General features: G+C 70.3%; 47 protein-coding genes and 1 pseudogene. 29 read left to right on the forward strand and 19 right to left on the reverse strand.

All coding sequences use genetic code 11. From position 1 onward, the window contains the following. The 13 genes from ABR571_RS03400 to ABR571_RS03460 all read left to right on the forward strand — a co-directional run. On the forward strand, nt 1-560 hold a 560-nt coding region (locus ABR571_RS03400), incomplete at its 5' end, for an aldehyde dehydrogenase family protein (protein WP_409451784.1). Nucleotides 561-562: 2 nt separating this feature from the next. Continuing rightward, nucleotides 563-1927 (forward strand): aspartate aminotransferase family protein, encoded by a 1365-nt coding sequence (locus tag ABR571_RS03405; protein ID WP_409451785.1) that lies wholly within the window; start codon nt 563-565, stop codon nt 1925-1927. 70 nt (nt 1928-1997) lie between these two features. Continuing rightward, entirely contained in the window at nt 1998-2846 is an 849-nt protein-coding gene (locus ABR571_RS03410) for a nitrilase-related carbon-nitrogen hydrolase (protein ID WP_409451786.1), read from the forward strand. Beyond that, nucleotides 2843-4258, forward strand: a complete 1416-nt coding sequence (gene hydA / locus ABR571_RS03415) for a dihydropyrimidinase (RefSeq protein WP_409451787.1) — start codon at nt 2843-2845, stop codon at nt 4256-4258. The genes ABR571_RS03410 and hydA overlap by 4 nt, the downstream gene beginning before the upstream one ends. 7 nt (nt 4259-4265) lie before the next feature. After that, a complete protein-coding gene (locus ABR571_RS03420; RefSeq protein ID WP_409451788.1) occupies nt 4266-5297 on the forward strand; it encodes a TIGR03842 family LLM class F420-dependent oxidoreductase in 1032 nt (343 codons plus the stop codon). 32 nt (nt 5298-5329) lie between these two features. Beyond that, nucleotides 5330-6214 carry an ABC transporter permease gene (locus tag ABR571_RS03425; RefSeq protein WP_409451789.1) on the forward strand — a complete coding sequence of 295 codons (885 nt, stop codon included), beginning with the start codon at nt 5330-5332 and terminating at the stop codon, nt 6212-6214. Continuing rightward, nucleotides 6211-7056 carry an ABC transporter ATP-binding protein gene (locus tag ABR571_RS03430; protein WP_409451790.1) on the forward strand — a complete coding sequence of 282 codons (846 nt, stop codon included), beginning with the start codon at nt 6211-6213 and terminating at the stop codon, nt 7054-7056. Before ABR571_RS03425 ends, ABR571_RS03430 begins: the two co-directional genes overlap by 4 nt. Nucleotides 7057-7066: 10 nt before the next feature. Further along, complete coding sequence (locus ABR571_RS03435) at nt 7067-7846, forward strand: ABC transporter permease (protein ID WP_409451791.1); 780 nt, start codon at nt 7067-7069, stop codon at nt 7844-7846. Nucleotides 7847-7917: 71 nt separating this feature from the next. Then, nucleotides 7918-9096 carry an ABC transporter substrate-binding protein gene (locus ABR571_RS03440; RefSeq protein ID WP_409451792.1) on the forward strand — a complete coding sequence of 393 codons (1179 nt, stop codon included), beginning with the start codon at nt 7918-7920 and terminating at the stop codon, nt 9094-9096. A 65-nt stretch (nt 9097-9161) separates the two neighbouring features. Next, nucleotides 9162-10676 carry a phospholipase D-like domain-containing protein gene (locus ABR571_RS03445; protein ID WP_409451793.1) on the forward strand — a complete coding sequence of 505 codons (1515 nt, stop codon included), beginning with the start codon at nt 9162-9164 and terminating at the stop codon, nt 10674-10676. A gap of 29 nt (nt 10677-10705) precedes the next feature. Further along, the gene (locus ABR571_RS03450; protein WP_409451794.1) at nt 10706-11557 is read left to right on the forward strand and encodes an oxygenase MpaB family protein; all 852 of its coding nucleotides are present in this window, start codon (nt 10706-10708) and stop codon (nt 11555-11557) included. A gap of 70 nt (nt 11558-11627) precedes the next feature. After that, entirely contained in the window at nt 11628-12659 is a 1032-nt protein-coding gene (locus ABR571_RS03455) for a hypothetical protein (protein ID WP_409451795.1), read from the forward strand. A 74-nt stretch (nt 12660-12733) separates the two neighbouring features. Next, nucleotides 12734-13939 (forward strand): L,D-transpeptidase, encoded by a 1206-nt coding sequence (locus ABR571_RS03460; RefSeq protein ID WP_409451796.1) that lies wholly within the window; start codon nt 12734-12736, stop codon nt 13937-13939. A gap of 11 nt (nt 13940-13950) precedes the next feature. Here the strand turns inward: ABR571_RS03460 and ABR571_RS03465 are convergent, their stop codons facing one another. The 3 genes and pseudogenes from ABR571_RS03465 to ABR571_RS03475 form a co-directional block, all read right to left on the reverse strand. Beyond that, nucleotides 13951-14424 (reverse strand): SRPBCC family protein, encoded by a 474-nt coding sequence (locus ABR571_RS03465; protein ID WP_409451797.1) that lies wholly within the window; start codon nt 14422-14424, stop codon nt 13951-13953. After that, nucleotides 14421-14744, reverse strand: a complete 324-nt coding sequence (locus ABR571_RS03470) for an ArsR/SmtB family transcription factor (protein WP_409451798.1) — start codon at nt 14742-14744, stop codon at nt 14421-14423. Before ABR571_RS03470 ends, ABR571_RS03465 begins: the two co-directional genes overlap by 4 nt. A 48-nt stretch (nt 14745-14792) precedes the next feature. Beyond that, nucleotides 14793-15275 (reverse strand): annotated as a pseudogene (locus ABR571_RS03475) (molybdopterin dinucleotide binding domain-containing protein); the annotation flags it as partial. Here ABR571_RS03475 and ABR571_RS03480 point away from each other — a divergent pair. Next, on the forward strand, nt 15229-15858 hold the full coding sequence (locus ABR571_RS03480) for a DUF222 domain-containing protein (protein WP_409451799.1): 630 nt from the start codon (nt 15229-15231) through the stop codon (nt 15856-15858). The pseudogene ABR571_RS03475 and the gene ABR571_RS03480 sit on opposite strands and share 47 nt — an antisense overlap. Nucleotides 15859-15921: 63 nt before the next feature. Here ABR571_RS03480 and ABR571_RS03485 read toward each other — a convergent pair whose 3' ends face one another. Continuing rightward, nucleotides 15922-16872, reverse strand: coding sequence for an LLM class flavin-dependent oxidoreductase (locus ABR571_RS03485; protein WP_409451800.1), 951 nt, complete (start codon nt 16870-16872; stop codon nt 15922-15924). Between the two features lie 87 nt (nt 16873-16959). Here ABR571_RS03485 and ABR571_RS03490 point away from each other — a divergent pair, with 87 nt between their 5' ends. After that, on the forward strand, nt 16960-18018 hold the full coding sequence (locus ABR571_RS03490) for a helix-turn-helix transcriptional regulator (protein WP_409451801.1): 1059 nt from the start codon (nt 16960-16962) through the stop codon (nt 18016-18018). Here the strand turns inward: ABR571_RS03490 and ABR571_RS03495 are convergent. From ABR571_RS03495 to hrpA, 5 genes are all read right to left on the reverse strand, one after another. Continuing rightward, on the reverse strand, nt 18012-18407 hold the full coding sequence (locus tag ABR571_RS03495) for a hypothetical protein (protein WP_409451802.1): 396 nt from the start codon (nt 18405-18407) through the stop codon (nt 18012-18014). The genes ABR571_RS03490 and ABR571_RS03495 overlap by 7 nt on opposite strands. Before the next feature lie 48 nt (nt 18408-18455). Continuing rightward, on the reverse strand, nt 18456-19655 hold the full coding sequence (locus ABR571_RS03500) for an RNA polymerase sigma factor (RefSeq protein WP_409451828.1): 1200 nt from the start codon (nt 19653-19655) through the stop codon (nt 18456-18458). 71 nt (nt 19656-19726) lie between these two features. Further along, nucleotides 19727-20149 carry a YciI family protein gene (locus ABR571_RS03505; RefSeq protein ID WP_409451803.1) on the reverse strand — a complete coding sequence of 141 codons (423 nt, stop codon included), beginning with the start codon at nt 20147-20149 and terminating at the stop codon, nt 19727-19729. A 134-nt stretch (nt 20150-20283) separates the two neighbouring features. Next, a complete protein-coding gene (locus ABR571_RS03510; protein ID WP_409451804.1) occupies nt 20284-20706 on the reverse strand; it encodes a DUF3052 domain-containing protein in 423 nt (140 codons plus the stop codon). A gap of 227 nt (nt 20707-20933) precedes the next feature. Then, nucleotides 20934-24836: an ATP-dependent RNA helicase HrpA gene (gene hrpA / locus ABR571_RS03515; RefSeq protein WP_409451805.1), complete on the reverse strand. Its 3903-nt coding sequence runs from the start codon at nt 24834-24836 to the stop codon at nt 20934-20936. A 55-nt stretch (nt 24837-24891) separates the two neighbouring features. Between hrpA and ABR571_RS03520 the strand changes: the two genes are divergently transcribed. Beyond that, a complete protein-coding gene (locus ABR571_RS03520; RefSeq protein WP_409451806.1) occupies nt 24892-25641 on the forward strand; it encodes an SDR family NAD(P)-dependent oxidoreductase in 750 nt (249 codons plus the stop codon). Here the strand turns inward: ABR571_RS03520 and ABR571_RS03525 are convergent. From ABR571_RS03525 to ABR571_RS03535, 3 genes are all read right to left on the reverse strand, one after another. Continuing rightward, nucleotides 25628-26332: an alpha/beta fold hydrolase gene (locus ABR571_RS03525; protein ID WP_409451807.1), complete on the reverse strand. Its 705-nt coding sequence runs from the start codon at nt 26330-26332 to the stop codon at nt 25628-25630. The two genes, ABR571_RS03520 and ABR571_RS03525, sit on opposite strands and share 14 nt — an antisense overlap. A 110-nt stretch (nt 26333-26442) precedes the next feature. Then, on the reverse strand, nt 26443-26934 hold the full coding sequence (locus ABR571_RS03530; protein ID WP_409451808.1) for a metallophosphoesterase family protein: 492 nt from the start codon (nt 26932-26934) through the stop codon (nt 26443-26445). A 25-nt stretch (nt 26935-26959) separates the two neighbouring features. Next, a complete protein-coding gene (locus ABR571_RS03535) occupies nt 26960-27226 on the reverse strand; it encodes a winged helix-turn-helix transcriptional regulator (RefSeq protein WP_409451829.1) in 267 nt (88 codons plus the stop codon). 132 nt (nt 27227-27358) lie between these two features. Between ABR571_RS03535 and ABR571_RS03540 the strand changes: the two genes are divergently transcribed. The 4 genes from ABR571_RS03540 to ABR571_RS03555 all read left to right on the forward strand — a co-directional run bounded on the left by ABR571_RS03540 (nt 27359) and on the right by ABR571_RS03555 (nt 30998). Next, nucleotides 27359-27982, forward strand: coding sequence for a carboxymuconolactone decarboxylase family protein (locus ABR571_RS03540; RefSeq protein WP_409451809.1), 624 nt, complete (start codon nt 27359-27361; stop codon nt 27980-27982). Next, a complete protein-coding gene (locus tag ABR571_RS03545; protein ID WP_409451810.1) occupies nt 27979-28557 on the forward strand; it encodes a dienelactone hydrolase family protein in 579 nt (192 codons plus the stop codon). Before ABR571_RS03540 ends, ABR571_RS03545 begins: the two co-directional genes overlap by 4 nt. Nucleotides 28558-28613: 56 nt before the next feature. Further along, complete coding sequence (locus tag ABR571_RS03550) at nt 28614-29294, forward strand: hypothetical protein (RefSeq protein ID WP_409451811.1); 681 nt, start codon at nt 28614-28616, stop codon at nt 29292-29294. Nucleotides 29295-29420: 126 nt separating this feature from the next. Then, nucleotides 29421-30998: a DNA polymerase Y family protein gene (locus ABR571_RS03555; protein WP_409451812.1), complete on the forward strand. Its 1578-nt coding sequence runs from the start codon at nt 29421-29423 to the stop codon at nt 30996-30998. On the opposite strand, the gene ABR571_RS03560 is transcribed toward ABR571_RS03555, so the two are convergent. Beyond that, nucleotides 30989-31282, reverse strand: a complete 294-nt coding sequence (locus ABR571_RS03560; RefSeq protein WP_409451813.1) for a hypothetical protein — start codon at nt 31280-31282, stop codon at nt 30989-30991. The genes ABR571_RS03555 and ABR571_RS03560 overlap by 10 nt on opposite strands. Nucleotides 31283-31413: 131 nt before the next feature. Between ABR571_RS03560 and ABR571_RS03565 the strand changes: the two genes are divergently transcribed. Both ABR571_RS03565 and ABR571_RS03570 read left to right on the forward strand, forming a co-directional pair. Continuing rightward, the gene (locus ABR571_RS03565) at nt 31414-32838 is read left to right on the forward strand and encodes an MFS transporter (RefSeq protein ID WP_409451814.1); all 1425 of its coding nucleotides are present in this window, start codon (nt 31414-31416) and stop codon (nt 32836-32838) included. Further along, the gene (locus ABR571_RS03570) at nt 32825-33799 is read left to right on the forward strand and encodes a sigma-70 family RNA polymerase sigma factor (protein WP_409451815.1); all 975 of its coding nucleotides are present in this window, start codon (nt 32825-32827) and stop codon (nt 33797-33799) included. Before ABR571_RS03565 ends, ABR571_RS03570 begins: the two co-directional genes overlap by 14 nt. Nucleotides 33800-33824: 25 nt before the next feature. Here the strand turns inward: ABR571_RS03570 and ABR571_RS03575 are convergent, their stop codons facing one another. Together ABR571_RS03575 and ABR571_RS03580 are read right to left on the reverse strand one after the other, a co-directional pair. Beyond that, nucleotides 33825-34277: a flavodoxin family protein gene (locus ABR571_RS03575; RefSeq protein WP_409451816.1), complete on the reverse strand. Its 453-nt coding sequence runs from the start codon at nt 34275-34277 to the stop codon at nt 33825-33827. 176 nt (nt 34278-34453) lie between these two features. After that, a complete protein-coding gene (locus tag ABR571_RS03580) occupies nt 34454-35731 on the reverse strand; it encodes a S8 family serine peptidase (protein WP_409451817.1) in 1278 nt (425 codons plus the stop codon). Between the two features lie 90 nt (nt 35732-35821). Here ABR571_RS03580 and ABR571_RS03585 point away from each other — a divergent pair, with 90 nt between their 5' ends. Further along, the gene (locus tag ABR571_RS03585) at nt 35822-36547 is read left to right on the forward strand and encodes a PIG-L deacetylase family protein (RefSeq protein WP_409451818.1); all 726 of its coding nucleotides are present in this window, start codon (nt 35822-35824) and stop codon (nt 36545-36547) included. Nucleotides 36548-36551: 4 nt separating this feature from the next. Here ABR571_RS03585 and ABR571_RS03590 read toward each other — a convergent pair whose 3' ends face one another. Continuing rightward, on the reverse strand, nt 36552-36716 hold the full coding sequence (locus ABR571_RS03590) for a hypothetical protein (protein ID WP_409451819.1): 165 nt from the start codon (nt 36714-36716) through the stop codon (nt 36552-36554). Nucleotides 36717-36799: 83 nt separating this feature from the next. Between ABR571_RS03590 and ABR571_RS03595 the strand changes: the two genes are divergently transcribed. Both ABR571_RS03595 and ABR571_RS03600 read left to right on the forward strand, forming a co-directional pair. Beyond that, nucleotides 36800-37174, forward strand: a complete 375-nt coding sequence (locus tag ABR571_RS03595; RefSeq protein WP_409451820.1) for a VOC family protein — start codon at nt 36800-36802, stop codon at nt 37172-37174. Continuing rightward, the gene (locus ABR571_RS03600) at nt 37171-37596 is read left to right on the forward strand and encodes a hypothetical protein (protein WP_409451821.1); all 426 of its coding nucleotides are present in this window, start codon (nt 37171-37173) and stop codon (nt 37594-37596) included. Before ABR571_RS03595 ends, ABR571_RS03600 begins: the two co-directional genes overlap by 4 nt. On the opposite strand, the gene ABR571_RS03605 is transcribed toward ABR571_RS03600, so the two are convergent. Both ABR571_RS03605 and ABR571_RS03610 read right to left on the reverse strand, forming a co-directional pair. Next, the gene (locus ABR571_RS03605) at nt 37578-38396 is read right to left on the reverse strand and encodes an MBL fold metallo-hydrolase (protein WP_409451822.1); all 819 of its coding nucleotides are present in this window, start codon (nt 38394-38396) and stop codon (nt 37578-37580) included. The two genes, ABR571_RS03600 and ABR571_RS03605, sit on opposite strands and share 19 nt — an antisense overlap. Nucleotides 38397-38447: 51 nt before the next feature. Next, nucleotides 38448-39065 carry a dihydrofolate reductase family protein gene (locus ABR571_RS03610; protein ID WP_409451823.1) on the reverse strand — a complete coding sequence of 206 codons (618 nt, stop codon included), beginning with the start codon at nt 39063-39065 and terminating at the stop codon, nt 38448-38450. Nucleotides 39066-39182: 117 nt separating this feature from the next. Between ABR571_RS03610 and ABR571_RS03615 the strand changes: the two genes are divergently transcribed. Both ABR571_RS03615 and ABR571_RS03620 read left to right on the forward strand, forming a co-directional pair. Then, the gene (locus tag ABR571_RS03615) at nt 39183-42602 is read left to right on the forward strand and encodes an error-prone DNA polymerase (RefSeq protein WP_409451824.1); all 3420 of its coding nucleotides are present in this window, start codon (nt 39183-39185) and stop codon (nt 42600-42602) included. Between the two features lie 70 nt (nt 42603-42672). Continuing rightward, nucleotides 42673-43596: a radical SAM protein gene (locus ABR571_RS03620; protein WP_409451825.1), complete on the forward strand. Its 924-nt coding sequence runs from the start codon at nt 42673-42675 to the stop codon at nt 43594-43596. Here ABR571_RS03620 and ABR571_RS03625 read toward each other — a convergent pair. After that, nucleotides 43593-44201 (reverse strand): TetR/AcrR family transcriptional regulator, encoded by a 609-nt coding sequence (locus tag ABR571_RS03625; protein ID WP_409451826.1) that lies wholly within the window; start codon nt 44199-44201, stop codon nt 43593-43595. The two genes, ABR571_RS03620 and ABR571_RS03625, sit on opposite strands and share 4 nt — an antisense overlap. Nucleotides 44202-44259: 58 nt before the next feature. Between ABR571_RS03625 and ABR571_RS03630 the strand changes: the two genes are divergently transcribed. After that, a complete protein-coding gene (locus tag ABR571_RS03630; protein WP_409451827.1) occupies nt 44260-45108 on the forward strand; it encodes an alpha/beta fold hydrolase in 849 nt (282 codons plus the stop codon). A 75-nt stretch (nt 45109-45183) separates the two neighbouring features. Next, the gene (locus tag ABR571_RS03635; RefSeq protein ID WP_409451830.1) at nt 45184-45621 is read left to right on the forward strand and encodes a CBS domain-containing protein; all 438 of its coding nucleotides are present in this window, start codon (nt 45184-45186) and stop codon (nt 45619-45621) included. The last annotated feature ends 41 nt before the right edge of the window (nt 45622-45662 follow it).

A 45662-nucleotide genomic window follows, 5' to 3' on the forward strand; every position in this document is an offset into this window, starting at 1 on the left:
TCGGGGACGGCGCCGACGCCGACACCGACATCGGCCCGCTGATCACCGCCGAGCACCGCGACAAGGTGGCCGGCTACATCGCGGCCGGCGCCGAGTCCGGAGCGTCGGTGGTCGTCGACGGCCGGGAGGCCGAGCTGCCCGCGGACGGGTTCTTCCTCGGCAGCACGCTGCTCGACCACGTCAAGCCCGAGATGAGCGTCTACACCGACGAGATCTTCGGTCCGGTGCTCTCGGTCGTCCGCGCCGACACCTACGAAGAGGCGGTCGCGCTGATCAACTCGCACGAGTACGCGAACGGCACCGCCATCTTCACCCGCGACGGCGGCGCCGCCCGGCGGTTCCAGTTCGACGTCGAGGTCGGCATGGTCGGCATCAACGTGCCGATCCCGGTACCGGTCGCGTACTACTCGTTCGGCGGGTGGAAGGGCTCGCTGTTCGGCGACACCCACATGTACGGCCCGGAGGGCATCAACTTCTACACCCGCGGCAAGGTGGTCACCTCGCGGTGGCCCGACCCGGCCACGTCCCAGATCGACCTCGGCTTCCCAAGGACGCGATAACCATGGCCTCACCGCTGGACGGCATTCCGCAGGACAAGGAGACGGTCAAGAATCTCGACCGCGCGCACGTGTTCCACTCGTGGTCTGCGCAGGGGCTCATCGACCCGCTGCCGATCGCGTCGGCGCAGGGCTCCTACTTCACTGACTACGACGGCAACCGCTACCTGGACTTCTCGTCGCAACTGGTGAACGTCAACATCGGCTACCAGCACCCGCGGTTGATCGCAGCAATAGCCGAATACGCCCAGCAGGCGACGACGATCTCGCCCGCGTTCGCCAACGCCGCCCGCAGCGAAGCGGCCCGGCTGATCAGCGAGGTCGCGCCCGGGGACCTGAACCGCATCTTCTTCACCAACGGCGGCGCCGAGGCGACCGAGAACGCGTTGCGCATGGCCAAGCTGCACACCGGCCGGCACAAGGTGTTCGCCGCCTACCGCAGCTACCACGGTGCGACGGCCGGCGCCATCTCGATGACCGGCGACCCGCGCCGCTGGGGCGCCGAACCGGCGATGCCCGGCATCGTGCACTACTGGGGCCCGTACCCGTACCGCTCCACGTTCCACTCGAGCACGCCGGAGGAGGAGACCGAGCGCGCCCTGCAGCACCTGCGCGACCTGATCATGGTCGAGGGCGCCCAGACGGTGGCCGCCATCATTCTCGAGACGGTGGTCGGCACCAACGGCGTCCTCGTGCCGCCGCCGGGCTACCTGCAGGGGCTCCGGGACATCTGCACCGAGTTCGGCATCGTGATGATCGCCGACGAAGTGATGGCCGGCTTCGGCCGGTGCGGCGAGTGGTTCGCCGTCGACCACTGGGGCGTGACGCCCGACCTGATCACCTTCGCGAAAGGTGTGAACTCCGGATACATCCCGCTCGGCGGGGTCCTGATCAACGACGCGATCGCGGCCACCTTCGACCAGCGGGTGTACCCGGGCGGGCTGACCTACTCCGGTCACCCGCTGGCCTGTGCCAGCGCCGTCGCGTCGATGAACATCTTCAAGGACGAGGGCATCATCGACAACGCCCGCCGGCTCGGCGCCGACGTCATCGGCCCCGAGCTGGCCAAGATCGCCGACCGGCACCCGTCCGTCGGTGAGGTCCGCGGGCTCGGCGTCTTCTGGGCCGTCGAGCTGGTCCGCAACCGCGACACCCGCGAGCCGCTCGTGCCCTACAACGCGGCCGGGGCCGACGCCGCGCCGATGAACGAGTTCGCCGCGGCCTGCAAGCAGCGTGGCATGTGGCCGATGACCCACTTCAACCGCACGCACGTGGTGCCGCCGTGCACCGCGACCGAGCAGGAGGTCCGCGAGGGCCTGGCAATTCTGGACGAAGCGCTCGAGGTCGCCGACGGCTACTACGCCGACTGACCAACCGTTACCCCGTCGAAATCTTCAACCAGCAAGATTCCACATCTTCGTAGGAACTGGAGATAGAGCAATGGCAGTTGTACGGGCCGCGATAACGCAGGTCGCCTGGACGGGCGACAAAGAGACGATGATCAAGCGTCACGAGGAGCTGATGCGCGACGCCGCGGCCGACGGCGTGCAGATCATCGGCTTCCAGGAACTCTTCTACGGTCCGTACTTCGGGATCGTTCCGGACCAGAAGTACTACGCCTACGTCGAGACGATTCCCGGGCCCACCACCGAGCGCTTCCAGGCACTGGCCAAAGAGCTGAACATGGTCGTCGTCCTGCCGATCTATGAGGTCGAGAACGAAGGCGAGTACTACAACACCGCCGCGGTCATCGACGCCGACGGCAGCCTGCTCGGCAAGTACCGCAAGCACCACATCCCGAACCTCCCGCAGTTCTGGGAGAAGTTCTACTTCCGCCCGGGCAACCTCGGCTACCCGGTGTTCAACACCGCGGTCGGCCGGGTCGGCGTGTACATCTGCTACGACCGGCACTTCCCCGAAGGATGGCGTGAGCTCGGGCTGAACAACGCGCAGATCGTGTTCAACCCGTCGGCAACCAAGCCCGGCCTCTCCAACCGGCTGTGGGACATCGAGCAGCCGGCCGCGGCCGCGAACAACCAGTACTTCATCGCCGCCAACAACCGGATCGGCCGCGAGTACGAGGAGTTCGGCGAGGACGCGGTCACGTTCTACGGGACGTCCTACTTCGTCGACCCGCGCGGCAACTTCGTCGGTGAGCGCGCCTCCCAGGACAAGGAGGAGTTGCTCACCCGCGACCTCGACCTCGACGAGATCACCCAGGCCCGCAACGACTGGCAGTTCTACCGCGACCGCCGCCCCGACTCGTACACGAGGACCACGCAACCGTGACGACTCTCATCAAGGGCGGGACGGTCGTCTCGGCCACCGGGTCGTCGTTGCAGGACGTGCTGGTCGACGGTGAGATGATCGCCGCTTTGTTGGCCCCGGGCTCGAGCGCGCTGGGCCCGATCAACGCCGACACGGTCATCGACGCCACCGGCAAGTACGTGATCCCGGGCGGCATCGACGCTCACACGCACATGGAGATGCCGTTCGGCGGCACGCAGGCCTCGGACACCTTCGAGACGGGCACCCGCGCGGCGGCATGGGGCGGCACCACCACGATCGTCGACTTCGTGGTGCAGGCCCACGGCCAGCGGGTTCAGGACCAGGTCGCCCTGTGGCACGAGAAGGCGGGCGGCAACTGCGCCGTCGACTACGCCTTCCACCAGATCATCGGCGAGGTCAACGACGAGTCGCTCAAGGCGATGGACGAGTTGATCGGCGAGGGCATCACCAGCTTCAAGCTGTTCATGGCCTATCCGGGCGTCTTCCTGTCCAGCGACGGGCAGATCCTGCAGGCCATGCAGACCGCGGCCGGCAACGGCGGGCTGATCATGATGCACGCCGAGAACGGCTCAGCCATCGACGTCCTCGTCCAGCAGGCGCTCGAGCGTGGCGACACCGCCCCGTACTTCCACGGCATCACCCGCCCCTGGCAGACCGAGCAGGAGGCCACCCACCGCGCGGTCATGCTGGCCGACATCACCGGCGCGCCCCTGTACGTGGTGCACGTGTCGGCCAAGCAGGCGCTCGCCCGCATCGCCGAAGCCCGCAATGCCGGCCAGAACGTATTCGGCGAGACCTGCCCGCAATACCTCTACCTCTCGCTCGAGGAGAACCTCGGGGCGCCGGGCTTCGAAGGCGCCAAGTGGGTGTGTTCGACTCCTTTGCGATCACGCGCGCAGGGGCACCAGGACGAGCTGTGGAACTACATCCGCACCGGTGACGTCACCACCGTCTCAACCGACCACTGCCCGTTCTGCATGAAGGACCAGAAGGAGATGGGGATCGGCAACTTCGCCAAGATCCCCAACGGCATCGGATCGGTCGAGCACCGGCTCGACCTGCTGTTCCAGGGGGTCGCCGACAAGCGGATCTCCCTCGAGCGGTGGGTCGATGTCTGCTGCACGACCCCGGCGCGGATGTTCGGCCTGTACGGCAAGAAAGGCGTGCTGGCCCCGGGGGCCGACGCCGACATCGTCGTGTACGACCCGAACGGCCACACGTCCATCGGTATCGGCGAGGGGCGCACCCACCACATGAACATGGACTACTCGGCCTGGGAGGGTTGGGAGATCGACGGCCATGTGGACGTGGTGCTCTCGCGCGGCACAATGATCAAGGACGACACCGGCTATGTCGGCGCCAAGGGCCACGGGCAGTTCGTCAAGCGCAGTCTGTCGCAGAACCTGATCTGAGGACGCAGTGGACTTCGGCGTAGTTCTGCAGAACGATCCTCCCGCCGCGCGGGTGGTCGAGCTGGCCCGGCAGGCGGAACTGCTCGGGTTCACCCACGTCTGGACGTTCGACTCGCACCTGCTCTGGCAGGAGCCCTACGTCGTCTACAGCCAGATCCTGGCCAACACCCGCAAGGTGATGGTCGGCCCGATGGTGACGAACCCGGCCACCCGCGACTGGACCGTCACCGCGTCGCTGTTCGCGACGCTGAACGAGATGTTCGGCAACCGGACGATCTGCGGCATCGGCCGAGGCGATTCGGCCGTGCGGGTGATCAACGGCAAGCCGGTGACGCTGGCCGACCTGCGCGAATCGATCAGCGTCATCCGGGCCCTGGCGAACGGGCAGCAGGCGTCGTACAAGGGCAACCTGCTGCAATTCCCGTGGTCCGAGGGATCGGCCCTGCCGATCTGGGTCGCCGCGTACGGGCCGAAGGCGCTGGCCCTGGCCGGCGAGGTCGCCGACGGGTTCATCCTGCAGCTGGCCGATCCCGACATCACCGCCTGGTCCATCGCGGCGGTGCGCAAGGCCGCGGCCGACGCAGGGCGCGATCCGTCCTCGGTGACGATCTGCGTTGCCGCCCCCGCCTACGTCACCGACCGCTCCGACGCCGGTCTCGCGCACGGCCGTGATCAGTGCCGGTGGTTCGGCGGCATGGTCGGCAACCACGTCGCCGACATCGTCGCCCGGTACGGGACCGACGGGGCCGCTGTGCCGCAGGCGCTGTCGGACTACATCGCCGGGCGCAAGGACTACGACTACAACCAGCACGGCAAGGCCGGCAACACCCACGCCGACTTCGTCCCCGACGACGTCATAGACCGGTTCTGCCTCATCGGACCGGTCGAGCACCAGGTGGCCCGGTTGCAGGAACTCGAAGGGCTCGGGGTCGACCAGTTCGCCCTGTACCTGCAGCACGACGCCAAGGCCGAGACGCTCGCGGCGTACGGCGACAAGGTCCTGCCCGCGGTGAACGTGCGCAAGGCCGCCAAGGCGTGACAACACTGCCGGGTACGGGGGCGGCACCTCGGGTGGGACGTGCGGTCGGCCGCGCCCTGCTCGTCGCCCTCGGCATCGCGGCCGTCTCCGCGATGTGGGAGGCGTACAAATCGTGGGGCCCGGCCGACGGGGTGAAGCTCTTCGGCGCGCGGGTGCTCCCCCGCACGACCGACGCGGCGATACCGCACCTGTCGCGGATCTGGCACGCGTTCGGGTCGAAGGAAACCGGCGGGGCGATCACGCTCGGCCCGTCCAAGACGGTGTTGCAGTCGGTGACCGACTCGGCGTTGAACACGCTGGGCTGGTCGGCGGCCGGCTTCGCGATCGGCGTCGTCGTCGGCATGCTGCTGGCCCTGCTGATGGACCGGTTGGTGATCGCCGAGCGCGCGCTCATGCCCTATGTCGTGCTCAGCCAGACCGTCCCGCTCATCGCCCTCGCGCCGCTGGTCACCAAGTGGGGCCAGGGTTCCAAGCTCGGCTCGTACGAGTGGCAGCCGTGGAACTCGGTGGCGGTGATCGCCGCCTACCTCGCGTTCTTCCCCGTCGCCGTCGGCATGGTCCGCGGATTGAAGTCGCCATCGGCCGTGCACTCCGACTACTTCCGTTGCTCGGCCGCGGGCTGGTGGAAGACGCTCGTCCGGCTCAAGCTGCCGTCCTCGGTCCCCTTCCTCGTCCCCGCCTTGCGGCTGGCGGCGGCCGGCGCCGTCATCGGCACTATCGTCGCCGAGATCTCAACAGGGCTGGACGGGGGCATCGGACGCTTGATCATCACGTACTCACAACAGGCGACGGGCGACCCGTCCCGCGTCTATGCCGCAGTCATCGGGGCTGCGGTGCTCGGCCTGGTTGCGGCCGCCGCCGTCACCGTGTTCGACATCGCCCTGTGGCGCTATCACCGAGGAGCCACGACGCGATGAGCGAGTTGCAGCGCCCCGCCGTCGAGGTGCGCGGCGTCAGCAAGACGTTCGCACTGCGCCGGGACTCCGTCGTCGCGCTGCAGGACATCGACCTCACGATCGGCCGCGGCGAGTTCGTGTCGCTCATCGGGCCGTCCGGCTGCGGCAAGTCGACGCTGCTGCGCATCATCGCCGACTTGTTGCAACCGTCCGCCGGCGAGGTGCAGGTCAACGGCAAGACGGCGCGCAAGGCCCGCCTCGACCAGGACTACGGCATCGCGTTCCAGCAGGCGGGGCTGCTGGACTGGCGCACCGTGCAGGCCAACATCGAGCTGCCGCTCGAGTTGCACGGCGTCGACCGGGCCAAGCGCCGGGCCCGCGCTCTCGAGCTCATCGAACTCGTCGGGCTGTCCGACTTCGCGAAGCACCGTCCCCCCCAACTGTCCGGCGGCATGCAGCAGCGGGTCGCGATCGCCCGCGCGCTCGCCGAGAGCCCGACGCTGCTTCTGATGGACGAGCCGTTCGGCGCGCTGGACGAGATGACCCGCGAGCGCATGCAGAACGAGCTGGTGCGCATCGGCGGCGAGACCGGCGCGGCGGTGGTGTTCGTAACCCACTCGATCCCGGAGGCGGTGTTCCTGTCCGAGCGCGTGGTCGTCATGTCACCCCGGCCCGGACGGATCGCCGAGGTCGTGGGCGTGAACCTCGGCCCCCGCACCGACGACACCCGGGAAGCGCCGCACTTCTACGCCGCGATCACCCAGGTACGGGAGGCGCTGCGCGGTCGTCCGGTACCGGAGACGGTCGAGGTCGGCGTCACGGTCGACCAGGCCGCCCAACAACGAGCGCAGGGCGCACTGTGAGGACGGCCCCGTGAACGGCGGCGGGCGGCGCGCGGCTGCGGTGGTGCTGCCGCCGATCCTCTTCGGCGTGCTCTTCCTGCTCGGCTGGCAGTTGTTCGTGCGCGCCGCCAACGTCCGGACGTTCGTGCTGCCGGCGCCGAGCGACATCTGGGCCTCGACCAAGGAAGCGCACTCGAGGATCTTCGACGCGGCCCAGAACAGTGGGACGAACGCGCTCGTCGGCCTGCTCGTCGGTCTGATCCTCGGCGTCCTGCTGGCCGCGCTGGCCACGCGGGTGCCGGTACTCGGCGGAGCCATCACGCCGCTGGTCGCCGGTCTGGCGGCCATGCCCATCGTCGCCCTGGCTCCGCTGCTGAACGACATGTACTCGCCGCTGTCGCCGCTGCCCCGCCGCGAGGTCGTGGCGATCAGCGCGTTCGTCCCCGTCTTCATCAACGTGCTGCGCGGGCTGTCCCAGCTGACGCCGGTGCATCGCGAACTCATGCACAGCTACGCCGCGTCCGGAACGGCGGTGCTGCGCACCGTCCGCATCCCGAGCGCCCTGCCCTACTTCTTCACCGGGCTGCGGGTCGCGTCGTCGCTCGCTGTCATCGCGGCTGTCGTCAGCGAGTACTTCGGCGGCTTGCAGGACGGCCTGGGCTCGCGGATCACGTCCTCGGTCGGCGCGAGCGATTACCCCGCGGCGTGGGCCTCGGTGCTCGGGGCGGTCGTGCTCGGGCTCATCTTCTATCTCGCCGCGGCGCTGCTCGAGCGCCTCGTCCTCGGCCGGCGAGCAGCGCCGGTCACCTGACCCTTCCACCTGCAACCATCGGCAACGTCGCCGAGACCAGTCCCACAAGGAAACCCTGGAGGAACCCGATCATGAGGCTCAACCGAAGAATGGCGGCCGTCGCGGCGGTTGCGGTGGTCGCGGCCGCCGGGCTGACCGCGTGCAGCAGCAGCAAGAAGAACGACAGTGCCGCGAGCGGTTCCGGAGGAGCCAAGTCGTCGGGGAGCGCACCGGCCAAGATGGTCACCGTCAAGCTGCAACTGCAGTGGGTGACCCAGGCACAGTTCGCCGGCTACATCGCCGCCTTCGGCAAGGGCTTCTACAAGGCCCAGGGCCTGAACGTCTCCATCATCCCGGCCGGTACGGACACGGTTCCGCAGACCACGGTCGACGACGGCGGGTCGGCCGACTTCGCCATCGCCTGGGTTCCGAAGGCGCTCCAGTCGCGCGAGAAAGGCGCGAACATCACCGACGTGGGTCAGGTGTTCCAGAAGTCGGGAACGCTGCAGATCTCGATGAAGAAGAAGAACATCACCTCGGTCGCCGACCTCAAGGGCAAGAACGTCGGTGACTGGGGCTTCGGCAACGAGTACGAGCTGTTCGCCGGCATGACGAGAAACGGGCTTAACCCGGGCAAGGACGTCAAGATCGTCCAGCAGCAGTTCGACATGAACGCATTCCTGGCCGGCGACATCGACGCCGCCCAGGCGATGATCTACAACGAGTACGCGCAGGTGCTCGAGGCGAAGAACCCCGACACCGGCAAGCTGTACCAGCCGTCCGACCTCAACGTCATCAACTGGAACGACGTGGGCACGTCGATGCTGCAGGACGCCATCTGGGCCAACACGACCAAGCTCAAGGACCCGGCCTTCCAGGCCACGACGGTAAAGTTCCTGACGGCCAGCTACCAGGGCTGGATCTACTGCGCCGCGCACGCGCAGGAGTGCCGGGACCTGGTCGTGAAGGCCGGCTCCAAGCTCGGCGCCAGCCACCAGCTGTGGCAGACGAACGAGGCGAACAAGCTGGTCTGGCCCTCGCCCCAAGGCATCGGCATGGTCGACAAGACCGCGTGGGACCGCACGATCAGCATCGCGTCGCAGACCAAGAACGCGGACGGACAGACGGTCCTCAAGGCAGCGCCCACCGGCCTGGCCTACACCAACGACTACACGGTGAAGGCCGACGCGGCCCTCAAGAAGATGGGGCTGGACACGACCGGCGCGAACTTCCAGCCGATCACCGTCACGCTGAACCCGGGCGGCAGCTGATCGACGCCCGGCCGGCGGCGGGACCCGCTGCGGTCCCGCCGCCGGCGACCGGCAGGATGATCGACGTGCCGGCCGTGCCCTATTTCCCGGACGCGACCGCCGACACACCGACCTTCGTCGGCGACAGCGAATGGCACCCGCTGATCGACGGCCGCGACTACCTCACCGAACTGGACGCCGCGTTGCGCGACCTCGGCCCGGGCGACAGCGTGCAACTTGTCGGCCTGCAGCTGTGGCTCGGTCTCGATCTGAGCGGACGGCGCCCGGGCGCCGGCGGTTACGAGCCGTTGGGCCGGCGGCTGGTCGCCCTGGGCGCCGCCGGCGTACACGTCCGGGTCCTGCTCGCCGGCGAGCTCATCGCCCGCTGGCTGCCCGTGCCGAGCCTGTCCGGCTTCCGCAACAACATCAAGGCCGCGACCGAGCTGCGAACGGCCCGGCCGCCCGGCACCGCGGGCCCGGCTCCGCTGGCCGGCAGCGTGCTGGTCGACTGGTCGGGCGAGCGGATCGGCTCCAATCACCAGAAGCTGGTCATCGTCCAGCGGGCCGGCGTCATCACGGCCTACGTGGCCGGGATCGATCTCGTCGACAATCGGTTCGACTCCGCCCCGCACGACACCCTGCGGTTGAAGGGCAAGCGGTGGGGCTGGCACGACGCCGGCGTCCGGCTCCGCGGGCCGGCTGCAGCCCGCGTGCACGAGATCGCCGTGCAGCGGTGGACCGAGGCGTCGACGCTACCGGCCCGATTCGACGGCCGACATCGGCGGATGAACCCGCGCGTGGTCGACGCTCCTCTCGAGCCGCCGCCCCCGCAGCCCCGGATGGACGCCCCGGGCACCGCCGTGCGCGTGGTCCGCTCCGTCGCCGGCATCAAGGTGCCGGCGCGGCTCAGGGGTCGGCAGCGGAGCTGGGACACGATGGCGGCCGGCGGTGACCAGTCCGTGTTCACGGCGATCACCACCGCGCTGGAGGCCGCACAGCGCTACGTGTACCTCGAGGACCAGTACCTCGGCGAGTACACGGGCGGCAAGCGGCAGTACGAGCTCTACCCGTATCTGCGCGACGCCGCCGAGCGCGGCGTGAAGATCGTGCTGCTCGGATCCGGCGTGCGCGATCCCGAAGATCCCGGCATCTACCTGCGGCCCATCAACAGCCGCCTCAACCGCGACCTGCGTCGCAAGCTCGTCGCCCGGTCGAGCGCGGTGGGCCGGCCCGGCATCGCCGTTTGGCGCCTCCAGCACTGCACGGTGCATTCGAAGATCCTGCTCGTCGACGACGTCTTCGCGTGTATCGGTTCGGCCAACCTGTTCAGCCGGTCGATGGCCGGCGTCGACACCGAGGTCAGCGCAACGGTGTCGACGACGACGTCGCTGGTCCGCGAGCTGCGCATCCGAGTGTGGACCGAGCACCTGGGTGCCGGACCCGACGATGGGGAGATGCACGCCGAACTGGCCGACCTCGACTGCGCGCTCGGCATCTGGCAGCCCGCCTGGCTTCCCCCCGGCGCCCCGTCCGACCACTGGGCCCGGTGGTCGGCCAACTCACAGCTGCGGCCGGTCTGGCCTACGCGGCTCAAGGGGTAAGCACACCCGGCGCAGGGCACTATGGAGGCATGGCTCTGCGCAACCGCCTCGGCGCGATGGTCTTCGAACGGGTCGCCGGGCCGGAAGGTCCGCAGCACCGAGACCGGATCCACAACGCGGTCGGCGAGCGCTGGTTCGCAGACGACCGGCCCATCCGCACCGTCCACGCCGACTCGGCGATGTTCATCGGTGGGCTGCGGGCGCTGCTGCTGCAGTCGCTGCACCCGCTGGCGATGGCCGGCGTCGCCGGGCACTCGGGCTACCGCGGCGACCCGTGGGGGCGGCTGCAACGCACGAGCTACTTCCTCGCCGTCACGACGTTCGGGCTGGCGTCGGACGCCGAGGCCACCGTCGCCCGGGTGAAGGGCATCCACCGTCGCGTCCGTGGCGTCGCGCCGGACGGCCGGCCGTACGCCGCGTCGGACCCGCACCTGCTGAAGTGGGTGCACGTCGCGGAGGTCGACAGCTTCCTGCGCACCCATCAGCGCTACGGCGCCGCCCCGCTGTCGGCGGCCGACGCGGACGGCTACCTCGCCGACACCGCCCGCGTCGCGCGCGCTCTCGGAGTGCTCGATCCTCCGACGACGGTGGCCGAGCTCGAGTTCCAGCTGAACTCCTACCGTCCCGAGTTGCAGGGAACGACCGAGGCCCGGGCCGCCGCGCGCTTCCTGCTCGTTCGTCCGCCGCTACCGGCCTACGCCCGGCCGCCGTACGCGGTGCTCGCGTCCGCGGCGGTCGCCTCGCTCCCGCTGTGGGCCCGTTGGCCGCTGCGGTTGCCGTACGTGCCACTGGCCGAATCGACCGTGGTCCGCGCCGCAGGCACCGGGCTCGTCCGCGCGCTGCGATGGATCGCCACGCCGGTCCCGGAGTCGGCGGCCTGACCGCGCTACGGAATGCTGGGGGCATGAGCGAGCGACGCTTGCGAGCGAGCCGTAGGCATGGCGTCTCTGCATGCGCGAACGGAGTGAGGGGATGAGCAAGGACGTCGCCAACAGGTTGCTCGACGCCCAGGTCGAGTGGGTCCTGGCCGAGTTCAGCGGCAAACGCCTGACCCAGGTCATCAAGCGTGACGTGGACGACCTGCTCGCGCTCGCGGGACAACTGACCGTCCTCGACGTCGTCGATCCGGACCAGCTGAAAGGTGCCGCGCGGCGGCTGGTCGAGCGCGCAGGCGGCAGCGCCCTCGTCGATGACCTCGTCACGGCCCTGTCGGACGCCATCTACGACCTGTCGGCCAGCGAGGACTACAACCTCGGCGAGGTGGTCGAGCGCGATCCGGTCGAGGCGCTGGTCGCCAAGGTGCTGACCATGCACACGCTGCAGGACCGGGCAATGGACCGGATGGCCGAGAGCCCGCTCGTCGCCGCCGTCGCCACTCGGTTCGTCACCAAGATCGTGGGTGACTTCCTGCAACAGAACCGGCAGATGGCCGAGCGGTTGCCGGGCGCCAAGTCGCTCATCTCCTTCGGGATGGGTGCGGCGTCGAAGGTCCGCAGCGCCACCGTCGACCAGTTCCTGGGCGACGCCGCCGGCAAGAGCACGCAGTTCGCGATCCGGCGGACGAACAGCGCGATGCGCGACCTGGTGCGCGAGGCGCCTCTGCAGGGTGCCGCGATGGAGATCTGGGACCTCCACGCCGACGAGCCGATCAGCGACCTGCGCGGTTACCTGAGCAAGGCCGAGCTGCGCGAGCTGGCCGTGCTCGTCCACGACATCATCAACAGCGCCCGGACGACGGAGTACGCCGGGCATCTCGTCGATGAGTGCGTGGACGTGTTCTTCGAGCGCTACGGCGAGCGCGACCTCGCCTCGTTGCTGCCCGAGCTCGGCATCAGCCGCGACGACGTCCTCGACGAGGCCCAGCGATTCGTCCCGCCGCTCGTCGACGCGGCGAGGCGGGACGGGCGGCTCGAAGAGCTGATCCGCGCGCGGCTCAAGCCGTTCTTCGCCTCCAAGAAGGTGCTCGCGATCCTCGAGTCGTGACTCGTCCGCTCGACGCAACCTGACGGGGTCCTCGCGCGACCAATAGGCGAAGCACCCGACCGAGGACGAACCCCATGGGTCGTATCGACGACGAACGGAATTCGCATGCCGCCATCGAGCGTCTGCTCGCCGACTCCTTCCACAGCCGCGCGACGAGCGGCATCAGCGAGCACCGGGGGGTGCCCCCGATGACCGACTCCCTCGGCGCCGACCCTTCCCGCGACACGCGTTCCGGCCGGTCCCGTACGGCGTGGTTCGTCGCAGGCGCGGCGGCCGTGGTCGCCGCGACGGCGGCGGCGGTCACCGTGATCGTCACCAACTCGTCGGGCACGACGCACGGTTCCGCGGTGGGCGCGGCGGACACGCGGTCATCCGGCGGCACGGGAACAACGCCGGGCCCGTCCGCGTCGTCGCCGTCGACATCTCCGTCGTCAGCGCCCCGCCGCGCACCGGCAACGTTCGTCCACGTCACGGCCCTCGAGAACGACGGCGCGACGTACGGCGTGGGCATGCCGGTCGTGCTGTTCTTCTCCCCCGCCCCGACCGACGCCAAGGCCTTCGAGAAGGCGGCCACCGTGACCGTCGACGGCGCTCCGGTCGACGGCGCCTGGTACTGGGAACAGCCCACGGCCGACGAGGTGAAGGGCCACATCGTCGAGGCGCACTACCGGACGAAGGAGTACTGGCCGCCGAACTCGACCGTCCACGTGGCCACGCCGATCGCCGGGCTGAGCGCGGGAAAGGGCCTGGCCTACTCAGGGAAGCTGACCTCGTTGGACTACAAGATCGGCGACGCCCATATCTCCACGGTCGATGCCGACGGCCTGCGCATGCGGGTGATGTCGAACCGGCGGCTCGTCAACACGTTCGCGGTGTCGCTCGGCAAGGCGGCCACCCCGACGTTCAACGGCACCAAGATCGTGATGCAGAAGGGTGAGGACATCCCCGGTACCAACATGCTGCGGCCGAATGGCACCGTGCTGATGAACGGCCCCCACTACACCGATGACCCGGTTCAGTGGTCGGTGCGCATCACCCGGTCCGGCGAATACGTGCACGCGGCGCCGTGGAACTCCGGTATCGGCCTGCACAGCACGTCGAACGGCTGCACCAACCTGCACACCGCCGACGGCAAGTGGTTCTACGGGTTCAGCCAGATCGGCGACGTGGTCGAGTACAGCAACACCGACGGCTCCGCGATGCCGAGCTGGGACGGCCTGGGCGACTGGAACCTGTCGTGGTCGCAGTGGCAGCGCGGCGGGCTGCTGGCGCCCGGGTAGCCCCGCTTGAGTCAGTCGAACAGCGCCGCATACCGCTCGAGGTACAGCGGCCAGCCCTGGCTCCCGCCGACCCCGTCGCTGATCGCGCCCCAGTCCGGACCGTGCCGGTCGATGTTGCGGTGCTCGAGCTCGACACGCGTGCGGTCAGCGGCTTCGGCGACGAAGCGAACTTCCACCTCGCTCGCGTTGTCCGGATCGGACTCGAGGCTCCACTGCGGGCTGATGTCCCAGCTGAACACGACGCGGTTCGGCGGGTCGTAGGCGAGCACGCGCGCCCAACGGCACTCGCTGCCGTCGGCCGCCCGGTCGACGATGTGGCCGCCGACGCGCGGTTCGAACTCGGTCCGGACGATCGGCGCGCCCAAGAGGTTGTGCTCGGGCGGCTTGAAGTCGCCGAACCGGGCGGTGAAGACCTCGAACGCGCGATCGAGCGGTGCAGCGACGACGATCTGCCGGACGATGACGGCGGGTGCTGATTGGGTCATGTGTCCTCCTCTGTCGGTCGCTCGGCGACGTCCTGGTAGCCGGCGAGGGCCTGCCGCCAGAAGGTGTCGAGCTGGTCGCGAAGCGCGGCGACGCCGGCCGGGTTGAGCCGGTAGATCCGCTTGGTTCCGGAGGTGCGTTCGGCCACCAGCCCGGCGTCCTTGAGCACCTTGAGGTGCTGCGAGACAGCCGGCCGGCTGACGGGCAACTCGTCGGCCAACTCGCCCACCGAGCGAGGCCGCTCGGCGAGGCGCTCGACGATCGTCCTCCGGGTGCGATCGCCGAGGGCCGTCCACTCGTCGCCCGATCGGTAAGCGTCCACGAACGGTAAGTTACGGCTTACCGATAACGCCGTCAAGAGCGGCGGGATTCACCCGGCCGCGCATACCTCCACAGGGATGCCGTTCAGTACCGCCGTCCCGCTCGGGGCGTCGAGCAGCCGGTCGTCGGCCAGCACGTTCGAGTTGACGCCGGGGTGCGCGTTCGCCACTTCACTGCGGGTGCCGTCCAGGCCGTGTCCCCAGCCGTGCGGGATGCTCACGACGCCGGGACGGACGGTATCGGTGATCTCGACCGGGACGGTCAACGCGCCGGTCCGGGACGTGACGCGGGCCAGCGCGCCGTCAGTCAGGCCGAGCTTGTCCGCGTCCTCGGGATGCAGCTGGGCCGTGCACCGGTTGACTCCGCGCACGAGCGGCGCGAGGTTGTGCATCCACGAGTTGTTCGAGCTCAGCTGGCGGCGACCGATCAGCACGAACTGCGGCGGCTCGCTCTCGAGCTCGGCGGCCAGGCGCGGGAGGTCCGCGATGATCGCCGCCGGTGCGAGCTCGATCGTCCCACTCGGCGTGGCCAGCGCCGACCAGCGCCGCGCCGACGCCCTCGTCGCCCTGCTCCTGGGCACCGATGAGGTGGATGCAGTGGGGTCGTGGCAGGGCCGCGCCCCGTCGGTGCAGCTCACCGTCGCCGCCACCACCCTGCTCGGATTGGACGACCATCCCGGCGAGCTCGACGGCTACGGACCGATCCCCGCCGCGATGGCCCGCGCCATCGCCGCCGACCCCACCGGCACCTGGCGCCGACTACTCACCGACAACTCCGGGCGGCTACTCGACTACGGCCGCACCACCTACCGCCCACCCCAACCCCTGGTCGATCACGTCATCGCCCGCGACCGCACCTGCCGCTTCCCCGGCTGCACCCGACCGGCCCGCCGCTGCCACATCGATCACCAACTCCCCTGGAACGAGCACGGCACCACCGCTGAGTGCAACTGCCAATGCCTCTGCTCGCGCCACCACCACCTCAAACACGAAACCGGCTGGACCGTCACCGGCCACCCCGCAGACGACCTCACCTGGACCAGCCCCACCGGCCACACCTACCGCGCACCACCAGGCCACTACGACACCCCCGACCACGAGGGGCCGCCGTTCTAGTCGGAACGGCCAAACGGCTACCGAGCGCGCGACCATCGTGCGGGCCGCAAGCCAGGCTCGGGTTCAGGTCAAGCCGCTGAGCAACTCGCTCGCGCGGATCAACGTCTTGCGGTCGTGCGGGTCGGGCAGCTCGAAGACCATGTGCCCGATGCCCGACGTCAGCCAGGGCTGCAGTTGTTCGGCGATCTCCCCCGGCTCCCCGACGAACACGCCGTGCCGGCTGTCCAGCCCGTCGGGTACCCCCCGCGCGTGGCGCCAGCCGTCCCACGCGGAGCGGGCCGAGGCTGCCGAGTCCGCGACGCACAGGACGGCCTTGTAAGTAACGCCGATCGTCGCGGGATCGCGACCGACCGTGCGGCAGTGGTCGGCCAGCACCGCGAGCTTGTGCGGTATCCGGTCGATGAAGTCGCCGGACGGGAACGACAGGTTGATCAGATCGGCGTGCCGGGCGGCGATCCGCAGCAGGCGCTGTTCGCCGCTGCCGGCGACGAGAACGGGGATACCGCCCACTCGGGCCGGCCGCGGCCAGTTCGGCGGCGCGTCCGGATCGGCGGTTCCGCCGACCATCCGGCGGATCGTCACCAGCGCCTCGTCGAGCCGGGCCATTCGCTGCGGCACGGAGGGGAACTCGTACCCGTAGCTGCGGTGCTCGGCCTCGGTCCGTGGATGCCCGGCGCCGATACCCAGGATCGCGCGGCCCCCCGACAGCGCGTCCAGCGTCGTGGCCATCTTCGCGAGCAGCGCCGGTGACCGGTACAGGACCGATGTCGCCAGGACCCCCAGTTCCAGCCGCGACGTCCGCGCTGCCAGAGCCGCGAGCGTCAGGTACGCCTCCGGCATCGGCGATCGGTCGCTGCCCGGCCGCAGGTCCTGCATGTGGTCGGCCAGCCAGAGGGTGGAGAACCCCGGCGTGCCCTCGAGTGCGTCGGCCAGCTCCGTGAGGCCGGGCAGCAGCCGATCGCCGCGCAGTTCAGGTGCATCGAAAGCGGTCAGGTGAATCCCGAAGGTCGTCATGCGATACACGGTCGACGACCCGCAGGACGCGGGCCATACCACCGATCTGGGGTATCCAGTCGCCGTCGGCCGACCTACCGTGCAGGAGTGGACGAAGCGGTTCGGCGGCGGCACGCGGATGCGCTCATCGAGCGTTGCTACGTCGGGCTGGACGCGACAACACTGCGCGGGGAGGTGTTGCGCCGGCTGCGGGGGGTGGTGAGCGTCGATGCGGCGTTCTTCGCAACCCTCGACCCGGTCACCCTGCTGTTCACCTCGGTGGCCAGCGAGGAGCCGCTCATCGACGCGGCCGGCCTCTTCCTCGACAACGAGTTCGGCGCCCATGACGTCAACCGCTTCGCCGAGCTGGCCGCCGCCGCCGATCCGGTGCGGTCGCTGGACGCCGCGACCGGCGGCGAGCGGCGGGCCAGCGTCCGCTATCGAGAGATCATGGCCCCGCTGGCCCTCGGCGACGAATTGCGCGTGGTGCTGCGCGCGACCGGGCGCAGCTGGGGCGTGATGTGCCTGCACCGCGAGGAGGCGGCGGCCGGCTTCGATGAGCAGGAGATCGCGCTCGTCCGGCGCATCGGACCACATGTGGCCGAGGGCATGCGCCGAGCCCTGCTCACCGCCACCGCAGTGGAGGGCACGCAACCGGCGGCCGGCATCGGCATCGTCGTTCTCGCCGCCGATCTGGCGGTGAAGTCGATCAACGCCGCCGCCGAGTCGTGGCTGGCCCGGATCCGCGACGAGGACTGGCCGAGCACCCATCCGCTGCCACTGGTCGTGCAGGGGTTGGCGAGCGAGCTGGTCCACGCCCAGGAGCAACACGCGATTTCCGAACCCGAGGTCCGCCTGCGCACCAGCACCGGCGACTGGCTGTCGATCCGCGCCACCTGGTTGCACGGGGACGGGCCGGCGCAGATCGCGATCGTGCTGGAGCCGGCAACCGCGGGTCGACTCGCGTCCATGCTCTTCGCCGCGCGCGGGCTCACCCCGGCCCAAGAGCGCGTGGCCGCCCAAGTGCTCCAGGGCCGCGACACCCGTCAGATCGTGGCCGAGCTGCACATCTCCCAGCACACCGTCCAGGAACATCTCAAGGGCGTCTTCGACAAGTTCGGCGTCCGCAGCCGCCGCGAGCTGGTCGCCTCGCTCCTGGGTCACTGACTCCGTAGAAGCATTGCCGAGATGCGCCGACCGTCCGGTCCGTCCGTCACGAGATAGCTCACCGCCACCCGACCGATCTCCGAGCCGTCGGATCTGCGGCGGGAGAACACACCGTCGAGCAGGACCGATCTCACGTTGCAGATCGTGACTTCGGTATGAAGCACGTCGCTGTGGTGGTAGCCGACCGTGCGGACCCCGTCGATCTGCTGCGCGGCGAAGGTGAGCACCTCATCGTCGGTTCGAAGAGCGGTGAAACCGTCGTCGGTGGCCACGAGGAGTGGCACACCGTAGTAGGCGAGCAGGTGCGCGGCGTCGCGCTCGCCGCGGCCCGCGGCAGCGAACACGTCCAGGTACTCGCCGAACCATCGACGCACGTCGCTCTCGTCCATGCCGGAGATAGTGCACCTGGCCGTTGGCCACGGCCACCGGGCCGCCGCTCAGCAGCTTGCCGCCCGCGACAGCAGCAACGCCCGCTCCTGTTCGTTGCCCGTCAGCTCCGCAGCCGCTTCGAACTCCGCGCGCGCCTCGTCCAGCCGGCCGAGCTTGAACAGCAGATCACCGCGCACCGAGGGCAGCAGGTGGTACGCGCGCAGGGCGGGCTCCGAGCGCAGGTCGTCGACGATCGCCAGCCCGGCGGCCGGCCCCTCGGCCATCGCCACGGCCACCGCCCGGTTGAGCTCGACGATCGGCGAGCCCGTCTGCGCCGCCAGCACCGCGTAGATCGAGGCGATCCGTGCCCAGTCGGTGTCCTCGGCGCTCGCCGCCCGGGCATGGCAGGCCGCGATCGACGCCTGCAACACGTAGGTCCCGCTGCCGCCGAGCGCGTCGGCGCGCTCGAGCGCCATCAGCGCGTGGTTGATCAGCACGCGATCCCACACGGTGCGGTCTTGATCGAGCAGCGTCACCGGCTCTCCGGACGGGCCGATCCGCGCTCGCAATCGCGATGCCTGGATCTCCATCAGCGCAACGAGCCCGAACGCCTCGGCTTCGTTCGGCGCCAGCCCGCACAGGATGCGGCCCAGTCGCATTGCCTCGGCGCACAACTCGGGGCGGGTCCAGGCAGCGCCCGACGTCGCGGTGTAGCCCTCGTTGAAGATTAGGTACACGACCTCGAGCACGCCCGCGAGCCGCGCCGCCAGCTCCGGACCGGTCGGGATCTCGAACGGCACACCCGCGTCGGTCAGCGCCTTCTTCGCCCGCACGATCCGCTGCGCCATGGTGGGGACGGGCACGACGAAGGCGCGGGCGATCTCCTCCGTCGTCAGCCCGCCGACCATCTTCAGCGTCAACGCAACCCGCGCCTCCGGCGACAGCACCGGATGGCACGCCGTGAACATCAACCGCAGGACGTCGTCGGACACCTGCGTCTCGATCTCGATGTCGTCCATCGGATTCTCTACATCAGTGAGGTCGCGACCGATCTCCTCGACCTTGCGCTCGAGCGTCACGCGGCGACGAATGGTGTCGACGCCGCGGCGGCGGGCAACGGCCATCAGCCAGGCTCCCGGGTTGTCCGGGATACCTGACTCCGGCCACTGCTCGAGCGCCGCGACAAGCGCGTCCTGGGCGAGGTCCTCGGCCAGGCCGACGTCGCGCACGATGCGGGCGAGACCGCCGATCAGCCGAGCCGCCTCCATCCGCCAGACGGCTTCGATCGTCCGCGAGACGGCCGGCGCCGCCGGTGTCGAGATGTTCGGTCGCAACTCGCTCACTGAATGCGCGAGGCGGCCTCGGCGCGCAGCTGCTCCTCGTGAGCCTGCATCTCGGGAGTGAACGCATCGCCGAAGTCCTCGGGCTGCGACACCCGCCGGATCTCGACCTCCGCGTCCTGGAACGGTGAGCGCTTCAGCCATTCGACGGCCTCCTCGAGCGAGGCGACCTCCCAGATCCAGAATCCGGCGACGAGTTCCTTGGTCTCGGTGAAGGGGCCGTCGATCACGACCAGCTTCTTGTCGGGCTCGAAGCGGACGCGCTTGCCGTCCTTGGACGAGCTCAAGCCCTCGCCGACCAGCATCACTCCGGCCTTCACGAGCTGCTCGTTGAACTTGCCCATCTCGTTGAGCTCGTCGCGGTTGGGCATGCGCCCGGCCTCGGACTCCTCGGTCGCCTTGACCAGCACCATGACTCGCATTGCCAACTCCCTCGGTCTCGCCAGCGCCCGGCCCATCTTGGCCGGTTTCACCCTGGCTCATCAATGCGTCGAGCGGCCACCGAGATAATCGACAGCAGGACGGAAGAAAGTTTCCTCAGCCGGTCGCGCCGGTCCTAGGACGGGGTTCGTCGCTCCGTGCGCCAGACGATCTTGAGTCCCGACCAGTCGGCGTCGATCGCCGCGACCTTCACGTCCACGAGCCCGAGCGGCAGGACGGCCTCGCGGATCACGGTGTCGGTCACGTCGCTCACGTGCCCCCCGGCGCGCCGGGGCCAGGCGATCCAGAGTGCCCCGTCCGGGAAGATCCGCTGCCCCAGGTCAGGGACGTCGGCTAGCTCCGCTGCGGAGCGGACGAAGCGCAGCAGCAGGTCGGCCGGGCCGTCGCCCGCCTCCACTACCGGCGGCGGCGCGTCGAGCGACCACCCGGCGGGCGCACCCTCGACCGCGACCCGCGAGCCGGGCTTGATGCCGAGCTTGCGGATCTGCGGCGAACCCGAGTAACCCGGCGACGCTCCGGCCATGCCCCATTGCAGCACGCGTCGGAATGACGCGGGGTGGGTGGGCAAGCACGTCGGAGCGGGAACCTTCGATGCACGTCGCTCGGCCGCGACCTATCCGGTCGCCCCCGAACGCCAGGATCAGCGCCCCGCCGACTCCGCTCCGACGGCCTGCGTCCCGCACGCTAGCAACCTGAGTGCGCAGCGTTCAAGGCCCCGCCGATGTTACAGGGCGTGTCACGACGGGTCCATCCACAAAGCTCGCTTTAAAGGGTGATTGCGTCGATTGCCCGATAGATTCGCTGTTCGCTGACCGGACGCGCGGTCCCCAGCTGCTGGGCCCAGAGGCTGACGCGCAACTCTTCGATCAACCAGCCGATGTCGCGGACGTCGTCGGCACCGGCCCGTCCCGCCGGCAGCGCCCGGACCAGCTCGTCGTACGCGGCTTGAACGGCCTGGACGCGCTGCATCCGGCCCCGATCGACGTCCAGGTCACGGGACAGCCGGTCGAGCCGGCGGCCGATCGCGGTGACGTAGCGGGCGAGGTCGGCGAGATGACGCACGCCCGTGAGCACGACGAAGCCGGGCGGCAGCAACCGGCGGAACTGCGCGTTGATGTCGGCGACCGAGTCGGCGAGGGCCGCCGACGGTGGGTCGGGCAGCGCCAGCCTGACGTCGTGCGCGGCCGCAAGCACGCGCTCGACGCGGCCAACGACGTCGACGGTGGTCCGGACCAGGTCGGCAGCCACCGGGTCACGCACCCCCGCGAACGCCGTCCGTGTCCACACCGGCTCGGGCACCAGCGCATCCGCCGCGGCGTCGGCACAGTCCTCGAGCAACCCGGCCAGCGAGCCGTCCGGATTGGCGCCGAGCACCAGCCGGGCCCGCGTGGACAACGACCGCTCGACCGCTTTGGCCGGCGACGGCACCGACAGCCGCAGCAACCGCCGCAGGCCCGGACGCATCGCGGCGGTCTGCTCCGTCCGGGCGGCGAAGACGCGGACGGCCACCGTGTCCCCTTCGTCGACGAAGGCCGGGAAGCCGTGCACGACGTGATCGCCACTTGCCCGCTCGACCTTCGCAGGGAGTTCCTCGAGATCGTCGGGCCAGCTGCGCAACCCGCGCCGCTCGACCGCGCCGGCGACGGCCTCGGCCACCGCTGCCCGCACCGGCCCGGCGAGCTGGTCCTGCAGGGCGGGCAGGTCCTTGCCGCGCGCCACCTCGCTGCCGTCGGCCGCAACGACTGCGAAAGTCACTCTCAGGTGGGACGGCAGCTTTTCGAGGTCGAAGGCCGTGATGGGTACGAGCACACCGCTCCGCCGCTGCAATTCGCGCTGCAGTCCTTCCAGCAGCGGCTCCTGCCCGGGCTGCAGCGCGGTCAGCACGGCCCGGGCGGTGTCCGGTACCGGGACGAAGTTGCGCCGCAGGTCCTTCGGCAATGACCGGATGAGCGCGGTGACGAGCTCCTCGCGCAGCGCCGGCACCTGCCACGAGAATTCCTCCCCGCCAAGGCGGGCCAGCACGTCGACCGGGACGTGTACGGTGACTCCGTCGTCCTCGGCGCCGGGTTCGAACCGGTAACTGACGGGCAGGGCAAGGTCGCCCGCATGCCACGTGTCCGGTTGCTCGACGTCCGCGTCGTCGCGACGCAGCAGGTCGTCGCGGGTCATCGTCAGCAGGTCGGGCGTCGTGTGCCGCGCCTTCTTCCACCAGGTGTCGAAGTGCCGGGCCGAGACGACCGACGCGGGGACCCGGGCGTCGTAGTACGCGTAGATCTCGTCGTCGTCGGCGAGCAGGTCACGCCGGCGCGCCCGCTCCTCGATCTCTTCCAGTTCGGCCCGCAAGGCCTGGTTGTCGCGGAAGAAGTGGTGCCGCGTCTCCCAATCGCCGTCGACGAGCGCGTGGCGCAAGAAGAGCTCGCGGGCGACTTCCGGGTCGACGGAGGCATAGCCGACCCGGCGCCGGGCGACGAGGGGCAGTCCGTAGAGCGTGACGCGTTCGTAGGCCATGGCCGCGCCCCGGCGTGCGTCCCAGTGCGGCTCGCTGTAGGTGTGCTGCACGAGGTGACCGGCGACCCGCTCGACCGTGTCCGGATCGACGCGGGCGGCGATTCGTCCGTACAGCCGGGCCGTCTCGACGAGGTCGGCGACGACGACCCAGCGCGGCGGCCGTTTCGTCAGCACCGACCCGGGAGCAAGGACGAACCGCGAGTTGCGGGCACCGAGGTAGTCGCGCGCGTCACCTTCACGCAGGCCGACATGGCTGAGCAGGCCGGCCAGCAGCGCGGCATGGAGCCGGTCGGGCGCCGCCGGCTCGTCGGACTCGACGATGTCGAGGCCGCGCGCGATGGTGCGCAGCTGGCCCACGAGGTCCTGCCACTCACGCACGCGCAGATAGTGCAGGAACTCTTCGCGGCACATCCGGCGGAACTGGTTGCCCGACCGCTCCTGCCGCTGCTCGCGCAGGTAACGCCAGAGGTTCAGGTAGGAGACGAAGTCGGAATGCTCGTCGCCGAACCGGGCGTGCTTCTGCTTCGCCGCCTCTTCGCGGTCGGCCGGCCGCTCACGCGGGTCGGGGATCGACAGGGCGGCCGCCAGCACCAGGACCTCCCGCACACAGTTCTCCTGCTGCGCCTGCAGGATCATCCGACCGATCCGCGGATCGAGGGGCAACTGGGCCAGGCGCCGGCCGACGTCGGTGATGGCGCCGGCCGCGTCGAAGGCACCGAGTTCCTGCAGCAACGTCACGCCGTCGCGGATGCTGCGCCGATCGGGCGGGTCAAGGAACGGGAAGTCGGCGACGTCGCCCAGACGCAGGGCGGCCATCTGCAGGATCACCGCCGCGAGGTTGGTGCGCAGGATCTCCGGATCGGTGTAGCGCGGGCGGGACTCGAAGTCGGCCCGCGAGTAGAGCCGGATGGCGATGCCGTCGGCCACCCGGCCGCAGCGGCCGGCACGTTGGGCCGCCGACGCCTGCGAGATCGGCTCGATGGGCAGGCGCTGCACCTTGGTGCGGCGGCTGTAGCGGGAGATGCGCGCGGTGCCGGGGTCGACCACGTAGCGGATGCCGGGCACGGTCAGCGACGTCTCGGCCACGTTGGTGGCCAGGACGACGCGCCGTCCGGTGTGCGGCTCGAACACCCGCTGTTGCTCGGCGGTCGAGAGGCGGGCGTACAGCGGCAGTACCTCGGTGTTGCGCAGGTCCTTCAACGCATCGGCGGTGTCGCGGATCTCCCGCTCGCCGGAGAGGAAGACGAGGACGTCGCCGGGCGGTTCGCGCTCGAGCTCATTGATGGCGTCGACGATGGCCTCGGTCTGGTCCCGCGTTTCGACCTTGCGCGAGATGTCGTGATCGGGATCGTCGACGTCGTCGACGTCCCCGTCATCGCCGGCCGGATCGGGTTCCAGTGGGCGGTAGCGGATCTCCACCGGGTAGGTGCGACCCGACACCTCGACGATCGGCGCCCGGCCGAAGTGTGCGGCGAAGCGTTCCGGCTCGATCGTCGCGGAGGTGACGATCACCTTGAGGTCGGGGCGGCGGGGCAGCAGCCCGCGCAGGTACCCGAGCAGGAAGTCGATGTTGAGGCTGCGCTGGTGGGCCTCGTCCAAAATCAGGGTGTCGTAGCGCAGCAGCCGACGGTCCCGCTGGATCTCGGCCAGCAGGATCCCGTCGGTCATCAATTTCACCAGCGTGCGGTCACTGGCTTGGTCGGTGAACCGGACGGTGTACCCGACCGCCTCGCCGAGCGGGGTGTGGACCTCGTCGGCGATGCGCTGGGCCACCGTGCGGGCGGCGAGGCGACGCGGCTGGGTGTGCCCGATCGTGCCGCGGATCCCGCGGCCGAGCTCGAGGCAGATCTTGGGCAGCTGCGTGGTCTTGCCCGAGCCCGTCTCGCCGGCGACCACGACCACCTGGTGGTCGCGGACGGCCGCGGCGATGTCCTCGCGCTTCGCGCTGACCGGCAGGTCGGGGTAGGTGATGACCGGGACGGCGGCGGTGCGCGTTGCGACCACCAGCTCGGCCCGCGCGATCTGCTCGGCCACCTGGGCCAGCATCTTTGCGCCTCCCTTGCGGGACAGGCCCGACAGCCGGCGGCCGAGCCGGTCGGCATCGCGGAGTGTCAGTCCGTCGAGCCGGGCCCGGAGCTGCTCGACGGACGGTTCGGACACTCCGGCAACGATAGGCGGCGGTACGAGCCGGTCTCGGTCGAGGGAGGATCGGGGCATGAAGCGCTTCATCGGCAAGGTCGCCGTGGTCACCGGCGGCGGATCAGGGATCGGGGCGGCGACGGCCCGTCGGCTGGCGAGCGAAGGTGCGACCGTCGTCGTGGCGGGCCGCCGCGAGGAGGTCGGCGAGGCAATCGCCGCCTCAATCCGGGAGGCCGGCGGCCAGGCCTCCTTCGTGCAGGCCGACGTCACCGTCGAGGACGACGTCGTGCGGATGGTCCGCAGCACGATCAGCGATCATGGTCGCCTCGACGCCGCGTTCAACAACGCCGGCTCCACCGGCGCGGGCGGCCCGATCGCGGAGATCGATTTCGACGAGTGGCGGCGTGAACTCGACGCCAACCTGACCAGCGTCTTCCTCTGCCTGAAGCACCAGATCGCCGCGATGGCCTCGGGCGGGGCCATCGTCAACAATGCCTCCATCGCGGCGGTCGGCGGCATTCCCGGTCTCGCCGCGTACACGGCGGCCAAGCACGGGGTGCTCGGTCTCACCCGGGCCGCCGCGCTGGAGTGCGCCGAACGCCGGCTGCGGGTGAACGCGCTGGTCACCGGCAACGTCGACACTCCCCTGTACCGGCGGCTGTCCGGTGTGGGCAGCCAGGACAGCTTGCCCCCGGCGCCCAATCCAACCGGGCGCACGGCGACGCCGGCCGAGATCGCCTCGTTCGTGGCCTACCTGCTCAGCGACGAGGCGTCGTTCGTGACGGGGGCGGCGTTGGCCATCGACGGCGGGTTCACCGCCGGCTGACCGGTCGGTCGAGGTCGGCGGCGTACTCGACCAGCCGCTCGGCCAGTCCGACCGGATTGGCCAGCGCGACGAGGTGGCCGCCGGGGATCTCGTCGGCCTCGATGCCGAGTCGGTCCTTCGCCACCCGCCACTGGAAGTCGGCCGGGAAGAACCGGTCGTCGCGGCCGACCAGCACCTTGATGGGGACGTCGGGCCACGCGTCGAACTCGCACGGCTGGCCGAACGGGGTGTCGGACGGTGCGCGGCCGGGCGTGGTCTGCATCCAGGCCAGGGTGTCGGCGTCGATGTCGTGCAGGAAGTGCTGGTCCATGTCGAAGTCGGGGCTGCGGCCGGCGGCGAGGTCCGCTGCCCGCCGGGCCTCGATGGAGCCGGTCGCGTCCCACCAGTCCCCTGGTGTCTCGCCGGGCAGCGGGACCATCGCGTTGACCAGGACGATCATCCGGACCGGCTTGTGCCGCGTCACCATCGGAGCGGTGAAGCCGCCCATCGATTGCGCGACCAGGACCACGTCGTGTCGGTCGCCGATCGCGCCCTCGACGAGTTCGGCGTATTCGGGCAGGCCGAACCGCCGGTCGTCCTCAGGGATGTCGACCGCGATCGCCGCGTGCCCGTGCCGCTCCAGCTCGGGCGTGACGCGGGACCAGTACGACGCGTCGCCGCCGGCGCCCGGGATGAGGCAGAAGGTCGTCATGGTCCTACGGTAGAGCTCAGCGTTCCCCGGTGATCAAGTCCCTCCGGGGCGTGCCCAGGGCCGCCCCAGGGGGAACTGATCATGCTCCCCAGTCTCGGCGTCCCCCCACCTCAGGTGACGGGGAAGATCCGCGCCACGACGAGCCGGCCGTCCTCGATGATCAGTTCGCCCATCGTCCCGTCCGGCTGGCGCCGCTTGTCAGTCGGCGAACCGGGATTGAAACTGCGTTGGCCACCGTGGCTCTCGTTCCACGGGATGTGCGAATGGCCGAAGACGACGAGGTGGGCGGCCGGGAACATCCGCTTCAGCCGGGCCGGCCGGCCGGTTTTCGTGCCGCTGTCGTGGATCATGGCGATCGGCAGGCCGCCGACCGTCAGCTCGAGGACGTCCGGTGCGCCCCACGCGGACACATCCGGTCCGTCGTTGTTGCCCAGGACGGCGTGCACAGGCGCGAAGGCGGACAGCTCGACCAGCGTCTCGGCCCGGCACACGTCGCCGGCATGCAGGATCGCGTCGGCGCCGTCCAACGCGGCGGCAACGCGGTCGGGACACCGCCTCCAGTAGCGCGGCGAGTGGGTGTCGGACAGCACAGCAACCCTCACGCCGTCCAGTCTGGCCGACCGCGGGTCAGCGCGCTGCCCACTCCTCCGACCATTTGTCGAGCGGCTGGATCGCCCGGCGCAGCCGCGCCCCGATCGGCGTCAATGCGTACTGCCCGTCGGACTGCTGGTCGACCAGCTCGGCGCCCTTGAGCTCGGTCAACCGGCTGTACAACACGCTCGGCGACACGTCGTCGCAGCGGCGGCGCAGTTCGCGGGCGCCCAACGGCCCGTCACGCAGCTCCCACAGCACGCGCAGCGTCCACCGGCGCCCGAGCAGGTCGAGCGCGGCCATCAGCGGGCGGCCGGACGTCGACCCGCGAACCCGTCCTCCGGACTGCGGCACGGTCTTCTCCTTGACGTTACGGAATCAGTAACGCTAGGTTCAGCGCTCCTGGATGTTACTGAGTCCGTAACGAGGTTCGCCATGGCCAGAATCGCCCCGCTTGACCCGCCCTACAGCACCGACGTCGCAGCGCAGCTCGCTCGGATGATGCCGCCCGGCGTCGAACCGATCGCGCTGTTCCGACTCTTCGCCCGCAACCTGCCGATGGCGCAGGCCATGTCGGGCTGGGGATCGTACGAGCTCAGCCGGCGGCTGTCGCTCACCCTGCGCGAACGCGAGATCGTCATCGACCGAACCTGCGCTCGAGCGGGCTGCGAGTACGAGTGGGGCGTCCACATCTCGATCTTCGCCGGACGGGCCGGATTGCGCGCCGACCAGGTGCGCTCACTCACGGCCGGCGACGCGGACGATCCGTGCTGGACCGAGCCGAGGGACAAGATCTTGATCCGGGTCGTCGACGCACTGTTCGATTCCCGCGACCTCGACGACGATCTGTGGCAGCAGCTCGGCCGGCATCTCGACGAGGCGGAAACCCTCGATCTGCTGTTGCTGTGCGGTTGGTACCAGGCGATAAGCCTGGTCGGCCGGGTGACCCGGCTACCCAACGAGCCGGGCGCGCCGACCTTCGCGTCCGTGGACGTTGTCGGACCGGGCGGCGACGATGTCGGTAGAGACCGCTCGATCAACGGGAGCCACGGGCAATGACCAACGTTCTGCTCTTCCACCACGTGCTCGGCGTCACCGACGGGGTCCGCTGGTTCGCCGACGAGCTGCGGTCCGCGGGTCACGATGTGACCGTCGCCGACCTCTGGGACGGGCAGACCTACCCGTCCATCGAAGCCGGCGTGGCCCACGCGCAAGAGGTCGGCTTCGGCAACGTGATCGAGAAGGGGGCGGCGCTCGGAGCCGAGCTGCCGCCCGGCGCCGTCGTCATCGGGATGTCGCTCGGCGCGCTCCCGGCGCAGAAGGTGGCGCAGACCCGACCCGGTATCCGCGGGGCCGTCCTGCTGTACTCGGCGATCCCGGCGGAGGAGTTCGGGGGCCCGTGGCCGGCCGACGTCGCAGTGCAGATCCACATCGCCGAAGAGGACGAGAACCTCGAAGAAGGCGAGCTCGACGGTGCCAAGGCGCTGGCCGCCGAGGCTGCCGACGGAGCGATCTTCCTGTACCCGGGCACCGCGCACCTCATCGCCGAGAAGGGCTTCGCCGATTTCGACGCGGAGTCGGCGTCGCTCATCCTGAGCCGCACGAAGGAGTTCCTCCACCGCGTGGCCTCGTGACCCGATGCCCTCTCGCCTAGCTTGACGAGTTCGAACACCTGTTCGAGAATGGACGAATGCTCGACGTCGTCATCCGCAAGCCCGACGGCAGCACCGCCGTCGACTGGCAGCACGTGGGGGTCCGCACCGCTCCCCCGCTGCCGGTGGCGCCCGCGCTCAGGTCGCTGCTGCCCGGGGGGCTGCGGCGCGGCAGCACGGTCAGCGTCAGCGGATCGGTGTCCCTGCTGCTGGCGCTGCTCGGTGCGGCGTCCTCCGACGGCGCCTGGTGCGCACTGGTCGGCTTTCCGCGGATCAGCGCCGAGGCGGCCCATGAGTACGGCGTGGACCTCGCCCGGCTGGCGCTGGTCCCCGCTCCCGGTGAGGGGTGGACGACCGCCGTCGGCGCCCTGGTGGATGCGGTCGACATCGTGGCCGCGCGGCCGCCGCGGGGGCGCGGCCTGGCGCCGGCCGACATCCGGCGACTCGCCGCCCGGGCGCGCAGCAAGGACGCGGTGCTCGTCCCGTACGTCGCCGAGGGCGCCTGGCCGGGAGCCGACGTCCGCTTGCACGCCCGGGACGGGTCGTGGTCAGGGATCGGCGACGGCACCGGGCGGCTGCGGGCCCGGCAGGTCGAGGTGTCGGTGACCGGCCGCGGCTCGGCCGCCCGTCCGGCCACCACAAGCCTCTGGCTGCCGGCCGACGGCGGCGGGGTCGAGCAGTCGGTCCCGCTCGCCCCGGTCATCGAGCTGGCCGGTTAGTTCGTCCTCGCCTTCCCACCTGATCTGGTTGGATTTCGCCGCGGAAATCAACCGCAGCAGGTGGGTAGCGCACGTCCGACACGCCGGGGACGGATTGACCGGTTAGAACACGCGTTCGATACTAGGATGGTGAGCTCGCCCGACCGGACCCGGATGATCGCGGTCTGGTGCCCGGACTGGCCGGTCACCACGGCTCGGCTCGAGGCCGGGCTGGCGATGGACGCGCCGATCGCCGTCGTCACCGCCAACCGGGTGGTCGCCTGCTCCCAGTCGGCCCGCGAGAACGGGGTCCGGCGCGGGCAGCGCCGCCGGGAGGCGCAGGGCCACTGTCCGCAACTGCTGGTGCTGCCGCGCGACGAGGCCGCTGAGGCTCGCGTCTTCGAACCGGTGGTCGCCGCGCTCGAGGCGATCGCCCCGGGCGTCGAGATCACCCGGCCCGGCCTCGCCGCGATAGACGTGCGCGGGCCGACGCGCTACTTCGGCGGCGAGACCGGCGTGCTGCACGCGCTGTCGCGCGGTGTCGCCGGGATCCCGGCGCTCGGCGGCGCCGACCTGCTGATCGGCATCGCCGACGGCGCCTTCGCCGCCGAGCAGGCCGCCCGCCGGGGACTGGTCGTCGATCCCGGCGGCTCCCCGGCCTTCCTGCACCCGCTTCCCATCGAGACCCTCGACCCGTCGGGGGCATCGACGCTCATCGACCTGCTGCGCCGCCTCGGCATCCGCACGCTCGGCGCGTTCGCTGCCCTGCCACCCCGCGACGTCCTGGCCCGCTTCGGCCCCGACGGCGCCTGGGCGCACCGCCAGTCGGGCGGTCGTGACGAGCGCCCGGTGTCCGGCCGCCGCCCGCCGGTCGAGTTCGCGGTGACCCTCGACCTCGAGCCGCCGGTCGACCGGGTCGACACCGTCGCGTTCTCGGCGCGCGGCATCGCCGAGCAGTTCGTCGCCGACCTCGGTGCGCACGGCCTGGCCTGCACCTGCCTCGAGCTTCAGGCCCTGAGCGAGAACGGCGAGGAGACCGTCCGGCGCTGGCGGCATGCCGGTGTCCTGTCGACCGTCGACGTCCTCGACCGGGTGCGCTGGCAGCTCGAGGGCTGGCTGTCCGGCGTGCACCGGCCGACGGGTGGGGTGACGCGGGTCTGCCTCGTGCCCGTGGACGTGGTTCCGACCGGCACGCATCAGCAGGCGCTGTGGGGCGGCTCGGGTGCCGAGGACGAGAAGGCCGCCCGCGCGCTGGCCCGGGTGCAGACCCTGCTCGGTCACGGCTCGGTGCTAACCCCGGTGCTCGACGGCGGCCGCGACCCCGGTCAGCGCACCCGCCTGGTGCCGTGGGGTGACGAGCCGGTCCCGCTGCGGTCCCCGGAACAGCCGTGGCCGGGGCAGCTGCCCGCCCCGGCCCCGTCGGTGCTGCTCGACCCGCCGCGCCCGGCCCAGTTGCTCGACGCCGCCCGCCGTCCGGTGCTGGTCACCGAGCGCGGCGCGATGCCTGCGCCGCCCGCGCTGTTCGGCATGGACGGCGCCGCCGTCGCCGCGGTCACCTCCTGGGCCGGACCGTGGCCGGTCGACGAGCGGTGGTGGAGCCCGGAATCAGCCCGCCGCGTCGTGCGCTGCCAGATCGTCGACGTGCGCGGCCGCGCCTATCTCGTCACCGGGACGATGCCCGCGGATCAACCGCCGAGCTGGCAGGTGGACGCCATCTACGACTGATACCGCCCCACGAGCCTGGCGTTCGACCCTTCGAGCGGTCTGCCGTCCAGCCGCGCACCCAGCTCACGCTGGAACTCCTGGAACGCCGGCAGCTCGGGCAACACGCCTTCGCCGCCCACCGCCACATGGACGAACGTCACCCCATCGTCGAGCCGGAAGGTGGCGTACTGCAGGCCCTCGGGCCGGCTCTGCGCCAGCTCCGCATACACCGCCTCCACGAGCCGCTGATTCTCCTCGGCCCCCTCGGCCGTCGTCCGGTACCGCGCCACGAACGCTTCTCTCATCGCCTGTCCCTTCATCGGTTCGCTGTCACAGGTACAGACACGCCGCCCGTCGGAAAGTGGTCGGTGCGGCCGCGATGACTTTCCGGCGCCGCCCCGGTCAGTACTGGTGACACATCCGACCGGGAGGCATCGTGACCACACCCTCGACGAGCACCCAGCGCTGGGTCCTCGCCCTGACGTCCACCGCTGCGCTGATGGTCGCCCTCGACCAGTTGGTGGTGGCGACCGCGCTCAACGCGATCCGCGACGACCTGCACGCATCGATCGCCACGCTCGACTGGACGGTCAACGCGTACAGCCTGAGCTTCGCCGTCCTGCTCATCACCGGCGCGGCACTCGGCGATCGCTACGGCCGCCTACGGATGTTCATCGCCGGCCTCAGCCTGTTCTGCCTCGCCTCGATCGCCTGCGCTCTGTCGCCGGACATCGCGTTGTTGATCGCCGCCCGCACCGTCCAGGGCGCGGGCTCGGCGTTGGTGATGCCACTGGCGGTGTCGCTACTGACGGCCGCCTTCCCCGTCCAGGCCCGCGGGAGGATCGTCGGCATCTTCACCGGCATCGTCGGCCTCGCCGTCGTCGGCGGCCCCGTGGTGGGCGGCGCCGTCACCGATGCGATGTCCTGGCAGTGGATCTTCTGGCTCAACGTGCCGATCGGTGCGACGCTGATCCCGCTGGCGCTGCGCCGGATGGCCGAGAGCCGCGGTCCGCGGATGCGTCCTGACCTCATCGGCCTCGTACTGGTCACCACTGCCCTGTCGGGCATCGTCTGGGGACTGGTGCGCGCCGACGCCGCCGGGTGGTCCAGCGGCGAGGTCCTGGCGACGTTGATCGGCGGGACGCTGCTCGTCGCCGCGTTCGTCCGCTGGGAACTGCGAGCACCCGCACCCATGCTGCCGATGCACCTCTTCCGGGTGCGGTCGTTCTCGGCCGGCAACGCGGCGGCGTTCCTGGTGACCGCGTCACTGGTCGGCACCGTCTTCCTCGTGGCCCAGTACCTGCAGATCACGCTCGGCTTCAGCCCGCTCGGCGCCGGCCTGCGGTTCATCCCGTGGACGGCCCTGCTGTTCGTCGTCGCGCCCCTGGCCGGTTCGTTGAGCGAGCGGCTCGGCGCCCGGCCCCTGGTGGTCACCGGGCCGGCCCTGCAAGCAGTCGGGTTCCTCTGGCTCGCCTACGACGTCGCCGAAGGCAACCCCTACGCCGACTTCATCCCGGCGCTGCTCGTCGCCGGCTGCGGGACGTCCATGACGCTTCCGGCCCTGCAGAATTCGGTCATGAACTCCGTACCGCCCGATCACCTGGGCAAGGCCTCGGGCACGTTCAGCTCGATGCGCCAACTGGGCGGGGTGTTCGGCGTAGCCGTCGCCAGTGCGGTGTTCTCGGCCGGCGGCAGCTACGCGGGTCCGCAGAAGTTCGCCGACGGGGTGACCCCCGCGCTCTGGGTCTGCGCGGGGCTCGCAATCGCCGCGTCCCTCGCCGGGCTGCTGCTCCCCAGGCGGCCCGCACCGCCACCGGCTCGCGCGACGGCTCCGGAGGCCCTCGTCGATGCCGCCGTCTGAAGCCGACTTCGCGCAGCGGACCGAACCGTTGCGCCGCGAGCTCCTCGCGCACTGCTATCGGATGCTCGGCTCCTTCCACGACGCCGAGGACGTCGTGCAGGAGACGTACTTGCGGGCGTGGCGGGGGTTCGACGACTTCGAGGGACGTTCGTCGGTGCGCACCTGGATGTACCGGATCGCCACCCGGGCCTGCCTCACCGCGCTGGAGAACAAGGGACGTCGCGTCCTGCCGTCGGGCATCGGCGCACCGAGCGACGATCCGGCCGGGCCGCTGGCCGAGCGCCGCAGCGATGTCCCCTGGCTGCAGCCACTTCCCGACGACGCGGTGCGCGGCGACGGCGAGGATCCGGCCATGGTCGCCGTACGGCGGGAGAGCACCCGGCTGGCCTTCGTCGCCGCGCTGCAGGGCCTGCCCGCGCGGCAGCGGGCCGCGCTGATCCTGCGCGACGTGCTGGCCTTCCCGGCGGCCGACGTCGCCGAGCTGCTCGAGATGACCGTGGCCGCCGTCAACAGCGCGCTGCAGCGGGCCCGGACGCAGCTGCAGAGCTCGACCCCGTCGGAGGAACTGGTGACGATGACACCCGACGTCGACGTCGAACTGCTGGACCGCTTCATCTCGGCGTTCGAGGCGGCGGACATGTCCGCGCTCTCGGGACTGTTCCGCGACGACGTGCGGCTGGAGATGCCGCCCGTCCCGACCTGGTTCGACGGACGGGGCGCGGTGCTCGGCTTCTTCACCAGTCGCGTGCTGGCCGGCCAGCGACGCCGGCTCGTGCCGACGAGCGCCAACGGCTGCCCGGCGGCCGCCACCTACGTGGCCGGCGTGGACGGGCGGATGCGGGCGCACAACATCCAGGTGCTCGAGGTGCGCGACGGGCGCGTGGCCCACATCTACGCGTTCCTCGACACCGAGGTGTTCGCGTCCTTCGGGCTGCCGCTCGAGTGGCCGCTTCTGACCTGACCTGCACCCACCGGCGCACCGCCGGTCAGCCGGCGAGGATCGCCGCCACCGTCGCACCGAGGTCCCAGCAGGCTTCGACGTCGGCCTTGCCCGGCGCGCCGATCACCGTGACCGGGGCGTGCACCCGCTCCCAGCTCATGCCCTTGGTGATCGACTCGGCGGCCCGCACAGCGCCCTCCGTGTCGTTGTTGCCGTGCACGTACAGCCCATACGGAGCGCCGGCCTTCGCCTCGAGAGCCGGGTAGTAGACGCCGTCGAAGAAGTGCTTCATCGCCCCGGACAGATACCCGATGTTGGCCGGTGTCCCCAGCACGAAGCCGTCGGACGCGAGGACGTCGACGGCCGTCGCGGTCAGCGCGGGACGCACCCGGACCTCGACTCCGTCGATTCCCTCGGCCCGGGTGCCGTCGAGCACCGCTTCGAGCAGCGTCTGCAGGGCGGGCGAGGTGGTGTGGTGGACCACGAGCAAGACGGGCACGACTCAACATATCGCCGGAGGCGGGGACGCCGCTCGACCGGACTTTGGTCCCTATGTCCGGGGTTTCGGCGATGTTAGGTTCGGTGACATTCGAGGCGCCGGTCGCCGGCACCAGGATGGCCCGGGACCGCGCGTCGATGTTCTGCGGCGTCGCCGGAGGCGGGCGGGAAGGCGCGCTAGAAGGCGCTCAGCCCCCACGGCGTGCCGAGCCCGGTCGGGCCGTCGAACCCCGTCTTCGACGTGCAGAGGTACGACGAGTTGCACTGGCCGTTGGCGCCGCTGCCCACGTCGGTCAACGCGCTGTGATGCGCGTATGCGTAGGACGCGGCGCGGCGGTTGCCGGCCAGTGTGTAGATGGCGGCAATGATCGGCGCGGACAGACTCGTGCCGCCGATCTGGGCCCAGCCGTTGAGTCCCTGCGCGCCGCCGAGGTTCAGGAACAGGTCGCACAGGGCCGCCAGCGGGCAGTTGTTGAACGTGTCGTACACAGCCAGGCCGGTGGCCGGATCAGCGACGGCGGCGACGTCGGCAACGGTTCGCCGGGTGCAGCCGGTGTCGTGTTGCCATGAAGGCTTGGGCTCGTAGCGGGAACAGCCGCTGCCCGCGCCGGCCCAGGCGGTCTCGGCCCATCCCCGGCTGTTCGACGCGCGGACGAGGGTCGTACCGCCGACCGCGGTGACATAGCGGGACGACGCGGGGTATTCGACGCGGTAGCCTGCGTCGCCGGTCGCCGCGGTGATGGCCACACCGGGGTGGTTCAGGTGCTTGTCGAGCGCGAGCTCGGAACTGTCCTCCGGCCCGCCGAAGCTGAGCGACACGGCGAAGGCCAGTCGCGCGGCGGTGTCGATCGCCGCCATCAGTGCGCCGGGCGCGGCGGAATCGGCCTCCACGAGCAGGACGTGGCAGTCCGGGCAGGTGCCCGAGACAGCGTCGAGATCGAGGCTGATTTCCTGCGCCCATCCGTAGTCAGGTGCCGGCCGGGGGCTGGCCGCCCCTCGCTGGTTCACCTTGCGGAAGCATTTGTTCGCCGTCGTACACGCGGGCAGACCGAACGTCTTGCGGTAGACGGCGAGGTCGGCCTCGGCCCGCGGATCGTCGTAGGCGTCGACGACCGCGACCGTTCGACCGCGGCCGGACGTGCCGTTCAGCTTGTACGCGGTGCGGATCACGCTCGGCCCGTAGCCGGCCGGACCCGGCGTCGCGTTCGGGGACACCGAACTGCGAACGACCTGGCCGAAGCAGGTGAGCGCGTTGCCTGTCGGGTCCTGGGCCGCAGGCAACAGCGATACCGATGAATGACCGGCCGCGTTGGCGCAGCCGAAGGGCAGCAGACCGCCCAGCCGGATCGAGGCGCCGGCCCCGCTCTGGTTGAGCCCGACGCACAGGGCGAGTCCGATCAGCGGCGCCAGTACGGCAGCGAAGAGGGCCCTGGTCCGCTCGGAGATGGCAGGCACATTCTGCTTAACCCCTGGGTCGGGCTTTCGTTACGTCCCGGCAGAAAACTATTCCCGAACGGTCCGGTTCGCCCGATAACGTCGTGCGACGTGAGCGAGCAGCTGGAACTGGTGGACGAGACGTGGTCGAGTGCGCTGGCGGTGGTGGCGCATCCGGACGACCTGGAGTACGGAACCGCCGCGGCGATCGCCCGGTGGACGGCACAGGGCAAGCGCGTGGCCTACTGCCTGGCCACGAGGGGCGAAGCGGGCATCGACAGCATCGAGCCGGAGCGGTGCGGTCCGCTGCGCGAGGCCGAGGAGCGTGCCTCGGCCCGCGTGGTCGGCGTCGACACCGTCGAGTTCCTGGGTCATCCGGACGGGACACTCGAGTACGGGCTCCCGCTCCGTCGCGACATCGCCCGCGCGGTCCGGCGGCACCGGCCCGACATCGTCATCACGATGAATTACCACGAGACGTGGGGGGCGGGCACCCGCAACCAGGCCGATCACATCGCGCTCGGCCGGGCCGTTCTCGACGGTGTCCGCGACGCCGGCAACCGCTGGGTGTTCCGCGAGCTGCTCGACGAGGGGCACGAGCCGTGGAAGGTGTCGACCCTGCTCGTCAGCGGAGTTCCGGACGGTACGCACGGCGTCGACGTGAGCGACTACTGGCAGACCGGCGTGGAGTCGTTGCAGGCCCATGAGCAATACCTGCGCGGTCTGGGCGACGGACCGATGTCCGACCCGACGGAGTTCCTCGAGGCGTTCGCGCGGCAGGCCGGCACCCGGTTGGGCGTCGCGTTCGGTCTGGGCTTCGAGGTGGTGAACCTCTGACGTGTCAGGCGGGCCAGATCTTGCGACGCGCCGGCGTGACGGGACGGCTGGAGTCGGCCCAGGACTCATCCCCGGCCGGCTCCTCGCCGGCGTCGGTGCGGACCAGCGTCAAGGTCGACTGCTCCGGGGCGTCGGCGGGTGCGGAATCATGCGATTCAGGAGCTGTCATATCCCGCACGCTAACCGCTGGGTACGACAACGGGGGGCGCGTTCGCGACGAGCGATCAGGATCGGCTATCGGCAGGAGACGGCATGCGCGTTACCCGCATCACGACGAACCTTCGCGTGCCCGACATCGACGCGGCCAAGAGCTTCTACACCGGCTATCTCGGGCTGACCGACGAAGAGTTCAACCTCGGCTGGGTTGCCCGGTACACCTCCCCGGAGACCGGCGCCCACGTCCAACTCGTCACCCGCGACGCGACGGCCGCCGAGGACTCGGTCATGTCCGTCCACACCACTGACGTCGAGGCCGCGTACCGGGAGGCGCAGCAGCTCGGATACGAGATCGTCCACCCGATCACCACCGAGGCGTGGGGGCCGCGCCGCTTCTTCGTCCGGGCACCGGACGGCACCGTCATCAACGTTGTCGGTCACCCCACTGAGCACGCGGAGGACGTTTCGTGATCGACCACCTGCCCCCACCGAGAACCCTGCTGACCGGGCGGTCGATGGTCGAATCCGGTCGCTGGCACGACGGGCGCTGGTGGTTCGCCGACTGGGGCACCGGGGAGGTCGTGGCTGTCGGCCCGGACGGAGTCGCCGAGGTGGCCGCGCCGGGGCGGCCGCCGCCCCGAATGGGCTGGTCGATCGACTGGCTGCCCGACGGGCGGCTGTTGACGACCGGGCCGTCGGTCGTGCGCCATGAGGCTGACGGCACGCAGGTGCCGCACTGTGAACGCGGCGGCAACGAGATCGCCGTGCACCCCCGTGGACACGTCTACGTCAACGGCGCCGACTTCGAAGCTGAGCTGGAACAGCCTTGCCGCCGGAGCGTAAGGCCGGCCGCCTTCGGTCGCGACGCGGACGGTCAGCCGGGCGTCGCCTGACGCGCGGTCCGGTGGGCGAGGGCCTGGAGTTGTCCTTCGTGCACGCCGGGCGACCAGTCGTTGCTGCCTCGGTCGAGTCGCGGGTCGTCGGGCTCGCGGCCGTCACGCAGGGCGAACAGGTACGCCCGATCCACGTCGATGCGTGCCTGTAGCTGGCCGGCTTGTCCGACGGACCCGTGCCCGGGGACGACCACGTCCACGTCGCCTACCACTTCTTCGAGCGCCTCCAAGGCACTGAGGTAGTCCGCAATCGGGTCAGCGGTGCCGTTCAGGTCGAGTATCGGGATCAAGAGGTCGGAAACCATGTCCCCGGCCACGAGGACCCCACGCTCCTCGATAAGAAGCGCGGCATGGCCGGGGGCGTGCGCCTGGTGCTCGACGAGCCGCACCCGGAGACCGTCCCACGGAATCAGTGCGGTCTCGGCGGGCAGCCCGATGATCTGCCCGAGCAGATCGAGCGGCACCTCGTCGACGAGGTCGGGCGGGATCAGCGTGGCGACGCGGGCCTTCGCACCCGGGTCGGACAGCCGCTGCCGGACCGTGGCGGCGCAGGTCGCCGTGCCGTACCGGGGCGCCGTGCCGAATCGCGGGTCCCACAGCAGGTGATCCCAATGCGGATGGGTCGAGAAGGCGGCAACCACAGTCTGGCCGGACAGGTCGTTCGCGAGGCAGGCCATTTCCGCCGCACGCACCCCGGCGTCGATGAGCAGCACGCCGGACCCGCCCTGCACGACGACGGCGTTGCTCTGACAGAACTCGCTCTTGTGGATCAGCACACCGTCCACGACCTGCTTCAGCACACGATTTCCTTCCGCATCTCATCTGGAATCGTTCGGCGCGAACATAGTGCGTCACACCGACGCTGTGGCGTTTTCGACCGGGAAGACCAGATGGGTCACGCGGTCGCCCTGAATGCAGGTCGTCGGGTTGCCGAGCACGACGTCGGGAGCGGACAGCCGGCCGAAGAACGGCCGGTTTCCCTCACCCATCACGACGGGCACGAGGTCGACGGCCACCTCGTCGAGCAGTCCGAGATCGAGGCACTGACGAGCGATGGTCCCGCCGGCGACGGTGACGTCACGGTTGCCGGCCAGTTCCTTGGCCCGCGCGATTGCCGCTTCGAGGCCGTCGGTCACGAACGTGAACGGCGCGTCGGGGTGCGCGGCGATCCAGTCCTCGGGCACGCGGTGGGTGACGACGACGACCGGCACGTCCAGGGTGTGTCGGCCGTTCCACCCGTCAGTGACGTCGAACAGAGTCCGGCCGCAGACGAGGGCACCGAGCGAGGACACCCAGTTCTGCCAGTGCGCGGCGCTCGGCGGCGTGAGGTGAACCGTGAAATCGCCGGCTGGTGTCGGGAGCTCGACGTTTCCGTTCTGCAGCCAGTCGAACAGTCGGCCGATGCTGTTGTCCTGCTTGGCGACGTAACCGTCCAGGGACATGATCGCCTGTCCCACCACCTTGCTCATGGTGCTCTCCGTTCGTGTCGGGTAATTGCGGCTCAGCAGTGCGTCGAACGGACTGACGTGCTTTCGACAGCCGGGACACCGCTGGCTTAAACCGAACACGCGTTCTAGTCTTGGGAAATGGGCTTCGACAACCCGGACATCCCGTGGCGCGAGCTGGAACGCCGCCTGTCCGGGCGACCGCCGACCACCCCGGTGGCCGGCGACGGCGGGGATTCGCCGGCCTGGTCACGCAAGCGGGCGCCCTACGAAGCGGCGCCGCTGACCGCCGACCGGTCGCGTCCCCAGGTGGCCTACGGCGAGCTGCACGCGCACTCGTCGTTCAGCTTCCTCGACGGCGCGTCGGCGCCGGAAGAGCTCGCCGAGGAAGCCGTCCGGCTCGGTCTCGAATCGCTGACCCTCACCGACCACGACGGCGTCTACGGCGTCGTCCGCTTCGCCGAGGCGGCCGAGGCGCACGGGCTGGCGACCGGCTTCGGCGCCGAGCTGTCGCTCGACGTCGCGCTGCCGAGCACCGCGGCCGAGCGGGCGATCGCCGCCCGGGTCGGGATTCCCGACCCACCCGGCACCCATCTGCTCGCGCTCGCGCGCAACCCCGACGGCTATGCCCGGCTGTCCCGCGTCATCGGCACCGCGCACCTGCGCGGCGGCGCCAAGGGGCGTCCGGTCTATGACGCCCTCGAGGAACTCGCCGCCGTCGCTGACGGTCATTGGCTGGTGCTCACCGGCTGCCGCAAGGGCGCGGTCCGCCGGGCGCTCGACCGCGACGGCGCCGACGCGGCCCGCCGCGAGCTCGACCGGTTGGTCGCGCTCTTCGGCCGCGACAACGTCGTCGTCGAGCTGACCCATGAGCTGGACCCGGTCGCCGACGAGCGCTACGCGGTGCTGGCCGCGCTGGCCGATGAGCTGCGGCTCGATCTCGTTGCGACCACCGCCGCGCACTATCACGGCCCGCCGCGCCGTCCTCTCGCAACCGCGATGGCCGCGGTGCGTGCCCGCAGCAGCCTCGACGACATCGACGGGTGGTTGCCGGGCTGGGCCGGCCAACACCTGCGCAGCGGCGACGAGATGGCCGCCCGCTTCGCCTCCTGGCCGACCGCGGTGGCCAACTCGGCCCGGCTGGCCAAGGAGATCGCGTTCCCGCTGTCGCTGATCGCGCCTGACCTGCCGCCGTTCCCGTGCCCGCCCGGACACGACGAGATGAGCTACCTGCGCGAGCTCGCCTACGCCGGGGCGGCGCAACGCTTCGCCGGCAAGCGGCACGAGGCCAAGGCCTACGCGATGATCGAGCACGAACTCGAGATCATCGAGGAGCTGCACTTTCCCGGCTACTTCCTCGTCGTCTGGGAGATCGCGAAGTTCTGCCGCGACAGCGGCATCCTCTGTCAGGGACGCGGCTCGGCGGCGAACTCCGCGGTCTGTTACGCCCTCGGCATCACCGCGATCGACGCCGTCTACTACGAGCTGATGTTCGAGCGCTTCCTCGCGCCCGAGCGCGGTGAGCCACCGGACATCGACATCGACATCGAGTCCGATCGGCGCGAAGAGGTCATCCAGCACGTCTACGAGATGCACGGACGCGAACACGCCGCCCAGGTCGCGAACGTCATCACCTACCGGCCCAAGTCGGCGGTGCGCGACATCGCGAAGGCGCTGGGCTACTCGGCCGGCCAGCAGGACGCGTGGAGCAAGGAGATCGAGCGCGGTTACTACTGGGCCTACACCCCGGCGCATCCGAAGGCAGGCGAGCTGCCGGCGCCGGAACCGGGTGACCGCGGCACCGCCGAAGAACTCGCCGACGTCCCCGACAAGGTCGTCGAGCTCGCGGCGGAACTGCAGAACACGCCTCGCCATCTCGGTATCCACTCCGGCGGCATGGTCATGTGCGACCGCCCGGTGATCGAGGTGTGCCCGGTCGAGTGGGGCCGGATGCCCGGGCGCACCGTGCTGCAGTGGGACAAGGACGACTGCGCCGAGATCGGCCTGGTGAAGTTCGACCTGCTCGGGCTCGGCATGCTCTCGGCGATCCAGTACTGCTTCCAGTTCATCACCGAGCACCACGGCGTCACCTTCGAGCTGGCCACGCTGCCGCAGGAGGCGCCGTGCGTCTACGACATGCTCTGCGCGGCCGACTCGATCGGGGTGTTCCAGGTCGAGTCCCGCGCGCAGATGGCCACGCTGCCGCGGTTGAAACCCCGCACCTTCTACGACCTCGCCTGCGAGGTGGCGCTGATCCGCCCCGGCCCGATCCAGGGCGACTCGGTGCACCCGTTCATCCGCCGCAAGAACGGTGAGGAGCCGATCACGTATCCGCACCCGCGGTTGGAAGAACCGCTGAAGCGGACGATGGGCATTCCGCTGTTCCAGGAACAGCTGATGCAGATCGCGGTGGCCGTCGCCGACTTCACGCCGTCCGACGCCGACCAGCTGCGCCGGGCGATGGGCTCGAAGCGCTCGAAGGACCGCATCGACGCCATGCGCATGCGGCTCTTCGACGGCATGGCCGCGAACGGCATCACCGGCGCGGCGGCCGAGAGCATCTACGAGAAGATCAAGGCGTTCGCCGCGTTCGGCTTCGCCGAGTCGCACTCGATCAGCTTTGCGCTGCTCGTCTACGCGTCGTCGTGGCTGAAGCGGCACTACCCGGCCGCGTTCTGCGCAGCGCTGCTCAACGCCCAGCCGATGGGCTTCTACTCCCCACAGTCGCTGATCCACGACGCCAGGCGGCACGGCATCGAGATCCGCAAGCCATCGCTGTCGCAGTCGCGCGCCAAGACCACGCTGGAGCCGGGCTCGGGCCCGTCGCAGTGTCCGTGCCTGGACGCGCCGCAGCCGGCCGTCCGGCTCGGGCTGTCGTCGGTGCGCACCATCGGCGACGACCTGGCCGAGACGATCGTCGCGTCACGCGATGCGGACGGGCCGTTCGCGTTGATGGCCGACCTCGCGCGGCGGGTCGGGCTGTCGGCCGATCAGGTCGAGGCGCTGGCGACGTCCGGCGCGTTCGACTCGTTCGGCATCGGTCGCCGCGACGCGCTGTGGGGCGCCGGCGCGGCCGCGACCGCGCGGCCCGGTCAGCTCGACGTCGTCACCTTCGACGAGACCGCTCCCCCGCAGTTGCCGTCGATGACCGAGCCCGAGCAGTTGATCGCCGACATGTGGTCGACGTCGATGACCCCGGACGTCTACCCCACGACGTTGATCCGGCCCCGCCTCGACGCGCTGGGCATCATCACTGCCCGCGGTCTGCGGGCGTTGGAGAACCACACGCGGGTAACCGTCGGTGGTGTCGTCACCCACCGACAGCGGCCGGCCACCGCCCGGGGGGTCACCTTCCTCAACCTCGAGGACGAGACCGGCATGGTGAACGTCATCGTCGAGGAGACGGTCTGGCGGCGGCACCGGCGCATCGCTCGCGAGTCGGGCGGACTGCTGATCCGCGGCATGCTCGAGCACACGAGCGACGGCGTGATCAACGTGGTGGCCGAGCGGCTCGAGCGGCTGCACCTCGGGTTGCACGTCCAGTCGCGTGACTTCCGGTGACCGCATTGCGCTTCCCACCCCGCGTGGTTGATTTCCGCGGCGGAAATCAACCACCCCAGGCGGGAAGACGATGAGGTGGCGGCTGGCCGACGCCGCCGATGAGCCGGCGCTGTTCACTGCCGACGAGTTGTTCCTGCCCGATCTCGGGACGGGACGGATGTCGGACCTCGAGTTCCTGCACATCACCGCCAAGCGGATCCTCAACCACGTCCCGAGCGGGTCCCGCGCACCCACCAACTGGACGATCAATGTCTATAGGGGATGTTCACATGCGTGCAGTTATTGCTTCGCTCGGCCGACGCACGAGTACCTCGGGCTGAACATCGGTGAGGACTTCGACCGCAAGATCGTCGTCAAGATCAACGCGGTCGAGAAGGTGCGCGCCGAACTGGCTGACCCGCGCTGGTCGGGCGAGGCCGTGGCCATGGGCACGAACACCGATCCGTACCAGCGCGCCGAGGCGAAGTACCGGCTGACCCGTGGCGTGCTCGAAGCACTCGCCGAGCGGGCCAACCCGTTCTCGATCCTGACCAAATCCCCACTGGTCACGCGCGACCTCGACGTCATCACGCAGGCTGCTACGAGCGCCGAGGTGTCGGTCAACTTCTCGATCGGGACGCTCGACGAGCGGGTCTGGCGCGCCACCGAGCCGGGTTCCCCGCACCCGCGCCGCCGGATCGACGCGATGGCCAAGCTGGCCGCGGCCGGGATCAGGACGGGCGCCCTCGTCGCGCCGATCCTGCCGGCCTTGAGCGACAGCCCGGCCCAGCTGCGCGAGGTCGTCGGGGCAATCCGCGACGCCGGCGGCCGGTTGCTCGGCATCGGGCCGCTGCATCTGCGCCCGGGCGTGCGCGAGCACTTCCTCAACTGGCTGCGCGACGCCGACCCCGACCTGCACGCCGACTACCTGCGCCGCTACGCCACAAGTGACCACGCGCCCGGTCGGTACGTCGATCTGCTCTACAGCCGCGCCGGCCTGACCCGCCGCCGCTAGGCCGGAACGGCCAGCGCGTCGATCACCTGGTCGAGGACGCCGATCATGTCCTGCCGGGCCTGGTCCGCGTCGTCGGCCCGGGCGATGAACAGCGCCGCCTCGTCGAGCGCTCCGATGATGATGTGGGCCAGCGGCGCCACCGGCTGCGCCCGCACGCGGCCCACCTCGATGGCCCAGGCCAGGATGCTCTGGACGAGGCCCATGCCGTGGCGCAGGCCGATCTCGCGCCATCGCTCCCAACCCAGCACGACCGGCGCGTCGATGAGGGCGATCCGGTGCACCTCGGGGTCGGCGCAGGCCTCCAGCCAGCCGCGGGCGCCGAGCTTCATGAGGGCAATCGGGTCGGTCTCGCCGGAACCGTCCACCGCGGCCCCGATCCCCGCCGTCAGGTCGACCTCGACCTCCTCGAAGACGGCCGCGAACAGCTCGGTCTTGTCGGCGAACTGGTGATACATCGCGCCGCGGGTGACGCCGGCGGCCCGCACGATCGCCTCCGTGGCCACACCGGCGAACCCGTTCGCGGCGAACAGCGGCCGGGCGGCGCGGATCAGCGCGTCCTTGGTCGCGGCCGACCGCTCGGCCTGTGTCCGCGGGTTGTCTTTCATACAGGCAGTACGTATGTTTGTGACAGCACGTCCCGAACCTATCGCGAGGAGCCCTCTCATGCCGACCGTCGATCTACCCCAAGGCCGCGTCAACTACTCCGTCGCCGGGCCGGCCGACAGCGAGGAGCCGCCGGTCGTCTTCATCCACGGCCTGCTCGTCAACGGGGAACTGTGGTCTCGGCCGGCTGAGGACCTCGGCGGCCAGGGCATCCGCTCCTACGCGCCCGACCTGCCGCTCGGGTCGCATCGCATCGCGCTGGGCGAGGACGCCGATCTCAGTCCCCGCGGCGTCGCCCGGCTGATCCTGGACTTCCTCGACGCCCTCGACCTCACCGACGTCACGCTCGTCGGCAACGACACCGGCGGCGCGCTCTGCCAATTCCTGATCGACACCGATTCGACGCGCATCGGGCGACTCGTGCTCACCAACTGCGACGCGTTCGACAAGTTCCCGCCCCCGCCGTTCGGAGCCATCGTCGCCCTCGGCCGCCGCCCGTGGCGATTGCGGATGTTCCTGCGCAGCGCGGGACCGAAGTTCGTCCGGCACTCCATCCTCGGGTACGGGGGCCTCGTCGCAACACCGCTGGACGCCGAACTCAGCGCCCGCTGGGTGCGCCCGGCGATCGAGGACCGGGGCGTCGCGAAGGACACCGCGCGGTTCCTGCGCGCCATCGACAAGCGCGAACTCGCCGACGTGGCCACGCGACTGGGCGACTTCGACAAACCGGTCCTGCTCGTCTGGGGCGAGGCCGACCGGTTCTTCAAGATCGAGTTCGCCGAGCGCCTGCAGCAGGCGTTCGGCGACGCGCGCCTGGTCCGGATCCCCGGAGGCCGCACCTTCGTGCCCTATGACTCTCCGGACCGGCTGGCCGACGAGATTCGCGCCCTCTCCCGCCAGCCGGCCTGACCGACTCGCTGGCGCACCCGGCTCAACTGCGGCAGGCTCATCACAAATGTGGCCGGCCGGAAGCAGGTGAGCGCACTGAAGATCTCGGACATTCTGCGTCACAAGACAGCCACCAGTCCCAAAGGTGTCGTCACGATCGCTCCGAGCGACACGGTCACCCAGTTGGTCGCCGCGCTGGCCGAGCACAACGTGGGGGCCCTGATCGCCGTCGACGGGGACCGCGTGGTCGGCATCGTCTCCGAACGCGACGTGGTCCGCCGCATCGCCGAACAGGGACCGGATGTGCTCGACGACGCCGTCGACACGATCATGACGGCGTCGGTGGTGAGCTGCTCCAGCGAGGACTCGGTCGACAGCATCGCCGAGACGATGACGCAGCGGCGCATCCGCCACATGCCGGTGATCGACGGCAGCGAGCTGGTCGGCGTCGTCTCGATCGGTGACGTGGTGTCCAGCCGGATCCGGCAGCTGGAGACCGATCGCGGTCAGTTGGAGCAGTACATCTCGGGCTGATGACGGACTAGGTTACAGTCGCTTTACCTCAATCTAACATC

Origin of the sequence: Jatrophihabitans sp. (assembly GCF_046262535.1) — a bacterium.
Taxonomy (GTDB): Bacteria; Actinomycetota; Actinomycetes; order Mycobacteriales; family Jatrophihabitantaceae; genus Jatrophihabitans.

Excerpts from the sequence above, each read along its gene's own strand:
- ABR571_RS03480 (WP_409451799.1), top strand. The coding sequence starts at position 15,229 with ATGATCGCCGCCGGTGCGAGCTCGATCGTCCCACTCGGCGTGGCCAGC.
- ABR571_RS03540 (WP_409451809.1), top strand. The coding sequence starts at position 27,359 with ATGGCCAGAATCGCCCCGCTTGACCCGCCCTACAGCACCGACGTCGCA.
- ABR571_RS03620 (WP_409451825.1), top strand. The coding sequence starts at position 42,673 with ATGAGGTGGCGGCTGGCCGACGCCGCCGATGAGCCGGCGCTGTTCACT.
- ABR571_RS03590 (WP_409451819.1), bottom strand. The coding sequence starts at position 36,716 with ATGACAGCTCCTGAATCGCATGATTCCGCACCCGCCGACGCCCCGGAG.
- ABR571_RS03430 (WP_409451790.1), top strand. The coding sequence starts at position 6,211 with ATGAGCGAGTTGCAGCGCCCCGCCGTCGAGGTGCGCGGCGTCAGCAAG.
- ABR571_RS03455 (WP_409451795.1), top strand. The coding sequence starts at position 11,628 with ATGCGCGAACGGAGTGAGGGGATGAGCAAGGACGTCGCCAACAGGTTG.
- ABR571_RS03570 (WP_409451815.1), top strand. The coding sequence starts at position 32,825 with ATGCCGCCGTCTGAAGCCGACTTCGCGCAGCGGACCGAACCGTTGCGC.
- ABR571_RS03495 (WP_409451802.1), bottom strand. The coding sequence starts at position 18,407 with ATGGACGAGAGCGACGTGCGTCGATGGTTCGGCGAGTACCTGGACGTG.
- ABR571_RS03535 (WP_409451829.1), bottom strand. The coding sequence starts at position 27,226 with ATGGCCGCGCTCGACCTGCTCGGGCGCCGGTGGACGCTGCGCGTGCTG.
- ABR571_RS03500 (WP_409451828.1), bottom strand. The coding sequence starts at position 19,655 with ATGGAGGCGGCTCGGCTGATCGGCGGTCTCGCCCGCATCGTGCGCGAC.
- ABR571_RS03525 (WP_409451807.1), bottom strand. The coding sequence starts at position 26,332 with ATGACGACCTTCTGCCTCATCCCGGGCGCCGGCGGCGACGCGTCGTAC.
- ABR571_RS03555 (WP_409451812.1), top strand. The coding sequence starts at position 29,421 with ATGGTGAGCTCGCCCGACCGGACCCGGATGATCGCGGTCTGGTGCCCG.
- ABR571_RS03405 (WP_409451785.1), top strand. The coding sequence starts at position 563 with ATGGCCTCACCGCTGGACGGCATTCCGCAGGACAAGGAGACGGTCAAG.
- ABR571_RS03440 (WP_409451792.1), top strand. The coding sequence starts at position 7,918 with ATGAGGCTCAACCGAAGAATGGCGGCCGTCGCGGCGGTTGCGGTGGTC.
- ABR571_RS03485 (WP_409451800.1), bottom strand. The coding sequence starts at position 16,872 with ATGACGACCTTCGGGATTCACCTGACCGCTTTCGATGCACCTGAACTG.
- ABR571_RS03595 (WP_409451820.1), top strand. The coding sequence starts at position 36,800 with ATGCGCGTTACCCGCATCACGACGAACCTTCGCGTGCCCGACATCGAC.
- ABR571_RS03545 (WP_409451810.1), top strand. The coding sequence starts at position 27,979 with ATGACCAACGTTCTGCTCTTCCACCACGTGCTCGGCGTCACCGACGGG.
- ABR571_RS03520 (WP_409451806.1), top strand. The coding sequence starts at position 24,892 with ATGAAGCGCTTCATCGGCAAGGTCGCCGTGGTCACCGGCGGCGGATCA.
- ABR571_RS03410 (WP_409451786.1), top strand. The coding sequence starts at position 1,998 with ATGGCAGTTGTACGGGCCGCGATAACGCAGGTCGCCTGGACGGGCGAC.
- ABR571_RS03610 (WP_409451823.1), bottom strand. The coding sequence starts at position 39,065 with ATGAGCAAGGTGGTGGGACAGGCGATCATGTCCCTGGACGGTTACGTC.
- ABR571_RS03465 (WP_409451797.1), bottom strand. The coding sequence starts at position 14,424 with ATGACCCAATCAGCACCCGCCGTCATCGTCCGGCAGATCGTCGTCGCT.
- ABR571_RS03460 (WP_409451796.1), top strand. The coding sequence starts at position 12,734 with ATGGGTCGTATCGACGACGAACGGAATTCGCATGCCGCCATCGAGCGT.
- ABR571_RS03615 (WP_409451824.1), top strand. The coding sequence starts at position 39,183 with ATGGGCTTCGACAACCCGGACATCCCGTGGCGCGAGCTGGAACGCCGC.
- ABR571_RS03550 (WP_409451811.1), top strand. The coding sequence starts at position 28,614 with ATGCTCGACGTCGTCATCCGCAAGCCCGACGGCAGCACCGCCGTCGAC.
- ABR571_RS03505 (WP_409451803.1), bottom strand. The coding sequence starts at position 20,149 with ATGCGAGTCATGGTGCTGGTCAAGGCGACCGAGGAGTCCGAGGCCGGG.
- ABR571_RS03560 (WP_409451813.1), bottom strand. The coding sequence starts at position 31,282 with ATGAGAGAAGCGTTCGTGGCGCGGTACCGGACGACGGCCGAGGGGGCC.
- ABR571_RS03450 (WP_409451794.1), top strand. The coding sequence starts at position 10,706 with ATGGCTCTGCGCAACCGCCTCGGCGCGATGGTCTTCGAACGGGTCGCC.
- ABR571_RS03630 (WP_409451827.1), top strand. The coding sequence starts at position 44,260 with ATGCCGACCGTCGATCTACCCCAAGGCCGCGTCAACTACTCCGTCGCC.
- ABR571_RS03625 (WP_409451826.1), bottom strand. The coding sequence starts at position 44,201 with ATGAAAGACAACCCGCGGACACAGGCCGAGCGGTCGGCCGCGACCAAG.